The sequence below is a fragment of the Serratia sp. GW822-FHT06D09 genome (assembly GCF_058799515.1).
On record NZ_JBXALO010000002.1, the window covers coordinates 569,416 to 624,816 of the forward strand.

A 55,401-nucleotide genomic window follows, 5' to 3' on the forward strand; every position below is an offset into this window, starting at 1 on the left:
ATCGGCCGAGGCGTTGCCATCGGCAGTAAATTCAGGTTTTTTCATCAGAAGACTCTTAGATCACAGGGAAGCGTTGACCGCTGGAGGGGGAGCGGTCCACCACAACGGGCCATTGCCGCAGTAGGTGGGAACGATCAGTGCGTCGCTGGCGGGGCGGTACATCAACGCGTCTTTATAGGCAATCAGCTCAGCCGTTTGGCCGTGGCCGACGGTGCCGGTATACCAGGCGGTGATAATGGCGGTCACCAGGGCCTGCAAGCCGGCCTGAATGGCCAGTTGTTGCAGCTGTTTTGCGCTTTGACCCGACTGTAACAGCCCACCAAGCTGCTCAACCTGCGTGGCGAACTGATCATTCTGATTATGTAAGGCCGTAAAAATACGCGCCGACATTCCCTGATCGATGTCCTCATGTTCGCTCAATGTCTGGGATATTTTGAAGAAACGAGCAAACTGCAGCGGGTTGGCCGCCGCGGTATGTTGTTCTGCCAGGCTGAGGAACGGGTAACTGAGCAATGACGTTGCCAGCAGGGTTGAGGCCAGCCCCAGCAGCACTTCCCGTCGACTGAAACCGGTTCCATTTTTGGTCGGTAACTCACCATCGTCTGATAACAAATTTTCCATGTGTTTTTCTCACAAAACAGGTGTTATTGCCAAAGCAGGCAAAAGAGAAGGGGTAAAGAGAGATAAAAAATAATCAACAATGGGATAAATGCATTGTTTACGGTTCTGTATCTAATAATTTGGCGGGATATTAACTTGCCGATAACTTTTCGGCAATAAACTTGCTCAAACGCCCTGATAAAAAAGCACAGAAAGAATAAAAAAGACCGGAGGTGTGGCCGCTTGGCGGGAGAGTGAACGGTGCCGTGGCGGGTATTTAAAGATAATTAATGACGGTAAATAACATTATTTCCGCTATTAGGACGGGTTTAAAACGGGGTATTAATAAGTAATGTTTATATTTAAATCACAGGTGCCGTCATTATATTGACCAATAAAAACCCGCCGTAGCGGGTTATTGGTCATTATTTTAGCTCTTGCAACCCATCAGTTCTGGCAGCACGCCCGGTTTGGCTTTCAGCGAAGCCTGTACGTCGTCGGGCAGACCAGCCCAAATAATCAGCCCGGTGCGTTTCTCGATTTCATTCACCGTGACGCGATATTGGCAGAAATCGGCATTTTTCGGGGTGTTTTGGTCAAACAGAAACGCCGCATAGTGGTTCACTTCCGGGCTGTTATTGATAAAGATGACCTTCCAGTAAGCGCTGGGAATGGTGTGCGCTTTCTGGGTGCCCGGCAATTTTCCCATATTGCGTTCGTACAGTGGGCCGGTCACGGTATACACCGAACTGATGTCCGCCCGGTCAATCAACTTGCGTTCCTGATCTTCCAGCCGTGCCCAGGAGCCCTGGTTAAGATCGGCCATCTGCGGGGTGATATTGGAAAGGTAGTTCAGTGATTCCCAGTCAGAGACGCCCGCCAGTGAGGCCAGCGGCGCTTGATGCCCGCGGTCAACTTTCAGCGCCGCGTTGGCACCGGTGTAATCTGCCGGTACCAATGTATCTGCCGGGTTCAGTGCCGGATCGGCCTTCCAGTTACGGGTTTTCCCGCTGGCCGGCGTGTCTTTGGTGATGTGATAAGCCACCCAGTTGGCGAACTTGGTGGTGCTGTTGTTGTTCAGCGTATAAGCATGGCGGACGATGGACACGTTACTGCTGCCGCCGGTGGGGCAACCGACCGCGCAGTTGTCGATAGATTCCAATGCCTCGGCGGAAGCCTGGGCGGTAAACAGGACGGTTACCAGAGCTAACATCTTGTTAAAACGCATATTCATATCCTCAATAAGTTATAATAACACTGTATGTATTTACAGTACTTGTAACTTATCGCAGTGAAACGAATACAACAATGCAACACATTCACGTTACGAATGTGTCAGCATTGGTACAGCAAGGTGGATTAAAACAGCCTGTAAATGGCGGGCTACAAAGCCTTAAAAACGCCAAAAGGCACGCGAGCACAATATCAGCATGGGGTAGATCTCAAGGCGGCCGAGCAGCATCGCCGCGCACATCAACCATTTCGCCGCATCGCTAAGCGTACCAAACCCCGCGGCAGTTTCGCCGAAACCCAACCCCATGTTATTGATGCAGGCGGCCACGGTGGCGAAAGAGGTCACCAGATCATAGCCCATCAGGTTCAGCAGCCAGATGAAGAAGCAGCTGAAAAAAACGTACAGAAAGAAAAAGCTCCAGACCGACCGTAACACCCGATCGTGAATCGGCGCGTTGCCGACCTTGATGGTGTAAACGGCATTGGGATGCACCAACTGGTTGATCTCATGCCGGCTTTGTTTGTACATGATCAGAAAACGCAGCGCCTTGATGCCGCCGCAGGTGGAGCCCACGCAGCCACCGAAAAAGCTGGCCGCCAATAACAACATAATGGTGTGAGAAGGCATTTTGGCATAGTCGGCGGTGGCCAAGCCGTTATCGGTCATCATCGAACTGGTGAGAAAGAAGCCATGCACGAAGGAGTCCTTGGCGCCGTACATGCCGGAACGGTAAAGCTCGAGGCAAACAATCGCCACGATAATCGACAGCACCAGCAGGAAGAAGCGCAGCTCCGGGTTTTTATACAATGGTTTCAGGCTGCGGCGGCCTACGGCAACGAAATACAGGGTGAAGTTCACCGCCGCCAGAATGGAGAAAATACCGCCGACCATTTCGACCGCCGAGCTGTCGTAATAGCCCAGACTCTCATTGCGGGTGGAAAATCCCCCGAGCGATACGGTGGAAATCCCATGGCAGAGGGCATCGAACCACGGCATGCCGGCAATGCGGAAAGCCACCGTACAGGCCAGCCCCAGACCGAGATAGATCAGCCACAGGTTTTTCGAGGTATCGGCCAGCCGTGGCGTCAGTCGTTCTTCTTTGAATGGTCCGGGCATTTCCGACTGATAAAGCTTGGCGCCACCGATACCCAGCAGCGGCAGCACGGCCACGGCTAACACAATGACGCCGAGGCCGCCGATAAAGTTGAGCTGGGAACGGTAGTAGAGAAAGGATTTAGGTATGCCCGAGACATCGTTAAGTACCGAAGCGCCGGTGGTGGTGATGCCGGACACGCCTTCGAACATCGCGTCCGTCAGGCTGACGTTCAGCGTGTCATCCAGCCACAGCGGCAGGGCGCTGATCATCGAAAACAGCAGCCAGAACATGACGATAATCAGAAAACCGTCCTGGGTACGCAATTGTACTTTGGCCTGACGGGTGCTGAACCAGCCTAACCCACCGAGCGATCCGGCAATCACCAGGGTATAGAAAAAGGAGAAAACGCTTTTTTCTTTATAGAGCAGCGCCACCAGCAGAGGCGGGATCATTGACAGGCTGTAAAGGAAAACTAAAAAACTGCAAAGATGAATAACGACCAATATCTGCTTATTCTTGACCATAATACTTGCGCCCGAGTTGCCTGACGGCAATAAGTCAATTTATTCTTTAAGCCTGAAAGAATAAGGTAGGCGATATAAAAATAACGTAAAAATTTATATCGCCTGAAAGGGTTGGCACGTTTTTTAATCGTAATGGCGATTATTCCAACAGGGTGTTTACGGTGCGACGCACGTATTGCGTCATTTGCGCCAGATCCTCGGGGGACACCGGCCCACCGCCGGCACGTACCACCTGCTGTTCTATTTGAGCAATTTCCTGCTCGACCTTATTGGCAATCTGTACCTTGACGATCTTATCCACCGACGAGAGCAGCACCTTCAACACCACTTTCAGCGCCACATTCTCGCAGAACGAATCGTAGTGATGAACCGCAGGCGGTGCTGCGGGGGGCTCGGGTGCGCGCGGGGCCATAGCCTTGAAACTGTCTACATTTTCAATAATAAGATCCATGTCTCTTATTAGTTCATCAAAATCTTTAGACACTGACTTATTTCCCTTCGCTATGCGCAAAAACAGAACGCCCGTCATCAGGGCAAAGGCCGGTGATTGGCGGGCAGAACGAATTTCGACCGTGACGTTCAGGTAGTGAATGGCAGGCTGAGCGGCATTTTAACCTTGCCGGGGGTTGGCAACAAGATGGGGCCGCAGGAATCCGCGGCCCCATCGGGCAGGTGATAGCTTAACTATTCAGCTTGGCGGTGATTTTCGCTACGTGTTCACCCTGGAAGCGGGCAATGGCCAGCTCTTCCGCACTGGGCTGGCGCGAACCGTCGCCACCGGCAATGGTGGTTGCTCCGTAAGGGGTGCCGCCGCGGGTTTGTGAAACGTCAAACAGCTCGGGTGCTCCGTAACCGATAGGCACAATAATGAAACCGTGGTGCGCCAGCGTGGTCCAGGTTGAGCTGATGGTGTGCTCCTGGCCACCGCCGGTACCGGTGGAAGAGAATACGCTGCCTACCTTGCCGTACAGGGCGCCGGAAGCCCAGAGCCCGCCGGTTTGATCGAGGAAGGTCCGCATTTGGCCCGCCATGTTGCCAAAGCGGGTTGGGGTACCGAAGATGATGCCGTCGTAATCGGCCAGTTCCTGCGGGCTGGCGACAGGAGCCTGTTGATCTTGCTTGCCGCCGGCTTTGGCAAAGGCTTCTGACGGCATGGTTTCCGGCACGCGTTTCAGGGTGACTTCTACGCCACTGACCTTGCGTGCGCCTTCCGCTACCGCATTCGCCAGGGTTTCAATATGTCCGTACATTGAGTAATACAGTACCAAAATTTTCGCCATGTTCCGTTCTCCGCTGTGGTGGATGAAAGAGATGCTTCCTAAGCATAGGAGTGAATGCGGAACTTGGCCTTGTGGCCTTATCTCATCCCGGCTATCGCCAGCAGCGCACCGAAGGCAATCAGCAGGCCACCGAATACCCTGTCTATGCCTTTACGCAGGCGCAGCAGTCGCGCATTGATGCCCGGCGCGGAAAACAGCAGCGCAACGGCGCTGAACCACAGGATATGGGCCAGGGCGATAAACAAGCCGTAGCCGATTTGCACCGCCAACGACGTGTGTGGATTAACCACCTGCATAAACAGGCTGACGACAAAAATGGTGGTTTTCGGGTTCAGCGCATTGGTTAAGAAGCCGGTTTTCAGCGCGGCGAAATCGCTGGCGGCGGTGGGGGTCGCACCGGCAGAAACCGTGGCAGCACCGGCATTACGCAGCATGCTGATACCCAGGTAAATCAGGTAGGCAGCGCCAATCATCTTCAACAGGGTGAATAGCCACAGCGATTGCTGGATCAGCACGCCGACGCCGATCAGGGTGTAGCTCACGTGGATCAACACCCCGGCGCCAATGCCGCAAGCGGTCACCACGCCGGCACGACGGGAAAGCAACAGGCTGTTGCGCGACACCATGGCGAAATCAGGCCCTGGGCTAATGACGGCAAGTAAAGTGATGGTGACGACAGCGATGAGTTCGGTCATAGTAATCCTGTAGATGAATCAGAAGAGAGTGGCTGATTTATAAAGGGAATAGCCGACGGTGACAAACGATGAAAACTGACGATTTCGGTGAGAAAAACTCACGCAAAATAAGCCGGCCACTGTCATTGGGCGGATTGCGATGCTTTGAAGCGGCGGCCAGGCTGGAAAGTTTCACCCAGGCGGCGAACAGTTTAAACCTGACGCACGGGGCGGTGAGTCGTGCGGTCAGGGCGCTGGAGGATGAGCTGGGTATTGCGTTGTTTGAACGTCGTCATCGGCGGGTGTATCTGACGGCCGCCGGGCGGACGTTGTTTCAGGCGTCGCAGCAGGCATTCGGCATCCTGGAGCAGACTGCGCAACAACTGCGGCAGCAGGCACAGGACGCACCGCTGGTATTGTCCTGTGAGCCGACGCTATTGATGCGTTGGCTGATACCCCGCCTGCCTGCGTTTCAGTTGGCGCACCCGGACATCCATCTGCAGTTGGTCGCGGGCGGCGGGCCATTTTCGTTTCACGACGGCATCAGCGCCGCCCTACGGCGCAACGATTTTGACTGGGGCGATAAGCTGCACAGCCAGTGGCTGTTCAACGAGCAAGTCGGGCCGGTATGCAAGCCAGAAATGCTGCCGCGTTTTATCGCTCTCCACGCGGGTCAGCCGCAGTTGAGCCGCGATGCGGTGCTGTTACATTCGGCCACCCGGCCTGATGCCTGGCGGCATTGGGCTCAGCAGCAGAGTGTGTCGCTGGAAGGCTGTCCAGAGCAGCGTTTCGATCACTTTTACTTCAGTTTGCAGGCGGCGGTGGCGGGGATAGGCGTCGCTATCGGCCCTTGGCAGCAGGTGCGGGATGATGTGGCCGGTGGGCTACTGAGCGCCCCCTTTGGTTTTACGTCGGACGGTAGCGGTTATTGTCTGCTGACGCCGCAAGAAATCAGGCCGGGCAGCGCGCTGGCCCGGCTGGCTGACTGGCTGAAACTCAGTGCAGGCGCTTGAGCTTTTGCTCCAGGCGCTGGCGTTGCCATCGGCTGAAGAAGTCGCGTAACAGCAGGGTGCGCGTCGCGCGCATAATCACCGCGATACTCATGCCGGCCATGGCCCAAAGCGACCACAGATATTGCGGATGAGTAAACCAGTTAATGGCGAACAACAGCACTGCGATAAATGCGAACCTCACTATCATGCGCAGCAGCCTGCCTTCTTCCTCCACCTGTCGGCGAATCGCCTGCTCGGCCTGGCCGCTGTCGCTGTTTTCCTGTTGCGGCGGCTGGTTGAGATCGCCAATCTGTAACTCCAGCGCCGCGGCTATCGCGGTCAGGGTTTCCAGGCTGGCCTGCTCGCCATTTTCAAGACGCTGAACGGTACGGGTGCTAAGCCCGGCAATGCTGGCCAATTGTTCCTGAGACCAGCCTTTTTCCAGCCGTAATTGCCGGATGCGGTAAGTTTGCATTGCACGCTCCAAAAATGAACCTTCATTGAGGCCAAGTGTAGGAGTTGAGGCCGTTGACCGCCACGACAGGCGCATGACATCTGTACGACAGCCAGGTGACAACCCGCTGAGTATGCGGGTTAGAAGGTGACGTTGCGGATAAAGCGCAGCGGAAAATCGGTGCGGTTGGCGTAGGCGTAGTGCTGATCGCTGTTGAACACCTGGGTTTGGCCGGCGTTCAGCGTCAGGGTTTGCTGTTCCAGCACCAGCGTCAGGCTGCCGGTAATCACGTAGATTATTTCACTCCAGCCTTCGGCATCCGGCACAGAATCGTAGTGCTCGCCGGGCATCAGCGTCCATTCCCAAAGCTCAACCCGCTGTCGAGCAGGCACGCTGGCGGCAAACAGAGCCTGACTTGCCGGCTGTACGCCTTGCCATGCCAATTCGCCGACCAAATGGCTGCCGCGCGCTTCGGGAGCCTGGATCAGATCGGTGAAGGCGATATTCAATGCTTCGGCCAATTTGTCCAACACCGCCAGGCTGACGTTGCGGTCACCGGCCTCGATGCCGGCCAGCATGCGGCGGCTGACGCCGGATTTTTCCGCCAGCATCACCTGGCTTAGCCCCGCCTGCTGGCGATAGCCACGCAGGTTGCTGCTCAGGTATTGCAACACCTTGGGCGCTTCATGTTTACCGCTGTTCACTGTATTGCTCATCCCAGGGCTTTACCTCATACTGGCAGGATCTGTGCATTATATTGCACCCAGCAGGAAGGGCAAGCCGGTGTCTGCAGTAAAAAAATCCTCTATTTTCACTTTCATTCCCACGATAAAGCGGCAGGAAGCGGTGCTGATTTTCATCACCATGATCTGGGGCGGAACCTTTCTGGCGGTCCATCTTGCGATGCAGGTCAGCGGGCCGTTCTTCTTCGTGGGTTTGCGCTTCGCTGCGGCTACGCTGGTGCTGACGTTATTCTCCCTGCGCAGCTTACGCGGATTGACCTGGTATGAGCTGAAAGCGGGCGTGTTTATCGGTATCGCCATCATGTTCGGTTACGGCCTGCAAACCGTGGGGCTGCAAACCATCAGCAGCAGTCAGTCGGCGTTCATCACCGCCATGTATGTGCCGATGGTGCCGTTATTGCAGTGGTTGGTGCTCGGACGTTTCCCCGGCGTTATGGCCTGGGTCGGCGTGTTATTGGCCTTCAGTGGCCTGATGCTCTTGGCAGCGCCAAGCAGTGCCGATATGGCGCTTAGCATCGGCGAGATCCTGACGTTGATTGGCACGCTGGGCATGGCTGCCGAGATCATTTTGATTGGTGCCTATGCGGGCAAGGTTAACGTTAAGCGGGTGACGGTGGTGCAATTGGCAACGGCCTCGTTGGCGGCGTTTCTGATGATGGTACCGACCGGCGAGTCGGTACCGCCTTACAGCAATTACCTGCTCTACAGCGCAGTCGGTCTGGGGCTGGCTAGCGCCATCATTCAAGTGACGATGAACTGGGCGCAACGAAGCGTTTCGCCGACGCGTGCCACAGTCATTTATGCCGGCGAGCCGGTGTGGGCCGGGCTGGTGGGACGCATTGCAGGCGAGCGTTTGCCGGGCGTAGCGCTATTGGGTTGTGCGCTGATCGTATTGGGCGTGCTGGTCAGCGAAATGCGTATTCGACGTAAAGCAAAGGCGGCGTTGGTTGAATAAGGCCCGGCAAGCCGGGCCGCGGTGCTAACGGGTAGCGCTGTCCGCCAGTGGCAAGATTTTACGGTTGCGCAATAGCGCATTGAGGATAATGGCACCGAAAGTGGCGGTGCCAATGCCCCCCATGGTGAAGTTGCCGAGGGTTAACGCAAAGTCCCCTGCACCCAACACCAGCGTTACCGCCACCATAATCAGGTTGCCGTTATCCCCCAGATCAACCTTGTTCTGCACCCAGATGCGCGCGCCGGCGACGGCAATCAAGCCGAACACCACGATCGAAGCACCACCCAGCACCGGCCCGGGAATAGTGTGGATCAATGCACCGAACTTGGGTGAAAACCCCAGCACAATCGCTACCGCTGCGGCGGCGACAAACACCAGCGTGGAGTAGATTTTGGTGACCGCCATCACCCCGATATTTTCGGCATAGGTCGTCACTCCGGTGCCCCCGACCGAGCCGGAAAGCATTGTCGCCAACCCGTCGCCGACGAAGGCGCGACCGATATAAGGGTCAAGATCCCGGCCGGTCATGCCCGCCACCGCTTTCACATGCCCGAGGTTTTCCGCCACCAAAATGATCGCTACCGGGGCAATCAGGAGCATGGCATGCAGGTTAAATACCGGGGCGGTGAATTGCGGCAGACCGAACCAAGGGGCCAGGCTCAGTGCGCTGTAATCTACCGGTTTGCCGAGGCCGAAACCGTTGGTCGCCACGACGTAAACCAAATAGGCGGCGATCAGGCCAACCAGGATCAGCAACCGCTGCATCAGCCCGCGGGTAAAAACCGCCACCGAACCGATACACAAGATAGTGACCACCGCCATCCAACTGTCAAAATGGGAGGCTGAAACGCTGCGCACCGCAATGGGCGCCAGGTTGAGGCCAATAGCCATGACCACCGCCCCTGTCACTACCGGCGGCATCAGCCGCTCTATCCAACGGGTGCCAACGCTCATCACCACGAAACCGATCAGCATATACACCAGCCCGCAGGCGATGATGCCACCGAGGGCAAGGGCAATATTGGGGTTGGCGCCCTGGCCGCTGTAACCGGTCAGGGTGATGACCAGCCCGACAAATGCCGCGCTCGAGCCGAGATAGCTCGGTACCCGACCGCCGACCACCAGAAAAAACAGCAGCGTGCCGATACCGGACATCAGAATGGCCAGATTGGCGTCAAAGCCCATCAGCAAAGGCATCAGCACCGTAGCACCAAACATCGCCACCGCATGCTGCAAACCCATCACCAACGTCTGGGTCACTGGCAGCCGTTCATCGGGCGCAACAACCGCACCGTCCAGATTGCCTTGCTTCAGCCGCCATTGGGGAAACCAGGTATTCGCCATCGTCATCTCCAAAATATTGAGGTGCAGGTTAGGGTTACAGATGCGAGCGTTGCGGCTACGCGCCGATCATTGTTTCAACAGCGAGTGATAACGCCGGTCAAAATAGGCCAGGCCGTGGCTGTGGTCATTGCGGGCCAACGCCACCGCCTGACAGAACAGAATGTCGTGGGTGCCGACGCTGACAATCTGGCTGATTTGGCAATCGAAAGAAGCCAGCGCGCCGTGCAAAATCGGGGCGCCGGTCACCAGCGTAGACCAGCGAGCGGCGGAGAATCGCATGTCCATCGGCGTTTTGCCGCCGAACAGATTCGACAGCGATTCGTGCTCTGCCGCCAGCGTATTGACGCACAGCGTTTGGTTTTGCTTGAACACCGCATACACCGACGCCGAGCGGTTCAGGCACACCAGCAACGTGGGGGGCGTGTCGGTGACGCTGCATACCGCAGAGGCGGTAAAACCGGCGCGGCCTGCGGGGCCGTCGGTGGTAATGATATTCACCGCCGATCCCAGGCGGGCCATGGCATCGCGGAAGTCTTGTTTTTCTACGTACGCTGGTTGCAGCGGTGCATCGGCAAACCCTGTTTGGCTTTGCATAAGGTGTCTCCGGGCTAGAGGGCGAGGCTGCTGCTGGCGTTCGGCGTTTTCAATAGCCAGTCCAGCAGGGTGCGGTTGAAAGTTTCGCTGTCGGTCACGCTCATCGCATGGCCGCCGTAGGTCATCTGCGCCAGCTCGCCGTTGGGCAGGCTTTCCGCCAGCTGATGCGAACAGAGATAGGGCACCAGCAGATCGTCGCGAGCGCACAAGGCCAGGGTTGGTGTGGTGATGTCCGCCAGGTGAGGGCGGAAATCGGTATTGATCAATGCATTCAGGCGGCGCAGCAGGTTTTCTGTGCCCTGAAAATGCGCGGTTTGGTGCTGCAACTCTTCACCTAGCAAGGCTTCGTGCTGCGATAGCCAGTCGGCGGGGAACAGAAACAGCGGCTGGGCGCGCACATAGGCTTCAACGCCGATGTTAAGCAGCAGATCCTGTCGGACGTGGAAGCAGCGCCGGGTCTGACTGTCCAGCGCCGGCCAGCCGTTGACCACCACCAGTTTTTCCAGCAACTGCGGCTGGGTGAGCGCCAGTTGCAGGCCAATCATGCCGCCCAGTGCGTGGCCGACGAAATAACAGCGTTCGATACTGAACGAACGCAGCAGTTGCGCTACTTCATCCGCCATATCGGCCATGCTATAGCCGTCCGGTACCACGCCTTTGCTGCGGCCGGTGCCATAGTGATCGTAAATGACCACCCGGAAATGCCGGGTTAGCGCGTCAATCTGCGGTTGCCAGAAGCTACCCGAGCCACCGAGGCCTGCGGACAGCACCAGCGTCGGCGCCAGTGGCGTATCTTTTCCCAAAATCTCAAAGTACATGCTCGATCCTCAATGGCTCAGCGGCCGATATGGGCCACTGTGGCGATTTCAATCAATGCGTCCGGCTTCACCAGCCCGCACTGAATGCAGTAGCGGGCCGGTTTATCGCCGGGAAAATACTCGGCATATACCTGATTGATGGCGGCATAGTTTTGCCAGTCGGTGAGAAAGATCGAGTTAAAGGTCACGTCGTCCATGCTTCCACCGGCGGTTTCGATCACGCTTTTGATGGTCTCCAGCACGTGGCGTGTTTGTGCCGCGGCGTCACCGACGTGAACGACGTTATTGTCTTTATCGAAGGCCAGCGTACCCGAGACATACACCACGCCGTCGGCCAGGGTGCCCGGAACAAAGGGAGCCAGCGGTTTGCCGCTGCCCGGTGGAGTGATCACTGTTTTTGGCATTGTCGCGCTCCTGGTGAAGGTTGTTTTGGGTTTAAACAGGCAAAACTCATGCCGTCTGGCTAAGCGGAGCGGCGAGAACGTCACAGAAACTGTCGACGTCCGACACCCAGCCGAAAAAGGTTTCGATGTTGTACAGCGCCGCCTGTTGGGCGAACGCCGGGCCGGCCTGGTGGGTGGCGTCGGCCAGCACAATGCCGAAATACTCGAGGAAAAAGCCGTCGCGCAGCGTGGATTCCACACAAACGTTGGTGGCGATGCCGGTAAACACCAGATGGTGAATGCCGTAAGAGCGCAGCAGGCTGTCGAGCTGGGTGTTGAAAAAGCCGCTGTAGCGCGGTTTCGGCAGCACGATATCGCCAGGCTGTGGTTGCAGTTCATCCACCAGGTCGTAGTCCCAATCGCCTTTGGCCAGCAGCTTGCCCATCAATTCCGGGCGCTGGCGCATGGTTTTCAGCGCGTTGGACTTGTGCCAGTTAGGTGAGCCTTCACCGCCGGCTTCGACGTACTGATTGTCCCAGCCGTTCTGGAAAAAAATCACCTTAATGCCCGCGGCGCGCGCGGCAGTGATGGCACGCTTGACGTTGGCGATCACCGGGGCGGTGGTCGAAACGTCGAACCCGGCCAGATCCAAATATCCCCCCTGCGAGGCGTAGGCATTTTGCATATCGACCACGATTAATGCGGTTTCCTGCGGCGCAAAGGCGATGGCCTCAGGACGGGCGGGCAGGGTGACCGTCGCTCCGCCTTGCGGTGACTGGCGGCGTACCACCGGTTGGGTTTCAACAATTTTCATCATGCCACCTCACGGCTTGCTGCAGTTTGTGGGCAAACGGCTGCCCGGCTTTTCATCAGGGGTTGAATGCGTTCGCCGAAGTCTTCTACGCCTTGCACGAAGTCGTCGAAGGTCAGCAGCACGCCTTCGGTGCCGGGCACGGTGGCGATTTCATCCATCATGCGCGCCACGTTGGCGTAGGAGCCGACCAGCGTGCCCATGTTGATGTTGACGGCGGAAGTGGGGTCGGCCATTTGGCGCACATTGGTGTCGGCGCCGGATTTAGTGTCTTTGCCGCTCTGCTCGGTGAGCCAGGCCAGGGCTTCGGTATCGGCCCCGGCTTTATAGCTTTCCCATTTGGCGCGGGCAGCCTCGTCGGTTTCATCCGCAATGATCATAAACAGCACGTAGCAGGCCACGCTGCGGCCTTCGGCGTCGGCGGCAGTTTTCAACCGGGCAGCCGTCGGTGCGAAAGCGGTGGGGGTGTTGACGCCTTTGCCGAAGCAGAAGTTGTAGTCGGCGTATTTGGCCGAGAAAGCCATGCCCGCATCGCTTTGACCAGCGCAAATCACCTTGATGTCCGCCTGGGGTTGCGGGCTGACGCGACAGTCGTCCATCTGGAAAAACTCGCCCTTGAAATCGGATTTTCCGGTGCCCCACAGATCGCGCAGCACCCTGACGTATTCCGCCAGATAGTCGTAGCGACGACCAAAGTACTCGTCACCCGGCCACATGCCCATCTGCTCGTACTCCGGTTTCTGCCAGCCGGTCACCACGTTCAGGCCAAAGCGCCCATCGGAAATAGAATCAATGGTGGAAGCCATACGCGCGACGATGGCCGGCGGCATGGTAAGGGTGGCGGCGGTGGCGTAGATCTTGATGCGTGAGGTTACGGCAGCCAGCCCGGCCATCAGGGTGAAGGACTCCAGGTTATGATCCCAGAATTCGGTTTTGCCGCCGAAGCCGCGCAGTTTGATCATCGACAGGGCGAAATCAAAGTTGTAGTGCTCGGCCTTCTGCACGATGGTTTTATTGAGTTCAAACGTTGGTTTGTACTGTGGGGCATTGCTGGAAATCAGCCAGCCGTTGTTGCCGATCGGAATAAATACGCCAATTTTCATTTGAATACCTCGGGTCAGTGAAGGGGACAATCACAGGCTGCTTGCCTGAACCAAAGCAAACCCGATGCCATGTTTTAAAATTGATTATTTATCAATTTGTTATGGTTTATTTGGTGACCGGTTATTGAGTGAATGGTCCAAAACAGACCATTTGGTCAAAATTATCTGCACAAAAAACAGGCGCGCCTGCTCATTAAAGGTGCAAAAGATCCCCCGGAAGGGGTAGGTAAAAGCGTGGGTTTCATACCAGGGCTTTGCTATGCTGGCCGGAGTCAGATTGTGCCTAGGAGCCGCAGTGAAGCCACAAGCCGTTAAACCGCCCACGCGCCGCTCGCGTGCGGTAGCTGCAAAACGCAGTACCATCATGGATGCGGCGCTGGAGTTCTTCTCGCTGTACGGTATTCATGGCACCAGTCTGGATCAGGTGGCGGAGCGCGCCGACGTTTCCAAAACCAACCTGTTGTACTACTTCCCCTCCAAAGAAGAACTCTACGTAGCGGTGCTGAAAGGCATTCTCGATGTCTGGCTGGCGCCGCTGAAAGCGCTGCGCGCCGATCAGGAACCGTTGCAGGCCATTCGTGAATATATACGGCTGAAGCTCGAGGTCTCGCGCCATCATCCGCAGGCTTCACGGCTGTTTTGCCTGGAGATGATCCAGGGAGCGCCGTTGCTGAAACAGGAATTGCAGGGTGGGTTGAAGATGCTGGTGGACGAGAAGTCCGCCATGATTGAGCGTTGGATTGCCGAAGGTCATATCGCGCCGATAGAGCCGTATCACCTGATTTTTATGCTGTGGGCGACCACTCAGCACTACGCCGATTTTTGGGTCCAGATAGAAGCTGTAACCGGGAAAACGTTAGAAGATGAGGCGTTTTTTCAGCAGACGGTAGAGAACGTGCAGAGGGTGATTATCGACGGAATACGGCCGCGCTAGGCGCCAGGAGAGGGGATATTCAGGGGGATAGCGAACTATCCCCCTGTGGGGTTAGGCAGCTTTCTTCTTACGCAGGAATACGTAAGACAGGCCCAGGATCACAAACCACAACGGCGTGACGATCAGCGCCTGGCGGGTGTCATCGCGCAGCGTCAGCAGCACCAACACAAACACGAAGAACGCCATACAGACCCAGCACATCAGTTTGCCGGCCGGCATCTTGTAAATCGATTTCTGGTGCAGCGCCGGACGCTTCTTGCGATAAACCAGGTATGAACACAGGATGATGGTCCAGACAAACATGAACAGGATCGCCGAGACGGTGGTCACCAGCGTGAACACGGTCATGACGTTCGGGATCAGGTAAATCAACACCACACCGCCCAGCAGGCAGATACAGGAGAAGGTCAGCCCGTTAGCCGGCACTGCCCGCTTGGACAGATTGGCGAACGACTTGGGCGCATCGCCCTCCTGCGCCAGACCGAACAGCATGCGGCTGGTGGAAAACACCCCGCTGTTGGCGGAAGAGGCGGCGGAGGTCAGCACCACAAAGTTAATCACGCTGGCTGCCGCCGGCAGGCCAATCAGCACGAACAGTTCCACGAACGGGCTCTTGTCGGCAACCACAGAACTCCATGGCGTGACCGACATGATAACGATCAGGGCGAACACGTAGAACATGATGATGCGGATCGGAATGGAGTTGATGGCGCGGGGCAGCACTTTTTCCGGATCTTTGGTTTCAGCCGCGGTGGTACCAACCAGTTCGATACCGACAAAGGCGAACACCGCAATCTGGAAACCGGCGAAGAAACCGCTGATGCCTTTCGGGAACATGCCACCGTCATTCCACAGGTGTGAGAACGACGCGACGGTACCGGTAGGCGACTGGAACTGCATGGCGATCATGACCAGCCCGGCGACGATCAGCCCGACAATGGCAACGATTTTGATCATCGCAAACCAGAACTCCATTTCGCCAAACATCTTCACCGTCGCCAGGTTAAGGCCCAGCAACAGCAAGACGCACAGCAACGAGGCGATCCATTGCGACAATCCCGGGAACCAGAACTGGGCATAGGCGGTGATCGCCACCACGTCGGCAATGCCTGTGACCACCCAGCAAAACCAGTAGGTCCAGCCGGTAAAGAAACCGGCCCAGGGGCCGAGCAGGTCGGCAGCGAAATCACTGAAAGATTTGTATTCCAGATTGGAGAGCAGCAGCTCGCCCATCGCGCGCATCACGAAGAACAGCATAAAGCCGATGATCATGTACACGAAGATGATGGAGGGGCCGGCCAGACTGATGGTTTTGCCGGAACCCATAAACAGACCCGTACCGATGGCGCCACCGATGGCGATCAGTTGAATATGTCGGTTAGTTAGGTTTCGCCGTAGATGATCTTCTGACGCAGGCGCGGTGTCTGTGGCTATTTTAGAGTGATCTACCATCTGATGATGTCCTGTTTTACCTGTCATGAGTGAAATAGCGAGCTCTGAAGTGGCTCTTTTTTATACGATTATCCGGTTGGCCCGGCTTTAGTAAGGTAGTGCAATAACGCCACCTTTGTGCAACATGTTTACAACATTTATGCGAGGGATAAAAGTCGATTGTTCTTTACACCGAGGAGGCAAATCGGACGTCTTGGGGGCGGAAGATTACTCCTCGTCGTAGCAGATTAACAGCCCTGATCTGACTTATCTTGTTGATATAACAGGGTCTTGGAAATATCGCATGAGAAAAACTAATGGGTGTAAGCGTTTGACGTCGAGGGGGCTGAAGAGAATAGTTTACGTCGTTGGGGGGTGAGCTCCGTCGGTAGAGCAGTTGACTCTTAAGCAATGGGGCACTGGTTCGAAGCCTGTACGACCTGCCAACAAATCATGCGGTTAGCGAGGATTTTTATTTTTCGGTTTTTCTCAAACGCGCAGATTTGAGACGCGCTTCGCAAAATACGTATCAATTTAGCGTGAATGTTCAGTTGAGTGATCTGGCGCAAACTGGGTCCGTCCCCGCCTATTTTTTTCCGCTTCATCCCGTCGATTTCCCGCAAAATTGATAATGGGACTCTTGCTTGAATTAATCCGCTGCCCATGTGTGTCAGTAGTCATAAAAACAGAAATTCTTAGTATAGACACTACCGTTTGTACCAATGATAACCGTAATAATCGTGATGGTAGGACCCTAGTCATAGTACGTATCGATGCTTGGAGGAAGATGGCGGCGCCTCATATTTCGGGATGTTGCCCAGGAAGGAACGGAGGAACGGAGGAATGGAGGTCGTCCCTGGCCTTTGCGGGATGACTCTACTGCCTGTGGCGAGTACGGCATCCGATGGATACATGGATAGCAAGTCTTAACAAGGAGTCGGCTAGATGATCAAGGTGGTGCCACAATCATTTCCTTTGACGCTCTTGGGCATTTTGCTACCCAGTGGCCGAATAGAGGTACCGGGGAAGCTCTGGGATCTCACCGTATGGAGTAGGAAAAGGGTCTGGTGATTTTCGCGAAGTTTTCATGATGTGTAAAAACTACATGCCTATTCCTAATAAAAAAATTTGATAGTGGAATTTTCGATAATTTAATACGTACGAATATATTTTTTAATGTAAAAGGATAATTGTTTTTTTTTGCTAAATATTTAATTTAAAACTTAACGAATTTCTGATGAGATATTGGTATTGAGGTGGGGTAGAGAGAAAAGTAATGTACTACAAGAAAATAGGGTAATGAAAATGGCGACATTAGAAATAGTCGTATACCCATCGCCCTCTTGCTAATTACGCGCCCTAACTATGGGCGCGACAAAGGTTGATTTTTTACAAATTCGTTTTTATATCTTTTGCAATCAGATTATGCACATTGCCTTTATTCGGAAGGGTTATTTCCTCCAGGCTTTCGATGGCAGTTTGTTTTTTTTCTAAAGTTCCATTTTCAAATTTATTAACTATATTTTTAACGTCGATAAAATCCTTGGCGATATGACTGCAATTAACAGCAATTATACCGATTTCATTAAATTCAGCGTGATTTTTGTTTTCCAGGAAAATAATTGGCTTATGGAAGAGTGGATACTCAACCAAGAATGATATGCCATCAGTTACCATAATATCAGACCATTTGAATGAGTCTATGTAATCATGATTGTAGTCAATGCTAGTATTGTCTAATGAATTCCAGCGAGCAATGAATTCTTCAACCTTGTTTTTTGTCTCTTCTGATTTTGCTTTCATATAGTCAAAAAGCGCGGGATGGGGCCTCAACATAATGTTTATTTTGGGGTTTTCTTCTGCAAATGTTAAAAAGTCAAAATAGTTAACATCGAACGTCCCAAAAGATAGCCATCCATCATCAATACTATGATGTGGGGCCCAAAGAATATTTATTTCTTTATGATTTGTTTTTTCTTTAGAGTATTCAATCATTTGTGTGTGAATGAAGTCTAGTTTTGGGTGGCCGATATATCTTGCGTTAATCCCTCGCAGGAGCGAGTTTCGGCACAGCTCTTGATACGCATACTCGGTATCACAATAAATTCTCCAACTGTTATTGTGAAGCGCTTGGTTTGATTGAAAATCAAAATCAGTACCTGACGACATGTTTTTTACTATATTTATAGCATAGTAAGGAATATAGCATATTTTTGCGAAATTTATTTTTTCGGCGCTAAATCCATCAGGGATATCATTATCCCATGGTGATTGTCTAAAGATAACGTCGGGGGCTAGCGTCGTTAGTATTGTAGCTATATCTTTGTCATTACTCGTGCTTACTCTCATGTGGTTAACGCCAATTTTCGCTAACGAATTACTTGTTTCGGTTTCTCCGGTATAGCCATCTACCCCAGGAAATGAACGAGGAATGCTGGCTATTATCACATTTAGATCTGGATCAGCAGACAAGGCATAGTATATGTTCGCTACAGAATACCATGTATTCATGTTGTGAATTAAAAATAAAACAGTTGGCGTTTTATTTCTATGATTTTGTTTTTTTGATATTATATTTAAAGTTTTATTAATGTGTAGTATTTTTTTGTTGATGTTATCTTTCATTTCAAGTAATGAATGATTATTCTCTGGGGTCGCGCTTTCTAGTTTTTCTGATAACCCAATTAATAATTCATTTATTTTGTTTAAGTTATCTGCGGTGTTTTTTGACTCATTACTTGAATTTTTGGTTTCATCAAACAACTGTGAAAGCAGTTCTCTGTTTTTTTTGTTTTCGCTAAGTATATCATTTTTTAAAGTGTGAATTTTCTCATCTAAATCCACTATCATATCTTTGCTGTGATGGAGAGCCGCGTCAAACCTTTTAAAAAAAGGAGCCAGTAGATAGGTCGCTATTTTATTCATTATTCATCCTTTCCATAATATCACTATCCAAAAGCTTGCTAAATTAGCATAAATTCAGCGATAAAAATACGGAAAAAATGTAAATGTAAGCGTAAATATTAATGCATGTCCATAATCTATCATTAGTTTTAAAATATATCGTAGAAATATCTTCCTTATCTGCGGAGGAGCCCGCTGATAACTTAGGTGCGTTTCTTTTTAGCTTGGGCAGTGGAATACAAAGTGAGCCAATGACGTGGCATAAAGCAGCTTGTCGGCAGACAGTTCAGCATTACAGCAGATGCTGTATTCATGATTACCTCGTGAAGGCAAGGGGTTGGCATTAGCGCCAGTTAAGGCCGATTTTGAGCCGTGTTTCTTAAAAAACGCCTCAATTTAGCGTGAATGTTCAGTTGAATAATGTAGTACACGTTTAGTTTTCCCTCATTTATTTACCTCGATCTCTTACCACCCATTCCCTGCAAAATCGATATTGATAGTGAAATTGTGACGGGTTGAACCCGCTTACGCAGGGGTCAGGGCGTATCAATCAAGTGAATGTGCTCACGGCTTTCATGGAATAACCGCCGACAAAGAATACGGTAACAGTCTCGATCGAACTCATCGGCCGGGAAACTGAGTTTTTCGGCTGCATCCAGCGACGGTGCCGTACCGAGGTAGAACCAGTTGCTGATGACATGAAAAGCTTTAAGTGGCCCTTGTCGTTCCTCAATGGCGATCCTGCCGGGGAATGGCCAGTGCCGCACCTGGGCCTGCTCCAGGGCACCAAGCAGCCTGCTCTGGTGCGCTTGCGGGGTCTCTTTGCCGCAGCATACTCCCGCGCATTTGCCTAATTGATGGCGAAAGCAGGGTTGTCCGGGGCGTCCTTTTTCAATATCCAGGTACGTCAGACAGAGCTGCTCCCGATCGGCAATATCGATCAGAAAATCGACGGCCGCCGCACGCCGCAGAAACAGGCCGTACAAGTTAGGCGTCCGGGAAAAGTCTAGCGCATCGCTGTATACGATTCGCGTTTGGGAGTCCTGTACCTGCAGCGCGCATAGCCGGCGGATTTTACGCAGCCGCTTGTTGTAGAGCGGGCTTTGCTGTTTCACCAGGGAGGATTCAAGCAGCAGCGCACCAATCTCCCCCACGGTTTCGATGCAGGTTATGCGGCGGGTGGCGGCAAGCAACCGAGCTTCGCGCGGATTGCGTAGATGAGACTGAACGCGGCGGCGGATGTTGACGCTCTTGCCTATGTAGAGGGGATAGGTGCCGTTGTCGCCGTGAAAAAAATAAACCCCGCATCTCTGCGGCAGGTTGGCGACCTCACCGGTCAGATGTTCAGGGTATTGATACATGGGCTATCAGAAACTCACTGCTTATAGGGAAGTGGGGCATCACGCCAATGATAATATTTTCTTATTATAATTCACAGCCGGCTTTCAGCTAACGCTAAGAATTGAGATTTGTTATCATTTGCGAAAATTTTTTCTATAGGGAGATAGAGATGCGTAAAGCGCTAATAATGGCTCTGGGTGTGATGGTACTGTCAGGCTGTGCGGGGCAACAGGACGACGAGTCGCGTAACAAGGCCTCTGCAGACCAGGCCGCTGGCAAAGAGTGGAAAGCGTTCGTCGCGCCTTTATCCGTCAAAACACAATCGCCGGGCGAGCGAGAAATGAAGCGCGCAACCCGGCAGAACTGATTTACGATAAAGCCCACTTGAGTGGGCTTTTTGCATTCTGAACAGGCCCCCGTCAACAGCGGATAGGGCGGTTTTAAAAGGAAGGGAATCATGAGAAAAGTTAATTCAGGATCGGAAACTCGCCTGTCGGCAGTATTGCTCGTTATCGCAACGCTGTTGTTAGCGGGCTGCTCGGGGACGGGCACTGCGGCTAAACCTGAGGTTTCAGGAGGCGAAGTCGATGACCTTTTCGCTGGATTGGAAGGTAAAACGGCGCCAGCACCTGGGCAAGAGATCAACCGATATATCGCGCAGATCGCAGCGGCTATTCAAAGTCATTTTCAATATGACAGCGTCTACGCCGGCAAGGAATGCTCATTACGACTCAAGTTGGCTCCGGATGGCATGCTGTTAGATGTCCGGGCTGAAGGCGGTGATCCCGCACTTTGCCGTGCGGCTGTAGTGGCAACCGCAAATGCCAGCTTTCCCAAACCCCCGACACCGGCGGTTTACGCTGTGGTTAAGAATGCCGCGTTGGAATTCCGTCCTCAATAATCGAGAGCGGCCATTAAAACAGCTGACCGACAGACATCAGAGCCACGGCCCACACCCCGGCAGACAGCGCACTGGCGCAATAGACCTGCTTGCGCGGCAGGGCAATCATGCCGGCAACCAATGGCACGGTATAGCGCATCACGGCCAGAAAGCGCGATACAAACAGCAGCGGGATCCCGTTGTTCTGTAACGCGGATTGCGCCTTGTTCAATGCGCCACGGTATCTGACCGGCAGCCAGTTCCCGCTTTGGCGCTTTTGAAGCCATGCGCCGCAATGGAAAGACAAAACGGAGCCGAGCAGGGCACCCAGGGTTATCGCCGCCCAGACATGAGCATCGGCCAGCACCGGCTTGCCGGCGACAATGCCTAACATCAACGTCACCGATGCGGGCGGCAGAACCGAAGAAATGAAAATGACCGACTTGCCCAATGCAAACAGAAAAATAAGCAGCAACAGGAGACCGGGCTCCGGGCCGTATTTGGTGATAATAGCGGTTAATGTCTCCATGGATGACCCCCAGAAAATGTAGGGTCAGTGTCTCATTCACCGCTTCAATATAAGCTAAATCGAATGGGCTTCAGCCCAGGCTTACCCACTCACCTGAGCCTGATGCTCGGTGCTCTGCGTAGCCCACCCTTTGAGTGCAAAAATCAGCGCGGCGCACAGCAAAGAGAAAATTGCCAGTACGATCAGGCCGGCATGCGGGCTATCGAAGCGCAGTTCTGCCTCGGTACGGATTAGCGGCGCCAGGAAACTGAACAGTGCGCCCAGCGTGGTGCAAAAACCGATGCCGGCCGCCAGCGCCGGGCCTGAAAGTATCTGCGCCGGTAAGGTCCAGAATATCGGCTGCACCGCCAGGAAGCTGACGGCGCAAAAGCACAACGCAATAATGGCAACAGTCGGCCCGGCATAGGAGGAAACAACCAATCCCAGTGCGGCAATCACCATGCAGCCGATGGCAATGGGCAAGCGGCGGGCGGTTTTGCGGTCGGCATAACGCGGGATGTAATAGACCCCAAATGCAGAAACGGCCCAGGGAATTGCCGCTACCAGTGATGCCTTAAACCCGATATTGGTGCCCATCAGCGAGGCCACCTGCGAGGGCAGGAAAAACAACAGGCCATACACGCCGACCTGAATGGTGCCGTAAATAAAAGCCAGGTGCCAAACCTTGGAATTTTTCAACGCCTCTTTCACGCTGCTGGCCTCGGTATTTGTTTGCTCCAGGGCCAACTGTGCCACCAACGCCTGCTTCTCTTCCGGGTTAAGAAATCGCGCCTTGGCCGGGCTGTCGTCAAGATAGAAATAGGCGAAGATCCCCAACACGACGGCCGGTAAACCTTCCAGAACAAACATCCAGAACCAACCTGGCTGCCCCAGCACGCCGTGCATTTCGAGCAACGCACCAGAAATGGGCGAGCCCAGGGTCAAGGCCGCGGGAACCCCGAGGACAAAGATACCTATCACTGAGGCTCGAACCTTATTGGGAAAATAAAGGGAAGCCAGCAACAGGATACCCGGGTAGAAGCCAGCCTCGGCCAACCCCAACAGGAAGCGCAGGGCGATAAATTGATATTCGTTGCTGACGAAACCGGTGCAGGCGGACAAGGCCCCCCACACTGCCGTGGTGGCGCTAAGCCAGACTTTTGCCCCTAGTTTGTTCATCATCAGGTTGGCTGGAATGCCGAAGATGGCGTAAGCCGCGAAGAAAATCCCTGCACCCAATGCGAAGGCGGATTGCGACAGGCCAATATCCACCGACATTGCTTCCTTGGCAAAGCCTACGTTTACCCGATCGATAAAGGCGACGAAATACAGAGAGAACATCAGGGGGATTAATCTGCGCCACGTTTTTTTAATCGCTGAATTGAGCGCGGAACTGGTGTTGGTCGTATTACTCACGGGGCTACCCTCTCAAACAGGTTGAACGACTGGGGCCGGCGGTGTAACGCCGGCAGCTTGCCTGCACCTATTGCCACTGCGGAACATTCACCGTCGGTTTTCAGTTTTCACCCAAAGGTCTAAAGGACTAATGGTCAGGCCTTTGTGGGCAAAAAAAATCAGCAATGAACGCTATCCTGGCCTGTGCAGCCACGGAAAATCTGTTAATAGAAACCAAAAATTGACAATTGGTTAACCTGAAATTCACACATGGCCGGTCGTGATTCAAGCCTGCTGATGAATATCTGTGCGCGTAATCACTGAATGACAAGCTTTGAATTATCACCGCGATTAATGAAGGTAAAGTCTGGTCTTCGAGGGTAGAGTGGCCACCCATGACAGATAAACTGAAAGAGAAAAGACGCCATGCTAAAGGTGATTGCTGAAGATTTTATCAAGCACGACCGTATTGAAACGGTGTTGCCGCTGTATCGCGAATTGGTAGAGAAAACCCGTCAGGAGGCGCTGTGCCTCTCCTATGAGTTGTTGATTGACCATCAGGATCCGGGGCATTTTATTTTCGTCGAGGAGTGGCCCGATCGGGCAGCGTTGGACACGCATTGCCAAACCGAGCATTTCAAGCGCCTGGTGCCTTTAATCAATCAGCATCAGAGCAAGCCTTGTACCTTTTTGTTTATGCAGCCTTTTCCCTCAGACGAGGGTTAACCAGGCAAAAAAATCCCCGCAGAGCGGGGTCAATGGCTTCTCAATTGCGGTCTTGTAGTGATTAAAAATCAGACTGCGAATGATTGCCATTCCCTCAGAATGCTCTTAAAAGACTTTTGCTGCCAACCGCACCTGATCTACCCAGCTTTGTTGGTAATCAAAGCTGGGGGCCTCATGTTGCGTCATCCCATGACGAACGATGGCTTTTACCGCCTGGGTAGCCAGCGGGTGCTTCTGGGCGATTTGCACGGCGATCAGCCGTGCCTCTTCCAGAGCGCTTCCCTCGCTGATCCGTGAAATAACACCGTGCCGCCAGGCTTCCTCCACGCCTATGACGCGACCGGTCAGTAACCAGTCGAGGGCGATATAGGGGGAGATGCGCGCCGGCAGGCGCGAACATCCGCCTTGTGCCGCAATCAGCCCCAGCCCGGTCTCCGGGAAACTGAATTGCGCATCCCGCCCGGCGACGATCAGGTCACAGGCCAGCGCTATCTCGAACCCTCCGCCGAAGGCGATACCCTCCACGGCGGCGATAATCACCTTGGTGAGTCGCGCATGCACCAGGCCGGCAAAGCCATTCGGATCGACCACCGGAAGTTCGCCCTGCTGAAAGGCTTTGACGTCCATCCCGGCCGAGAACACCTGTGGCTGACCGGTCAACAGGATCACCCGAACCTTTTCATCCTGCTCGGCCTGTTGCAGGTAGCGTTGGATCAGGCGAGCCATCGCCAAATTGATGGCGTTCTTTTTTTCCGGCCGGTTCAGGGTAATCACGGCGATGCCGTCCTGTTGTTCATACAGCACCGGTGGTGGCAGGTCAGTCATGGCTTTTTTCTCCCTGGAAGAACAGCAGCGTCAGCAGCAGGGCGATGGCGCCCAACGGCAACGAAAACAGCGGCAGGTAATAAGCGGGCAAGGTATACAGCGTCAGGCCGCCGAGCATGCCCCCCGCCGCAATGCCGGCATACAGTACCGAGCTGTTCAGCGACACGGTCAGCGCGCCAAAACGTTTGGACAGCGACAGCAAGTGGTGCTGAATAGGTACCAGATACATCCAGCCGGTAATCCCCCATACCAGAAATATTGCCAGCACCCACCAGGGTGAGGTGACGTAAAAGGCCAGCAGGAACAATGAAAGGGTTTGAATCGACACGGAAAACAGCAGGACAAATTTACTGCCGAAGGTATCGGTTAATAAACCGGAAACGAAATTGCCGATGACGGCCCCGATGCCGAACACCAGTAACGCGAGGGGCAAAATCGCCTCCGGGCCCAACTGAGTATTCTTCAGTAATACGCTCACATAGCTGTAAACAATGTGTTCGGAGCAGACGGCGAAGAAGGTGATCAGCAGCGTGGTCAGCACTGCCTTTTGTCGCAGTGGGGCCAACCGTTCTTTCAGCGAATGTTTCCCCGGCGCGGCTATGGCGTTCAGCGCCAGCGAAAGCCCCAGCAGCGCAACGGCACCTAACAGGGCGATCAGCAAGAAGATCTCCCGCCAGCCGATCAGCTTGGCGAGGAAGGTGCCAAAGGGAATGCCCAGCGCGATAGCCAGCGTCATGCCGCCATACACAATCGATATCGCCAGCCCGCGGCGTTTTTCCGCCACCAGCCCGACTGCGGCGGCGGCGGCCTGCGGCGTGTAGCAAGCCGCCCCCAGCGCCGCCAGTACGCGGCCCGCGGAGATTTGCAAAAAGCTGTCGGCATAGGCGCAAACCAGATTACCGGCGATAAACAACACCAGAGCCAGCTGCAAGATATGTTTGCGGTTGAGGTTGCCCAGCAGCCAGGCGGTCAGCGGAGCGAACACCATATAGGCCAGGGCGAAGACCGAGATTAACTGCCCCGCTTGCGCAGGGCTGACGGCAAAGGTGCCGGAAATCTCGTCAAGTATGCCGGCGACGATAAACGCATCGGTACCGATGGCAAAGGTGCCGGTCGCCATCAGACACAGCGTAAGAAAATGGCCGTTGTAGTCCGTCAACTTCATCCCGCTCTCCGTAACGCATTGGCGGCCCAGATTTTGCTCAGCGCCGCCAGGAAATATTCCACGTCCTCATGAGTATGGGCCGAGGTCGGCGTAACCCGCAAACGTTCGCTGCCGACCGGCACCGTCGGGGCATTGACCGGTTGCACGTAAATATCGTACTCATCGAGCAGTTGTTTGCTGATGTGCTTGTTGCGGTGTGGATCGCCGACCAGCACCGGCAGAATATGGCTGTCCTCCGAGACCAGAGGAATACCGGCGGCGCGCAGGCCGGATTTCAGGTGATCGATTATCGCCAGCAGATGTTTGCGTTGGTTGTCATGTTCCAGGTTGTATTTGAAGCTGGCCAGCGCCGCCGCCACCACCGGCGCGGGGGAGGAGGTGCTGAAGACGAACGCCGGTGCCCAGCTGCGTACGGCTTCTACCACCGCGCGCGGTGCGGCGATATAGCCACCGGCAGCGCCGTAGGACTTACCAAAGCCCCCCTGAATAATGGTGATCTTGTCCAGCAGGCCCAATTGCTCGGCATAACCCAAGCCCCGCTGGCCGTAAACGCCGGCGGAGTGGATTTCGTCCAGATAGGTTAGCGCCTGATGCTTCTCCGCCAGCGCGACAATCTGTGTCAGCGGGGCAAAGTCGCCGTCCATCGAATAGAGCGACTCGAAGGCGATCAGCTTGGGACGCTGCGGATCGGCTTCCTGCAGCAGCTCGGCCAGGTGCGCAACGTCATTGTGGCGAAAGATTTTCTTCTCCGCCTTGCTGTAGCGAATGCCGTAAATCATCGAAGCATGGTTCAGCTCATCAGAAAAGACGATCAGATTGGGAATGGCGTCGCACAGCGTCGAGAGCGTGGCGTCATTGGCCCCAAAGCCGGTGGTGAACAACAGCGCGGACTCCTTGCCGTAGGCTTTGGCCAGCAAGCTTTCCAACTCGCTGTGGTAGATCGAAGTGCCGGAAATACTGCGTGCCCCGCAGGTACCCAGCCCGACACGGTTTACCGCCTCGGTGGTGGCCAAAATGACCTTGGGGTGATGGCTCATCGCCAGATAGTCATTGGAGCACCAGACGTTCAGACGGCGCTCACCCTGTTGCCCGTGGCTGGTGGCCCAGGGTTTATCCAGCACGCTGCGTTCCAGGTTGAGGAACTCGCGGAACCGGCCCTGTTTTTTGGTTTCGGCCAGTTTTTCTTCAAGAATGTTCAATACGCTCATACGGAATTCCTTACATTAGAGGGCTTTAATCACCAATGAAACACCCTGGCCGACACCGACACACATCGTCACCAGCGCATTGCTTAATTGCCGGGTATGCAGCTCCAGCGCGCTGGAAAGCACCAGACGCGCGCCGGACATGCCCAGCGGATGCCCGAGGGCGATGGCACCACCGTTCGGATTGACTCGCGTATCGTCGAAGTCGATGCGCCAACTTTGCAGCGTCGCCAACACCTGCGCGGCAAATGCCTCATTAATTTCAATGACGTCGAAATCATTCAGCGTAAAACCGGTACGTGTTAACAGACGCTCGGTCGCGGCGATCGGCCCAATGCCCATCAACGCGGGGGCAACGCCGGCGCTGGCGCTGTCGCCAATTTCCGCCAGCGGCTGGAGTGACTTGCGCTTGACATAGCGACCGCTGGCCAGCAACAGCACGGCGGCACCGTCATTGATACCGGAGGCATTCCCGGCGGTGACCGAGCCTTCGGGGCTGAAGGCCGGCTTCAGCGCCTGCAGTTTTTGCAGCGTGGTCTGGCGCGGGAACTCATCCTGCGCGAAGGATTGGCGGCTTTTGCGATCGACCTGAACATCCAGCGCGGTGATCTCCCTGGTCAAGCGGCCATTTTCGATAGCCCGCCAGGCCTTTTGCTGCGACGCCAGGGCAAAATTATCCTGATCCTCGCGGGATATGCGGTATTGCTGCGCGACGTTTTCGGCCGTGATGCCCAACGGATCGCTGCCATAGCGTTGCGCCAGCTGCGGGTTGACAAAGCGCCAGCCCAGCGTGGTGTCGAACAGTTTGATCCCCTTATCGAATGGCGTTTCGCCTTTGCTCATCACATAGGGCGCGCGGCTCATGCTTTCGACACCGCCGGCCAACACCAGATCGCTAAGGCCGCTTTTGATTTTTGCGCCGGCATAAATCACGGCGTCCAGCCCGGAGGCGCACAGCCGGTTAAGGGTAATCGCCGGTACTCCCTGATCCAGACCGGACAACAAGGCCGCCATGCGCGCAACGTTACGGTTGTCTTCACCGGCCTGATTGGCACAGCCCAGCACCACCTCATCGACATCCGCCTCGCTTTCCGGGTGTCGTTGCAGCAACGCCCGAATAATCGAGGCCGCCATATCGTCCGGGCGGGTTAATGCCAGACTACCGCCGTAGGCGCCGATCGCCGTGCGCGTACCGTCAATCAGATAGACCCCATCGTCTTTAATCGTCATCATTTTTCCTTAGGGCGCGACGGCCAGCTCGGGCCTTGTGGTGTGAAGCAACGAGTAATGCGGGTAATAGCGGGCGGAATGCAGCAGTTGCGCCATATTATCCAGCGTCGATTTCACGTTTTTCTGCCCGAGCTGAGCCAGCCAGGCAAAAATGCCGTCGGCATAGTTGACGCCGGCCACGGCGGCGATATCGATGTCTTCTCGGCTACAAACCCCGCTCTCCACCATGATCACCGACTCATTGATCAGGCTGCTCAGAACTCGCGCGACGATCAGGCCTGGTGAATCTTTAACAAACTCCACCTGCGGGATCACCGCTTGCAGCAGCGTGAGGAACAGCGCTTTATTCGTCTCGCTAGCCTGTTGGCTGTGGGCCGCCACCAGAAAAGCGGTGTTGGCGTAGTTCAGTGCAACGTCGATCACGAAGGTATCGAGGCCCGCTAAGTCGGCAAGCTGATTGGCCGTTCGCCCATCGGTGATTTTGACTGCCAGACTGTCATTCACCTGGATAAACCGTCCCAGCACCGGGTGTTCCGGCTGACGTGTTATTGGGAGGGGCGCCCAGGTCGCGAGGGCATGCTGTTGCAGCAGATCGAACAGCGGATGTTCGCCAAAAAAATGCAGCGAGCTCAGCGTACCGCCGCCGGCAGCCGGTGGGGGGGCTGTGTCAGCCGAGGGAGAAAAAAAGGAGCGGCCGTTTTTCTTCCCCAACAGCCCGGCATCCACCAGCGAACGTTGCAAATGGCCGGGGGTGTAGCGGGGGTCATACTGCATGTCCTGCCAAATCTGGCTGCTGACCTGATAATTAATGTCCTGACCGATAAAATCAGTCAGTTCCAAAGGCCCCATGCGAAAGTGGCCTCCGGCCTTGAGCGCACGGTCGATTTGCGGTGCCAGCGCCACGTTTTCTTCCAGCAGGCGAAACCCTTCCAGATAAAAAGGCCGCGCCATGCGATTGACGATAAAACCCGGCGTGGCTTTGCAGACCACAAACTGTTTGCCTATCGCCGTGACCAACTGCTGGCAGCGTAAGGTTGTGACCCGGGCGGTAAAATAGGACGGGATAATTTCGATCAGCTTCATCAGCGGTGCCGGGTTGAAGAAATGCAGGCCGATAAAGCGCGAGTTATTTTCGATGCCCGCGGCCAGTTTATTCAGCGACAGCGAAGAGGTATTGGTGGCGATAATCGCCTCTTTTTTTACCGTGGCGGCAATGGCCGCGAGGATCTCATGCTTGGTGGGTTCATGTTCCGCAATGGTTTCAATCACCAGGTCACTGTCGGCGATAGCGTCGAAAACAGGCGAGAAAACCAGGTTGGCCAAGATCTCGCCTTTTTTCTGTTGGCTTATTTTTCCGTTATCGATTTTTTTATTCAGGTCACCGACAATATAATCACGTGCCTGATTCAAAGAATGAGCGCTGCGATTATAAAGCAGGGTTCGTATGCCGTTCAGTGCCAAAAGATAGGCAATACCTCTGCCCATGGTTCCGGCGCCAATCACGGCGACCGAATTTATTACCGTATTATTCTCTGCCATAAAAATCCCCGTGAGTATTCTTCTGCTTTGCAAAATTCGCAAATGCTTATATTTTATTTGAATTTAAAAAGCACCAGGTGCCTATGGCGAAGGTAATTGGCGGCGAAGTGACTGTCTAACGGTAGAAGTGACAGGTTTACAATAAATAGGCTTTATGTTATTCGCGAAATTCTTAGCGCCGGTGCAATATAAAGTCGTTATTTATTAATAATGGCAGGGGAATAGCTGTTTTTGTTATAGCCATGGTATTTTTTATTATATGAAACGGCTGTTGTCGCCCTGAGCCCTCCACTATAGTTAACCTCACTTAATGATTGCGGCGCTGTGCTCTGGAGAACCCGTGTTATGGACACTCACTTTCAGCCTTTGATGGATGATCTGCTTGGCAGCCTGTCTGACCGCGACCTTTTTTTAAACCGTCTGGCACCTTGCGCTCAGGCGCTGGGCTTCGAGTACTTCTCTTATACGGTCTTTTCCTGCTACCCTGCCAGCCGGCCCAAGATGCTGATAGAGGGCAATTATCCTGCGCAATATCTTGAGGACTATCGCAAATTGCGGATCTACCTGCAGGATCCGATGATCGAGCAGGCCCATCACTCTACGCTGCAATTCTATTGGGACGAGCCGTTCTACCGGGATAAACCGGAGCTGTGGTGGCGCATGGCGCAGTACGGCATTCGTGAAGGCTGGTCGCAGTCCGTCAAGGATTGCTACGGCCGGTTGGGCATCCTCACTTTTGCCGGTAAGAGTATCCCCACTCAGTCCCCGCAGGCCGGGGCACGTAACGAAACTTTCTTTCTGTGGCTGGCGCAGACCGCCCACAAGACGCTGCGCGAAGCATTAATATCGGTAAACGACGAGGCAATAAAGGATGTGCTGACGCTGCGTGAGAAAGATATTTTACGCTGGTGCAGCGAAGGCAAAACCTCGGAAGAAACGGCGCTGTTAATGGGCTTGAGTGAGCGCACCGTAAATTTCCACATCGGTAACTCGATTAAAAAACTGTCGGTGGCCAATAAAACCGCCGCTACCGCAAAAGCGGTGTATTTACAGTTGATTTAGCCGCCTTTGAAATAATTATTCGGCTAGCCGTTAGACGGGTTGTGTTTATATTTTGTTAAATAAGGAAATATCCCACTCAGTATTTACCGCCGATCACAAAAGCGCGACAAAGCGGTTCACCCTTATCCTCCCCGGCAGTACCCTGTGGGCACCACGGTTACATAGAAGGGATGTGATATGTATAAGACCATATTAGTGCCGATCGATATTGAAGAAGATCTGTTGACCGAGCATGCGCTGGAGCATGTGGTGTACCTGGCGAAAATGTCCGGTGCCAAAGTGCACTTTTTCCATGCGCTGCCGGACGCCTCGGCATTCGTTACCGCTTACTCGTTCGGCATCAAAGAGTTTGAGAACAAGGCGGAAGTGAAGGCGGTGGATAAGCTTAAGCAGATCATGGCGGAAATCGACCTTCCGCTGGAGCGGCTGGATTACACCGTCAGCTTTGGTTCGCCACGCGATCAGGTACTGGAACTGGCGGAGGAAATCGAAGCCGATCTGATCATCATCGGCTCGCGCCGACCGAGCGTGAAAACCTATCTGCTGGGTTCCAATGCGGCGGCCATTGTTCGCCATGCCAATATTTCGGTGATGGTTGTCCGGTAATCCTTTCAAATCAGGCCCGCAGTTTAACGCTGTGGGCCTGCCTCATTATTAAACGTTAGCGACAGAGAGCCGCAATCTCCTCATACAACGCCTGCGGGATGGTGACGCCGTGCTGTTCGCTGTATTGCCGTTGTTGAAAGCGCCGTTCTCCCGGAATGCGCGCCCCTTGCTCGCTCATATCAGCAAACAAGGCTTCCGCCCTGGCCAAATGCGCCACTTTATCCGGCCCCAGAAAACGATCGGGATCCATGGCGATGATCAGCTCGCCGCCGTAAGGGGAGGAGCCGGTCTGCCGATCGTAGGTCAGCGATTCCTTACTGGTCATATCGCCAATCAACGGCCCGGCAAGCAGTTCAACCATCGCCGCCAGCGCCGAGCCTTTATGACCGCCAAAGGTCAGCATCGCACCTTGCAACACGCTTTGGGCATCGGTAGAGGGTTTCCCCTGTTGATCTATGCCCCAGCCTGGCGGCAACGGGGTACCGGCACGACGATGCAGTTCAATCTCGCCGCGTGCGGCGGCGCTGGTGGCCATATCAAAAATAAAGGGGGGCCGCTGCGGCCGCGGCCAGCCGAAGGCGATAGGGTTGGTACCGAACAACGGCCGGCTTCCCCCTGCTGGCGTGACCCAGGCATGGCTGGGCGTGCAGGCCAACGCCACCAGGCCTTGATCGGTTAAAGGTTCGATATCGGCCCATAGTGCCGAGTAATGCACACAGTGGTTAATGGCCAGCGCGGCAATGCCGTTGGTGCGTACCTTTTCGACAAAAGCCGGCAGCGCCGTGCGATAGGCCAGCAGCGAAAAAGCATCGTGGGCGTCGACCCGCAAGATCGCCGGGGCCTGATCAAGCAGCGTCGGACGGGCATCGGCGGAAACTTTGCCCGCCAATAGCGAACGCACGCAGCCAAGCACTCGGTACAAACCGTGCGAAGCGCAGCCGTCGCGTTCACCGGCCGTCACATTTTGGGCGACGACATCGGCGTGTTCGGCGCTGAATCCGTTACTGCGCAATGCCTTCAGCGCCAGCTCATAGGCTTGCTCCAACGTCAGCCTCTGGGTTTGCGTCATCAGATATCTCCTCTGGATTTACTCTTCTTCATCACCGGCAAAATTCGCCCGAGGTAAACAGGTATAGGCGCCCCAGTAGTAGATCGCCAGCGCAATGACTGCGACGGTGATGGTGTCCCATGGGTGACCGATAGCGTTGATGCCGCCAAAACTGCCGAGATAAGAAGCGATGATAATCAGCGCATAGAAGGCGATCAGCCACAGCGAGGACCAAATCTGCTGCTTGAGGCTGACGGCATGGGTCGGCACCTTATTTTTGAACAGGATATAGACCACAAACATCAGGATTTGCAGGCCGAGCAGCCAGGAGACGGTATTCCAACCGGACCAGTAGACGATCAGCGCCGAGATGATAAATGACACCGGACCGAGCACGCAGAAGCCGCGCACGAAAAATGGTCGCGGCAGCTCAGGGGCATTGCGGCGCAGGCCGGCGGCGGTGACGGGCGCAATCGCGTAACTCAGGACCAGCGCGGCGGAAACCACGCCGATCAGCTTCTCCCATGAAGGGAAGGGCAGCGTCCAGAAGATCGACAAGGCGAAAGTCAGCCAGAGAGCAGGACGCGGAATGCCGGACTCGCCGTCGACGCGAGTGAATATTTTAAAGAAGGTGCCGGCGCGCGCCCAACCGTATACCACGCGTGGTGTGGCGTTCATATAAATGTTACCGGTGCCGCTCGGCGAGATAATCGCATCGCTCACCACCAGAAAAGCCAGCCAGCCCATGCCCAGGGTGATGGCGATATCACGGTAGGGCAGCGAAAATTGCTGGCTGATCCCGGCCCAGCCGCCGCTCAGCATCTCGCTGGGAATACTGCCGAGGAAAGCCACCTGCAGCAGCACGTAAATGAGCGTGGACAACACCACCGACAGGATCAGCGCGATAGGAATGGTGCGCTGCGGGTTTTGCACCTCGCTGGCAACCGAGATAATCGGCGTCAGGCCCAGGTAGGCGAAAATAATCCCCCCGGCGGATATGGCGGCTTCGACGCCGGCGGAGCCAAAGGGGGCAAACCCCTGGCTGTGCAGGTTTTCGGGTTTGAAGAAACTGAACAACACGACGATCACCAACAGCGGCACCACAAATTTAATCACGCTGATCAGGTTGTTGGATTTGGCAAAGGTCTTGACGCTGTAGTAGTTCAGCGCGAAGAAAAAACACAGCAGCAACAGTTGGACCAGCCAGCCGATCAGCGTTGGATCGCCGGAGCCCGGTTGGCTCAAAAAAGGAAACCAGGCGGCGGCGTACTGACGGGCGGCCACGATCTCAATGGAGATCAGGCTGGAGAACGCGATCAGGGTGATAAAGCCCAGCAGATAGCCCATCAGTTCACCGTGGGAAAATACCGGATAGCGGATAATACCGCCGGCGCGCGGCAGCGCTGCGCCCAGCTCACAATAGACAATGCCGAGCAGCAACACCGCCAGGCCGCCGATCAGCCAGGAGTAAATACCGGCCGGGCCGGCAATGGAAGAGACGTGGCTGGCGGCGAACAGCCAGCCGGAACCAAAGATTGCGCCCAGGCCGATAAACGTCAGATCGGTGAGCGTAAGCTGCTTCTTGAATTTGCCTTGGGTTGTCATGGAATGACCCTTTTGTTATTAGGTGGCAGACAGATGCGATTTGGTTAGTCGTTGGCTGGTGAGCGGAGAGATTCACGGGTGTAAATCCCGTTAACCAGCCGCAGCAGGCCCAGTGGATTGCTGTCTTGCAGCTGCGGGGGCAGCAACGCAGGGGGGTAATTCTGCAGGCAGACCGGGCGCAGAAAACGTTCAATAGCCAGCGTACCCACCGACGTACCGCGTGCGTCGCTGGTGGCCGGATAAGGGCCGCCATGCACCATGGCATCGCAGACTTCTACCCCGGTCGGATAACCGTTAAACAATACCCGCCCCGCTTTTTGGGCCAGCCGTTGGGCCAGCGGTTCTGCGTCGGCCAGATCCTCGTTTTCTGTCAGCAGCGTGGCGGTCAGTTGCCCCTGCAGGCTGTCCAGTGCGGCGGTCAGCTGTCGACGATCTTCCACTTCCACCAGAATGGCTGCCGGGCCAAACACTTCCTCTTGCAGCAGCGGGTTTCCGCTGAGCAGCAAATCGAAATCGGCCTGATAGAGCTGTGCCGTTGCTAAATGCGGGCGCTCTTCGCGATGACCGGCCAGGTGACGGATGCCGTTTTGCTCATCAAGGGCAGCCAATCCGCGGCGGTAATTGGCCAGCGTGCCGGCATTGAGCATGGCTTGCGCAGGCGCGGCGTTGACCTGTGCGGACAGTTCGCGCACAAATTCGCTGAATGCTTCGCCGCGTTGCCCGATGATCAGCCCAGGCTTGGTGCAGAACTGGCCGCAGCCGAGGGTGAAGGATGCGACTAGCTCGCGGGCGATCTGCTGCCCACGGCGGGCTAAAGCCTGCGGCATAATGATCAGCGGGTTGATGCTCGACATCTCGGCAAATACCGGGATCGGTTGGGCGCGCCGCTGGGCCAAATCGAACAAGGCCCGGCCGCCCCGAAGCGATCCGGTGAAACCCACCGCCTGAATGGCCGGATGCTGCACCAGTTCCGCGCCAATGTGGTCCCCATAAATCATGTTGAAAACTCCGGCCGGGATCTGCTGTTGTTCTCTTGCCCGTTCGATGGCCAGCGCGGTCAGTTCTGCGGTGATCATATGGCCGCTGTGCGCCTTGAACACCACCGGACAGCCTGCGGCCAACGCGGCCGCGGTGTCTCCGCCTGCGGTGGAGAATGCCAATGGGAAATTGCTGGCACCAAACACCGCCACTGGCCCGAGGGCGGTGCGATACTGCCGCAGATCCGGGCGGGGCACCGGCGTTCGTTGAGGCAATGCGCTGTCTATGCGCACGCCATGCACATCCCCACGGCGCAGCAGGGTGGCAAACAGTCGCATCTGGCCGCTGGTTCTGGCCCGCTCACCGCTCAGTCGGGCTAACGGCAGGGCGGTTTCCTGCATGGCGAAGCCGAAGAAATCCTCATCCAGAGCGTCTAATTGGTCGGCAATGGCCTCAAGAAAGTCGGCTCGACGCTCGGCGCTGAGCTGAGAATAGGCCGTGAATGCTTGTGCGGCGGCATCGGCGGCGGCGGCGGCTTCTTCGTGACTGGCCGAGAAAAAAACGTGGCCGGTCGGCAGGCCGTTGTCGGCGCGCAGGCTGACAAGCTGGGCCTCGCCGCTGGCACGGCGTTGACCGCCGATAAACTGTTGGCCGCTGATGGTATGGGCGTTGGACATGGGTTCCCCCGTTGGGTCAGTGACAGAGCCCGGCAGGCCGCCGGGCGTGAGTGGCGATCAGAGGCCGACATCCGGCAGCGCAGGGCGGTTTGCCAGCGCTTTTTTGACCACTGCGGTGACCTCGGCCAGGGTATCGCCCTGCAATGCCAGACGTGGCGGACGGGTAATGGCGCTGCCGCGACCCACCAACTCTTCACACAGCTTGATGCACTGCACCAGATCGGGACGCGCATCCAAATGCAGCAGCGGCATAAACCAGCTGTACAGCGCCAGCGCTTCCTCGAAGCGTTTTTGCTTCGCCAGACGGAACAAGGTTTCGCCTTCACGCGGGAAGGCGTTGGACATGCCGGAGATCCAGCCTTCAGCGCCGACGGCGATGCTTTCCAGCACCACGTCATCCAACCCGGCGAACAGCACAAAGCGATCGCCCACTTCGTTGCGCAGATCGATAAAGCGACGGGTGTCGCCAGAGGAATCCTTGAAGCAGACGATATTCTCGCAATCGACCAGTGACGTCAGGATATCCGGCGTCACGTCGTTTTTATAAATCGGCGGGTTGTTGTAGACCATGATCGGCAGATCGGTGGCGGTAGCGACGCTGCGAAAATGCGTTGCGGTTTCATGGGGTTTGGCTGAATAGACTAACGCCGGCATAACCATAATGCCGTCGACGCCGACCTTCTGGGCTTCGCGCGCCATATTGCGCGCAAAGGCGGTGGTGAACTCGGCGATACCGGCAATCACCGGGACCTGACCCTGAGCTGCGTCGCGTGCCACTTCAATCACCGACAGTTTTTCCTGAACGGTCAGCGAGGTGTTCTCACCCACGGTGCCACACACCACCAGGCCCGAAACGCCGTCTTTGACCAGGTTTTTGATCACCGTGTGGGTGGCGTCGAGATCCAGAGAAAAATCGCTGCGGAACTGGGTGCTGACCGCCGGGAATACGCCGCTCCAGCTAATGGCTTTATGGCTCATAGTGTTTTTCCTGTCGTCCAAGTTTGTTAATCAATGGTGAATTATTGGTGAAATCCAATCACAGATTGACCTGTATTGTTCGCAGGGGCTTGACGGTTTTCGCCGAATGCCATGACGAAATTGGCACAGTGTGGCGGGGTTTCAGACGAGAAGGAACCTGATGCACAAGGCACCATAGCGATTTTTTTACTAATATAAATCAGTGTATTAAAGGGTTATGGTGGTGCGGAAGTCGCGCGGCGTTGAACCGGTCATGGCTTTGAATTGACGGCTGAATGCGCTGTGATCGGTGTAGCCGCACTGCAAGGCGATGTCGGTAATCGGCATATCGCCGGCCAGCAGTTCGGTGGCTTTTTCCAGCCGCACCTTATGGATCATCTGGCGCGGCGTGAGATGAAAAATGCGTTTGCAGTAACGTTCAATCTGCGCCACGGAAAGTGCAGTGAGCGTCGTCAGTTCCTCAAGTGCGATCGGCCGGGCGTAATGCTGGCGAATGTAGACATCGATGGCCGCCAGCCGCTGATAGGCTGGGTGATTGGCCTTGGCTTCCTGCAGATCGTGCGAAATGCCGGCCATGCCGATGATTTTGCCCTGCGCGTCGTACAACGCCAGCTTTTGCGTCAGGCACCAACCGGTCTCACGTCCGTTATACAAGTGCATTTCCAGCTGATCCTGGATCAGCTCCCCGTGACGCAGCACGCGGAGATCCTGCTCGGTATACCCCGATCCGAGCTGGGCGGGGAAAACGTCCGCCGAGGTTTTGCCCAGCAGCGGCGCGACGGTTTTAAACCCACAGCGTTTGGCCAGCGTCAGATTGGCGAACAGATAACGGGCTTGCACGTCTTTGATGAAGAACACCACGTTGGGCATGGCATTGAACAGCGGGGCGATCAACGCCAGGGAATTAAGCAGGTCGCGCAGAGTATTCGGCCGTTGCTGTGCCAGGCCGTCGCACCAGCGGGACAGTTGCTCAACGGCGAAAACGTCATCTTCCTGTTCATCGAAAGCGGGCCTGGTGTCAGTGATAACCTGGTGGCGTTGAGTTAATCGCATGGCAATACCTTTTCCCGCTGGATGGCACAGAATCTGGAGTGGCCGGGCCGGCCATGTTGACGCGCCTCATCAATATTAACTTTCTTGTAACTTTTCAAGCGCAGCCGTCAATTATGCGGATCACCGCAAACTTTTTCCCTCCGTGACACATTCCACGCAGAAAAAATGGCCTCTTTCGCACAATCCTGGAAATAACATAAAAGTAACGATTTGATAAATAACTCATTCTTATGGCTCATCGCTTTTCTCTGTTCGGCGTTAACCGGATATCCAATTAAGGATTGTGCTGATTTCTGCATGTGCCGAGCCGAAATATATCAAGCCGCCGCTGACATATTCAGTCAGTCTAACGCCATCGGTAACATTTCATTAACTCAGGAGGCTCCGATGGCACTTTCTTCGCATTTCACCGCGCTGCGGGCGATCGATTCCCATACTGCCGGTGAACCTACCCGGTTGATCATCGAAGGGTTTCCCGATTTGGGTAGCGGCAGTATGGCGGAGCGCAAAGCCCGATTTGCCCAAGATTATGATGATTGGCGCAGCGCCATCATTCTGGAGCCGCGCGGCAATGATGTCCTGGTCGGGGCTTTGCTCTGCCAGCCCTGTTCGCCGCAGGCCGCTGCCGGGGTGATTTTCTTCAACAACGCCGGCTATTTGGGCATGTGCGGCCACGGCACCATTGGTCTGGTGGCCTCATTGGCCTATTTGGGGCGAATTGGCGTGGGAGATCACCTGATTGAAACGCCTGTCGGCACGGTAAATGCCAGGCTGCATGAGGATGGCAGCGTGACGGTGGAAAACGTACCGGCCTATCGCTACCGCCGCCAGGTAAGGGTGGAGGTGAGCGGCTATGGCCCGGTGGTGGGTGACATTGCCTGGGGCGGGAATTGGTTTTTCCTTATCGGTGAACATCACCTGGCGATCGATACGCAAAACCTGGACGCGCTCACCGCTTTTTGTTGGGCGGTGCGGGTGGCTCTGGAGTCTGCGGGTATTTATGGCGAAGACGGCGGGGTTATCGATCATATCGAACTGTTTGCCGCCGATCCGCAGGCGGACAGCCGTAACTTCGTGCTTTGCCCGGGTAAAGCCTATGACCGCTCACCCTGCGGGACCGGCACCAGCGCCAAACTGGCCTGTCTGGCGGCCGACGGCAAACTGCAACCGGGTGAGATCTGGCGCCAGGCGAGCGTGATCGGCAGCCAGTTCAGCGGGTATTACCAACGCAACGGCGATCGCGTAACGCCGTTTATCCGTGGGCAAGCCTATGTGTGCGCTGACAGCCAACTGCTGTTGGATGAGCGCGATCCTTTCGTTTGGGGTATCCGCTGATGGCTGCCGACAGGCGTGCTGAAGCGATCGTGGTGGGGGCCGGCATTATTGGTGCCGCCTGCGCCTGGCGCCTGGCGCAACAAGGGCTGCAGGTGCTGCTGGTGGATAATCAGCGCGCCGGTGCGACCGCCGCAGGTATGGGGCACCTGGTGTGTATGGACGACAACCCTGCCGAGCTGGCCTTAAGCGCCTACTCACTGCAGCTGTGGCGCAGCCTGGTGGAACGACTGCCGGAAAACTGCGCCTGGCGTGGCTGCGGTACGCTGTGGCTGGCAGAGCGGGACGATGAAATGGCGATTGCCGAAGCCAAGTGCCAACGTATGGCGGAGTATGGCGTGGCCAGCGAAATACAAAGTGCCGCACAGGTGGCAGGCCTGGAACCTATGCTACGCCCCGGTTTGGCGGGCGGGCTGCGAGTGCCGGGCGATGGCATTGTTTATGCACCTAACGTGGCCCGCTGGCTTGTGAACGACGCCGGGTCGGCAATCAGAGTCATTACCGGGGAGGCTTGCGCGTTGGAAGATCGGACCATCGTGCTGGCAAGTGGTGAGCGTCTGACGGCACCGGCAGTGGTGTTGGCCTGCGGTCTGCAGGCCAACAGGCTGCTGGAACAGCCCATGCTGCGGGCCAAAAAAGGGCAGTTGGCGATTACCGATCGCTATCCGCACAGGATCCATCATCAGTTGGTTGAATTGGGGTATGGCGCCAGCGCCCATGCCAGCGGCGGGACTTCGGTGGCGTTTAACGTTCAGGCGCGCCCAACGGGCCAGTTGCTGATCGGCTCATCGCGCCAGTTTGACGCCCCAGGCAATGACATCGATTTGCCGTTGCTGGCCGCAATGTTGGCGCGCGCCAACGCTTTTTTGCCCACGCTGGCACAGATGAACGTCATTCGCTGTTGGACCGGCCAGCGTGCCGCCTCCGCCGACGGTTTGCCGCTGTTGGGCCCGCATCCGCAACACCGTGGGCTGTGGCTGGCGCTGGGGCACGAAGGGTTAGGCGTCACCACCGCGTTGGGCAGTGCTGAGCTGATTTCCGCCCAGATCCATCATCATCGCCCGGCGATTGACGACACGCCTTATCTGGCTGCGCGGATGTTCAGTACGGAGGTGTTAGCGATATGAGTCAAAAACAGAATCAACTGAATGTGATCCTTAACGGTGAAAGCCTCTGGGTTCCGGAAGGGGTTAGCGTGGCGGCGGCGCTCAGTCTGAGTGGCGAGGACAGCTGTCGCGTTTCGGTCAGCGGGCAAGTGCGCACGCCGTTTTGTGGCATGGGAGTTTGCCAGGAGTGCCGCGTGACCGTAAATGGCCTGCGGCGGCTGGCGTGTCAGACCCTCTGCCAGCCGGGAATGCAGATTGAGAGGACGGAGAATGAGTGACCTCGTGTGCGATGTGTTGGTTATCGGTGCGGGCCCGGCCGGGTTTGCGGCAGCCCGGGCAGCGGCAGAAAGTGGCCAGTCGGTGCTGGTGCTTGATGATAACCTGCGCCCGGGCGGGCAGATCTGGCGTGACGGACCCAACGTGGCGCTACCGGCGCTGGCGCAGCAGTATCGGCGGGCGGTGGAAGCGCTGAGCAACGTGACCCTGCTGAACGGGGTGAAAATCATCGCTTGTTGTGGGCCGCAGAAAATCCTCTACGAAGCTGCGACTGGCAGCGGAGTGGTGAACTATCAAACATTGATCTTGTGCTGTGGCGCACGTGAGTTGCTATTGCCGTTTCCCGGTTGGACGTTGCCTGGCGTCACCGGTGCCGGTGGGTTGCAGGCGCAGATTAAACAGGGATTGCCGATCAAAGGGGAGCGGGTGGCGATAGCCGGCAGTGGCCCGTTACTGATGGCGGTGGCCGACAGCGTGATCAAAGCAGGGGGAAAAGTGGTGAGGGTGGCAGAACAGGCGTCAGCCATGCGCCTGACGGCATTTGCTGGCGGGTTGTGGCGTTGGCCAGCCAAATTACGCCAGTCATTTACCCTGCTCAACCGCCATTATCGTCCTGACAGCTTTGTGCTGGAGGCAATAGGTGAGCAACGGCTGACGGCGATACGGCTGCAGACGGGCACTCGCGTGACGACGCTGGCCTGCGAACGCTTGGCCTGCGGTTTTGGCCTGGTGGCGAACGTCGAATTGGCGATGCTGCTGGGCTGCCGCCTTCGTGATGACGCCGTTGCCGTGGACGAGAACCAGCAAACCAGCCAGCCGAAAATTTATGCCGCCGGTGAATGTACCGGAATAGGGGGCAGCGAACTGGCGCTGACGGAAGGAGCCATTGCCGGGTATGTCGCCACCGGCAATCAACAACGGGCGAAGGGATTGATGCGGCAACGTGATAAATGGAGGCGATTCGCCGATGCTGTGGCACAGACTTTTGCCTTGAATCCCGCGCTGAAAGCGTTGGCAGAACCGCAAACTTTGGTGTGCCGTTGTGAAGATGTTTCCTTAGGCCAGCTAAACGGCTTTCCTGACTGGACGGCGGCCAAGCTGAGCAGCCGCTGTGGCATGGGGGCTTGTCAGGGGAAGATTTGCGCGACGGCGGCGCGTCATTTGCTTGGCTGGCCGCTACCGGCACCGCGGATACCATTGACGCCGGTAAGGGCCGAAACCTTGGCCCGATTGAACGACATCGAGGCTGACGAATAAGCCTGCTACACTCAGGCAGATGACCGGACAAATCGGGCGGAAAACGGATGACGAATGCACTGATTACGCTGGGGCTGTGCCTGCTGTTAATACCGCTTTTGTTGTGGTTGATTAGCCGGGCGCTATCGGCCGCAAAAGATAAAAAGCCGCAAGGGGGTAAACCTAAACCCAGGACCGGCATGCCGCACGGCGATGATGAGTGATCCTTACGGGCGCGTGGGGCAGTGCGCCGACCGCGCCGTTGGTATTACCATCACTGTGGCCAGTAATAGGTTTTCTCATGCCAGCCTTTACCATACATGCAGGCTTCTATGGTCGCCGAGCGAGCATCTTCGTTACGATCGTTCTGCACTGTCTTGAACGAGGGCTGTTTTTCGTAGCGGTAACCTGCCGGGCAGTCTTTTTTGTCTTTCTTACAGCTTTGGTATTGGTTTTCGTAGCTAAACTCAAAATCTCTCACCACATCGGGAGGGAAACGTTCGTAACCGCGAGCTTTGCATTCAGCATATTCCATGTCGCGGGTGGCATTGCCGGCACCGGGTTTCTCCCACTGGGTGCAGGCGGTTAATGTCATTAATGGCAAAATAATCAAAAAGCTAAACGTCTTCATGGTATCCCTAACTCTTCCTTTCGTCCTGTATTCACACGCTAAGAATCTTCCTAAGCGAGATAGGGCATGAGTGTAATAAACTGATGTTAAAATTGGAAATGATAATAGTTATTGTTTAGGCGAGGTTGATGTAATACCGACAGTGCAGGGCTAAGAACGTTACTCCCAATCATGAAATAGTCCCGCTTGTTATAATGTACCTGCTAACTTTCATTGGATATATATGGGGAGTGATTTTTTAAGATATTTACCTAAAGATTAATTCTTATTATTGGTTACACAAAGGTATTTGAAGAACCGTGAATTAGAATAGGGACTTTTTTATTGCTTTTTATAAATTATCGAAATTAAAACTATTATTAAATTTGCCGGTAATACGATTGCAATTCATGCGCAAATTTTTTAGATTCAGGATCGAGAAGTGATTGTCATGATGATGAAGACGTTAAAGGGAGTTTTATTTTGGCGAATAAATCTGAAGTACCTAAAGACAGTGCTGATTTACCTTCATTATCAGAAGATTGTGACAGGTTAAGAAACCTTTCCGATGTTGGGGATTCATTGGGTTACGGTCGTACTCGTTTTTATCAATGGTGCCGGGGACGCGGTTTTCTCACGCTGATGAATGCGCCTTCAGCAGAGATGATAAGCGCGGGTTACATGGTGACGACGTTATCAGATAATGGTTACTCACGCGTTTATGTGACTGAGGATGGTTTTAATTTTGTGGGTGACGCCTTTCGCGAAGACATTCAAAAACGTATGGTCAAGCTTTAAGGGAATTATAAAAATCTTATTCATTTCAATATACTAACTACGGAATTTTCTTATGCTATCGACCGCGTTGTCTAACAAACATCGCGCTTGGCGAGGACCGATCCGTTGTGCTCCCGATGTTCTTCAGATCACTGGAAATTATCTTATTTTTGTATTGATGTTACCCCAGCGCTACAGCCGCAGCCTATTCTGTTGCTACTATAAAGACTGGTTTTTCCCAGGAGCTCAGGATGAAGCATTACGCCGCGTTATTTGTTACTACTTTGCTGTTGTCTGGCTGCGCTACGCAGTCCGTTCCGCTGCAGCAGGCCGAATTACCGCCTCCTAGCCGACTGTTGCTTTATCAAAATATGCCGCAGACGCCTTATGCGACCCTGGTGGTAGTACGTGACAGCGGAATGTTGGCGGGCAGTTGCCGAACCGGGGTTTATATCAACGGGGAGTTTGCTGCGTCGCTGGCGGCGAAAGAAAAGGCTGAGTTCCGGGTTCCGGTCGGCAATAATGAAATCAGCATTGGGCAGGATATGATCGAAAACAGTCTGTGTATCTGGCGCGATACCAGCGGCCGGCTACCGATGACGTTGCGTGCCGGTGAAAGTCGCTATTTCCGCGTGGCAGGAGATATGCAACGCGGATTTGTTCTGCAGGCCGGCAGGCCGTAATTCTGGCGGGGCAGTCAACGCCCCTGCCACCATCCCCACAGGGTAATCAAAAGCCAGGCCGCCGCGATCCAACATAATACCGCAGCGGCCAGCGCCCAAGACAATCTCATGCTGTTGATAAAGAAATACAGCGAGATCAGATACACCAGATAGGGTAAAACGGCCCACATGCCGAATATCAGCGTGGTTCTCAACGCTTCGATTGAGCGTTCGCTGCCGACGATGTAATGGGCAATCAGTGCGAAGGTAGGGAACAACGGTACCAGACCGGCGATATAGTAGCTGCGACTTTTGGCAAGCAGGCCAATGAGTACCACCACCAGTGCGCCAATCAGTGCTTTTACCACGATGCCCATAGGTTTCTCTGACGTAAATAAAAACACATTGCCTGAAAGTGTCAGGGTGATCAATCACAGGGGCAGGGGAAAACGGGCCCGCGGTTACGGCAGGCCGGAAGGGGATAGCTTATTGGCGGTAGGCGTGCTTAATCTGCTGAATGCTGTTTTTAAAGATCTCGGCCTGGGTGGGATCTTCAATCTGTGCGATAAAGCGTTCCATGTTGATAATGACTTTCCCGGCGTCGGCCTGGCCGATCGATTTCAGGATCAGCGTTAGCGTGGCTTTAAGGCAGGCGACTTCCGTTGCCAGCGTTTCCGGGTTTGCAGACGTAGTGAAGTCAACGTTGCTCATTTTCTCTCCTGATTTTTGAGGCCGAAGCCTGAAACAATGTGCTTTGTGGTGCACACCCGCACCGATTTCATTCAATCAGACGTGCAGATGCGTATTTAACTGGGCGCGGAGTATAGCATAGCATGCAGATATCCATCTGCACCGATAGCGCGATATCCGTGTCGGTGCGGCTAATGCGGCATCGATCGTGGTTTTATCAACTTCCACTTTATAGTGCATAGTCACTAGTGATTATTGAATGGGGTGTTGGTAGTTTGGTAGCGGGGCCGCCGGGGAATAATAGCCAAGTTATTTTTTTCGAGTTAATAAGTATTTGTCCGTCGGGTTATTGTTAACTTGTTAGGGTTATTTAAATCATCAACCCTGGCTGCGAGCTGACGTCCGGGGTGAGTAATTTCTTTACGCAATGACTCTTGCGAGGGAAGATAAAAAGCAATCTGTCATATTGTTTTATTTCAATGGATTACAATCTTGTTGCATTGGTGTTAATATTATCCGTGTTGCGATTTCTTACACTGATTTTACCTTCGCTTCTGGATTATCGCAGTATCATGGGGCCCGGTTCACTCAGGGTAATATTTACATCGACGGCTTTTTATCTGCAGACAAGGGTTTTATCGGGCTGCCTGAGTGACTAAAATTCGAAAATCAGGCCCACTGCGCAAAGTTAATCGGAAGTAAGTATTAATCTGTGTTCATTCTTGGCTAAAAAACAAGTAATATCTCAGGCTATAACAGAGGCTGATTGCGTTACTCCCTTCTTTTTGGAGATTTTTCCTTGATTAGCGTTCTTCTTGTTGATGACCACGAACTGGTGCGCGCAGGGATACGACGCATTCTTGAAGATATCAAAGGTATAAAAGTTGTCGGGGAGGCCCAGTGCGGTGAAGACGCCGTGAAATGGTGCCGTGGCAATGCTGTAGATATCGTTCTTATGGATATGAACATGCCGGGTATTGGCGGGCTGGAAGCCACGCGCAAAATTGTACGCTATGCGCCCGACGTTAAAGTCATCATGCTGACTATTCACACTGAAAATCCCTTGCCGGCAAAAGTGATGCAGGCCGGAGCCGCGGGTTATCTGAGCAAAGGTGCGGCACCGCAGGATGTGGTGAATGCCATTCGTACGGTGCAGGCCGGGCAGCGTTATATCGCGTCCGATATCGCACAACAGATGGCATTGAGCCAGTTGGAGCCGCAGACGGAAACCCCGTTCAGCTGCCTGTCTGAGCGCGAGCTGCAGATTATGCTGATGATCACCAAAGGCAAAAAAGTTAACGAGATCTCGGAACAGTTGAGTCTCAGCCCGAAAACGGTGAACAGTTACCGTTACCGTATGTTCAGCAAGCTGAATATCAGCGGTGATGTCGAACTGACACACCTGGCTATCCGACACGGATTGTTCAATGCGGAGACGTTGTTAAGCAGTGAGTGACCGTTTTGATGCCAAAGCATTTCTCAGTACCGTAACCAGCCAGCCTGGCGTCTACCGTATGTATGACGCTACTGGCACGGTTATCTACGTCGGTAAAGCCAAAGACCTGAAAAAACGCCTCGCCAGTTACTTCCGCCAACAGGTTGGCAGCAGGAAAACGGAGACGTTGGTTAAAAATATCGCTCAAATAGACGTAACTGTTACTCATACCGAAACAGAAGCGCTACTACTGGAACATAACTACATAAAGTTATACCAACCGCGATATAATGTTCTTTTGCGAGACGATAAATCTTACCCGTTGATCTTCCTGAGCGCGGACAGCCACCCACGTCTGGCGGTTCATCGCGGCGCCAAACACGCCAAGGGGGAGTATTTCGGGCCTTTCCCCAATTCTTATGCCGTGCGTGAAACTCTGGCGCTGCTGCAGAAATTGTTCCCGATACGCCAGTGCGAGAACAGCGTGTATCGCAACCGCTCGCGTCCCTGCCTGCAATATCAGATTGGGCGTTGCCTGGGGCCTTGCGTCGCCGGATTGGTGAGTGAGGAAGAGTACCGGCAGCAGGTGGATTACGTGCGCCTGTTCCTGTCCGGTAAAGATCAGCAGGTGCTACACCAGTTGATCGAAAGGATGGAAAACGCCAGCAAGTCATTGAACTTTGAAGAAGCGGCACGCATCCGCGACCAGATCCAGGCGGTACGCAGGGTGACCGAACGTCAGTTCGTTTCCGGCAACAGCGACGATCTGGATGTGATTGGCGTGGCTTTCGAATCCGGTATGGCTTGCCTGCACGTGCTGTTTATCCGTCAGGGTAAGGTATTGGGTAGCCGCAGTTACTTCCCGAAAGTACCGGGCGGCACCGACATGAGCGAAGTGGTGCAAACCTTTGTCGGCCAGTTTTATTTACAGGGCAGCCAGATGCGCACCTTGCCGGCGGAAATTCTATTGGACTTTACTCTGCCGGAGAAAGACCTGCTGGCCGAGTCGCTTTCAGAACTTGCCGGCCGGAAAATTCAGATTCAGAGCAAACCGCGAGGGGATCGCGCACGTTACCTTAAACTGGCTCGTACCAACGCGGCGACGGCGCTAACCACCAAACTTTCCCAGCAGTCGACTATCCATCAGAGGTTGGCCGAATTGGCGAAGGTGCTCAACCTTGCCGAAATTAACCGCATGGAATGTTTCGACATCAGCCACACCATGGGTGAGCAAACCGTGGCTTCCTGTGTGGTATTTGACTCGAATGGTCCGCTACGTTCGGAATATCGGCGCTATAATATCACCGGCATAACGCCAGGGGATGATTATGCCGCGATGGCGCAGGTGTTGAAGCGCCGCTATGGCAAAGCCCTGGAAGAGAAAAAAATCCCCGACGTTATTTTTATCGACGGCGGCAAGGGGCAGCTAGGTATGGCGATTGACGTATTCAATTCGCTGAACGTGACCTGGGATAAAAACAAACCCTTGCTGATTGGCATCGCCAAAGGAGCCGACCGCAAAGCCGGGTTGGAAACGCTGTTTTTTGTGCCGGAAGGCGAGGGTATTGCCTTACCGTCGGATTCGCCAGCGCTGCATGTGATCCAGCATATCCGCGATGATTCGCATAACCATGCGATCACCGGGCATCGGCAGAGAAGGGCAAAAGTAAGAAACACCAGCGCGTTGGAATTGATCGACGGCGTTGGGCCAAAACGGCGACAGGTGCTGTTGAAGTATATGGGCGGACTTCAACCATTATTGAACGCCAGCGTTGAGGAAATTGCAAAAGTGCCGGGTATTTCACAAGCATTGGCAGAAAAGATCTACAATGCATTGAAACACTGAGGGCAATGTAGCAACATACTCTTAATTCCCACTCCAGCCAGATAGTTACCCTAGCATTATGCAATTGAATATACCGACTTGGCTTACTCTGTTTCGCGTAGTTCTGATCCCATTCTTTGTTCTGGCATTTTACCTGCCGTTCACCTGGGCTCCGATGGTTTGCGCCGTCATCTTTGTGTTTGCTGCCATAACCGACTGGTTTGACGGCTTCCTGGCCCGTCGCTGGAAGCAAACGACCCGTTTTGGGGCGTTCCTCGATCCTGTGGCGGACAAAGTGATGGTGGCGGTAGCGCTGGTGCTGGTGGCGGAACACTATCACACCTGGTGGATTACCCTGCCTGCGGCAACCATGATTGCCCGTGAAATTATCATCTCGTCGCTGCGTGAGTGGATGGCGGAGATCGGCAAGCGCAGCAGCGTGGCGGTGTCCTGGATTGGCAAAGTCAAAACCATGGCGCAAATGATGTCGCTGGTCGGGTTGCTGTGGCGTCCCGATCGCACCGTCGAGTATGTGTCTTTTGGTTTGCTATACATCGCGGCGGTGCTGACTTTCTGGTCAATGTTCCAATATTTGAACGCTGCGCGGAAAGATTTGCTGGAACCCTGATCAAAGCGATGCAAAAATCGTCAAACGAACGTAATGAGACAACAATTTTATTGACTCATTACGTCAGGTAAGTAGAATGCATCGCATCAGACGGCAGCGGTGATTTGCCGAAAGATAGCAAAAAAATCAGTAAGTTCTGATTAATGCGGGAATAGCTCAGTTGGTAGAGCACGACCTTGCCAAGGTCGGGGTCGCGAGTTCGAGTCTCGTTTCCCGCTCCAAATTTGATGAAGCTGGTGTTTCACGAGCTTTAGCCTGATAAAGGCAAACAAGAATTTAGGCGCGTTAACAAAGCGGTTATGTAGCGGATTGCAAATCCGTCTAGTCCGGTTCGACTCCGGAACGCGCCTCCAATTTTCCCGAGCCCGGGTGGTGAAATCGGTAGACACAAGGGATTTAAAATCCCTCGGCTTATGGCTGTGCGGGTTCAAGTCCCGCCCCGGGTACCAGGAAAATAAATTCCAGAATAATCAAAGCAATAAGTAGTAATGTCGTGACCGCCGGAAGGCGGTTTTTTTGTGCCCTAAATCACCTTTCAGAACATCTTCAGAAGATGCTTTCAGAAGATAAAATCTGAAAGCAGCATAAATATTCATCCTTTCTGATTACCCACCACCGGCACTATTTTCACTTTGCGATCGTAAATTGCCGTTTGGCTTGCATTTTTGTGGCCAGATATCGCCTGCTTATCTGTCAGTGAACCGTCCAGATCGGAAATGCCTTTCGCTTTCAGGTCGTGATAGGTGAAGTCGAAATCAAGATCGGGATTTGCAGCGATAGCCGCCAGCTTTGCATTGCGCCACTGGGTGTTGAATCCATCGCGGGTATATCTGTTGCCGTTGCGCTGGTGGATCACGTATACGCTGGAAATGCCGTCTTTGATTGGCAACGTGTCGGCTAATGCCACGGCCGCACGAAGTCGGTCTGACCAGGCTTTGATTTGCTTGGCGCCAGTCTTCCCCTGACGGATAAAGATCCCCGGCTCTAAAATCTGTGCACGGTTTAGCACAAGAACATCAGCCTGCCGCGCGCAGCAAAGATATCCCATGCAGCCTGGGGACCGGGGGATCGTCATCCCGGCTGATACCTATCTGGGCGGTGCCAGCGGACAGGGTGGCGGCACCGCCGACCTCACGCCGCCGGCCAATCTCGGCGCGCTGGTGTTTTTGCCGATCAGTCACACGGAATGGGAGAACGTCGACGGGCAAGTGCTCACGTTGTATGGCCCGGAAGGCGTCACGATACGCGACGCCGGCAGCAAGACGACATTCCTGCTAACGCCGGAGAGCATCACGATTGCCACACCTGATCAGTTCAAGGTCACGGTGGGTAGTACCGTGCTGACGCTGACAAATGGCTCATGGTCGCTGACCGGGCAGAGCGGAACCCTGGCGGATGGGCAGGCCAGTACCAGCCCGGCCATTATGCATGAAGGTTGGCTGCAGCTGCTTACCTGGGTGAATTCCCATCAGCACAGTAACGGCAATGATGGGCAAGACACCGGAGGTCCGACAACAAGTTTCGATGGGAGTATCACCGAATGAGATCTTACGGGCAGGATGAATCCGGCAAATGGGTCACGATCACGACCGACGCAAATGGTTTCAACGACGCGATTTATCTCACTACGCTGGTGAAAAATCTCAAGCTTGCACCGCAAGAATCGCCGTTCTTTGCGAGCCATGGCATTCCGGCTAACGGCTCGGTGATCCAGCAGATTATCCCCACATTTTACGTGAACAGGCTACAGCAGCAGTTCAGTGGCTATTTTTCGTCTCTCCAGATTGCACTTACCGAGGTTGATCCTCCGGTTTACGACATTTCGGTTATCGCCAACTCGGGTTCGAAAATAGTGGCGAAGGTGTATGTATGAGTGATTTACCCGTTATTTATGATATTACCGGCCCCGTCGCAAAAACGGCGGAAGAGCTGCGGCAGCAGGTTATAGAAACGGCGACGCGGCTTTCACTAGGGATCACGACCGATTTACCGGGATCATTGATTGAAGACATGGTCAGCACCAGCGTTGGTGCGCTGCTGGTTTGCGACCAGGCGCGGGTTGATTTGATTAACTCATGCAGTCCTTACGGTGCGAACGTTCACCTGCTGAAGCAACAGGGGGCCATCTACGGCGTGCCGCAAGGTGAAGGCACGAACACGTCGGTGTATGTCGTATTTTCAGGGCCGCCCGGTTTTGGCATACCGAAGGGGTTTACCGTAGGGGATGGTACCTATTTGTACACCGTCAGACGGGACACGGTGAACCCCGCCAGCGGTCAGACCGAGCCTGTATACTGCCTGGCTACGACTGGAGGGATATGGGCGGTGCCGGCAGGGACGGTTAACCAGGTGAAAACCTCCGCGCCGGAACCTTACCAGGTGACATGTACCAACCTGACCGCCGGCTTACCGGGAACAGACGAGCAAAGCCTTGCATCGTATCGTATCGCGGGCAGGTGATGCGTTCCGGTATGTTTGGGGTGCAAGGCACGCCGGATTGCTACCGATCATCCCTGCAAAAAGTAGCTGGCGTACAGGAAAACCTGATTTCGTTCCGCCAGGCGACGCTCGGAAAATGGGTTGCCGTCGTCGGTGGCGGGGATCCTTACGAAGTTGCCTATTCGATTTATAAAGCTGTACCGGATATTTCCATTTTAACCAATGATGTATCGAATCCATCGGGTGCAGAAGTGGAAAAGAAAACCATACCGGTAACGGTCTACCCCGACGTCTACCAACTGCCTTTCGTGGTGCCATCGTCGCAAAATGTGGTGGTGCTGATCACCTGGAACTCAGCGTCGACGACCTACATCGATCCGGCCGGTGTTGCAAAAGCGGTGCAGCAGAATATCGCCGATTACGTTAACGCTATCGCCGTTGGCCAGCCGATAAACATTTTCCAGATACAGGACATTTTTCTGAAATCGGTTGAGGGACTCGTTGCCGCGTCGCTGCTGTCCATGATCCAGGTGCAAATCGGGATCAACGGCGCAATTAAACCACCGGTACCGGAGTCAAGCCTGGTTTATGGCGATACCTACGCCTATTTCTCCACCTCGGCGGCACAAATACAGGTGAAGCAATATGCTAGCTCTAATTGAGAAAATCATTCCTGCTTATCCGTATACGCAATATAACGCCGACCCCAACATTGTCGCGTTCTTCACCGCCTATAACGCGTTGGCGCAGGGATATCTTGACTATCTCAATGCGCTTAATTTGCCGTGCTGGACTTCTCCCTCCATCACGGGGGATCTGCTGGATTGGATAGCGCTCGGCATTTACGGGGAAGGGCGGCCATTACTGCAAATATCTGAGGATGCTATTGCGCGTGGTGCTTATAACACCATCGAGTACAACGCAATCCCTTATGCTGGTTTGAAAAATTATGCTCCTGGTTCGGCGTCATACGTTCCCGATGATTATTTCAAACGGATCCTGACCTGGAATTTTTACAAGGATGACGGCTCGCATTTTTGTATTGACTGGCTCAAGCGACGTCTTGCGAGGTTTATCCATGGTGCCGATGGAATTGATCCGCCGTTGCAAAGTACCTTTGATATCAGCGTGACGGTCGATAACGGAGTATTCACACTTACTATTCCAGATTATGGCAATGGCGTAGGTTATTTTTTAAAAGAAGCTATTAACCAGTCAATGGTCAAACTTCCCTTTATTTACACCTATTCTGTAACGGTGGTTGCACAATGATTATTGGATTTGGAAACAACGTCGTGTCGTCTCTGGCAGCTGACATTACGGCGAACCAGAGCACGATACAGGTGATGCCGGGCGCTGGCGCACTCTTCGCAGGTCTGCTCACTTACGACTACGCCAACGACTCAAACCCCCTTAAGGCCTACGCGAAAATTACGCTGACGGATGCTAAAGAAACCGTGTTCGAAGTTTGCCACCTGACCTCTGTCAGCAACGACATGCTGACGGTTGTACGTGGCCAGGAGGGTACTGCAGCCAAAGGCTGGTCCCTGAACGATGTGATCGCCAACTTTGCGACGCGCGGTTCGGAAAATCAGTTCGTGCAGATCGAGCAGCTCCAAAGCGACCATTACACGTCGGCAGTGGCCGGCGGTACAGCGAATGGGTTAACGCTGGCGCTGCCGGCGACATATTTCCTGAATGGTTCGACGGACTGGGTATTAAAAACGCCTATCCTCATTTACCCCACACTGAATAATACAGGTGCTAGCACGCTGCAGTTGACGATGGGTGGCCGTGTGATGGGAACTTACCCGCTTGTGAAGGGTAGTAATACGGCATTACGTACGGGGGATATCGTTGCCAAAAACCCTTTCCTGGTAGTATTTAATGCTGACCAGGGGCGATTCATTGTACTGAACCCAACAACCAATATGGGGCAGTCATGACTGTTAATTCACATGCTCCAGATGTAGCCGGAAACGTAAAGTTGGGTACTGCTGCTGATGCCGACTTAGGCACTGATTCACCTGGGCAAGTGCTGACCGTGGGTAATTATGGATTATCTAATACGCTTAAAGCGCTCACTGGTGTTGACCTAAACACCGTTCAGACGTTCGGGTTTTATGCTATCCAAAATCCGGTAAATGGGCCAGCTGGAGGCGGTGGGGGAACCTTATTCTTAAATGTTGTGACGTGGCAGTCAGGTACCGGAACGGCGGGCTATCGCGTTATTCAAGAGGTAATTGGCTACGGGCAGTCTGGTAGCACAGGCAATAGGGTTTGGCGACGAACTTAGACGGGAAGTGTTTGGAGCGGTTGGCAGGAGTTCTATTCCGAAGCACATAAACCGACACCATTAGAGATAGGGGCCGCAAATTTAAATGGCGACTCAAATGTTGATTTTTACGTTCGTGATAATGGGAATACCACCGCTGCTGTAAACAACGCTCGCCTTAACTTTATGCTGCAGGGATATGCCTTCCGGGGTGGGAATGCATCCCAAGGTTTTGCTGTGGCCGGTGGCACCTCATCAAACAGCGCAGTTGCCTATAACCAGTTCCAGTCAGGTAACAATGGAAACGGGGCATGGACGAAGCTTCCGGGTGGGGGACAGTGGTGCAGACAGAACATCAACTTGAGTGCCAATGCCAATACCACGTGGACATTTCCCGCATCGTTTCCAGGTACCCCAGGCATTTACATTACAACCTTCAATGGGGCATTCCAGTGTTGGTTGAATGGAGCAGGGCCAAATGATTGCGGAATTTATAATAACGGCCCGGCATTAAATGTTAACGTTTTTGCTATCTGGTGATGATATGAAAAAAGAAGAAGTAATCTCTCATGAGTTGGGATTAGACATTGGGCAAGAGGCGTATGAGCTCCGCTATTTTATAATCACCGATGAAAGTAACTATGTGATCGCAATGATTGTTGCTTTCACTCAAGACGATGCGGATAAATGTGTCGAACGGGCATTGGTTGAACTACCACAGGAGGTTTTTGAGTCCATAGGTCAAGATTCACAGTATATTGACTCTAAAGTTGTTCAGGGACCTCCACGCTTAGTGCCACTAACACAAGAGGCAGCGAGAGCGATTCTTTCCTCAAAGATGGCAGAGGCAACCGCTAGAATACAGACACTACAGGATGCAGTTGATTTTGGCGAAGCGACGCACGAGGAAAAAGAAGCAATTATAGAATGGAAAAGGTATCGCATCACATTAAGTAGGGTTGATGTGTTAACTGCACCAAATATTTGTTGGCCAAGTGCTCCATAAAATAAGGATGTTACATGGGCCCCCATTTCAGAGGGCCCATGAGTCTATTTTGCGGTTACTTTGATAGAATCACATGCGGAGTTTCCGTGCTTGTGAATTTCAACGGTAGACTCTGAGCCTAAATATTTCCGAACATCAATGGTTCCAGTGGCGCCGTTTTTAATGTACACGCTACTGACTTTTCCCTGATTGTTGCTGATTTTTATATCAACGCCATCAGCATTATTGCAACTCGTGTTGTAAGAGTGAAAAACTAGCGTGCTAACCCCATTTAATACCCACTTGACCGTGGTAGGTGTGTTTTCTCCAGGGTGAGTATCTATATCACCATTATCGGCGATTGAATACTTACCCCAGATATCACCAATTACGACATCTGCCGAAAGAAATGAATAGTAAATACCTTCCCCATAACGGTCTTTCCATTGAGGGTAGTGTTCGAAGAAAAGTGAGAAAAAGTTATTAATCTCTTTGTTTGTATAAGGGCGTGTCCGTTCGTAAATATATGCGGTTACTTCACCTGAAAGTTTATATCCAGCGCCAATCCTCTTGAAAGCAGAACCAATCCCTTCACCTGAAATGATTTCTTTTGCCGGTATGGTTATCACTCTTTGCCCATCTGGTGATAGGTGAGTTTGTACTGGGTCCGCCACAACGAAATACCGAGACATCAATGATGACATATTTATCCCATCCCTTAAATCGACTTGAGATGTATACGCAATTTTTCCACTCAAATGGCGATTGGATATAGTATTTATCATGTCATCATTAAGTATAGAGCTTGAGCTGAGTATTGTGACTTTTTCATTGCCGTTAGTCAGGGTTTCAATCTCACGAGTCAAATTGATGTAGTTATCAAAATTATCAACATGAATAGGAAGTGATTTTGTAGGGAGAATTTTGTCGAGTGTTTGTAGTTGACTAACGCTAAATAATGAAACGTAATTAATATATATGCTGGTCAAGATAATAATGAAGGCGATAGAGATTTGATAAATTTTTTGTTTTGAGATCTGTAGTATAACCTTAAAACCAAATGCTGAAATTATTAGTGCCCAGAGGGCGAAGGGGAGGCAGTGTTGTATACCAGGGCTTTGCGTTCGGGTAAACAGGAAAAAGCTAAAAATTAAATTGAAAGCGCAAAAAATAACAAGTAGTTTATCTTTTGTTTTTTCTCCGTAGAGTGACCACAAAAGGCTGATTGCAACTAAAGGTAATATATACAATCCAATGTTATGGTATAAGTTGCTTAATGAATGGTCAAAAGAAGCTTGGTAAGCTGAATATAGGAGTGAGTAGTCAGTCTGAATTATTCTTTTTAGTAGTGCTCCTTGAAATATAAGCGCAAGTAGTATGGAGAAAATTCCCGCAATGAAGAAATTTACGACAATTTTTATTATTCCTTT

56 protein-coding genes, 3 tRNA genes and 3 pseudogenes (2 of these 62 cut by a window edge) are annotated in these 55,401 nt (G+C 53.9%); 27 read left to right on the forward strand and 35 right to left on the reverse strand.

Going from position 1 to position 55,401, the window contains the following annotated elements:
* The 7 genes from AC1RKG_RS06370 to AC1RKG_RS06400 form a co-directional block, all read right to left on the reverse strand.
* Positions 1-45, reverse strand: the 5' end (the start) of a protein-coding gene (locus tag AC1RKG_RS06370) for a GMC family oxidoreductase (RefSeq protein WP_046373969.1). The gene continues 1,611 nt to the left of window position 1, outside the view; the window shows 45 of its 1,656 coding nt (coding positions 1-45); its start codon is at positions 43-45; the stop codon falls past the left edge of the window.
* Positions 46-60: 15 nt separating this feature from the next.
* The gene (locus tag AC1RKG_RS06375; RefSeq protein ID WP_048761961.1) at positions 61-621 is read right to left on the reverse strand and encodes a sorbitol dehydrogenase family protein; all 561 of its coding nucleotides are present in this window, start codon (positions 619-621) and stop codon (positions 61-63) included.
* A 409-nt stretch (positions 622-1,030) separates the two neighbouring features.
* On the reverse strand, positions 1,031-1,828 hold the full coding sequence (locus AC1RKG_RS06380) for a DNA/RNA non-specific endonuclease (RefSeq protein ID WP_044549633.1): 798 nt from the start codon (positions 1,826-1,828) through the stop codon (positions 1,031-1,033).
* Between the two features lie 165 nt (positions 1,829-1,993).
* The gene (locus AC1RKG_RS06385; protein WP_020826191.1) at positions 1,994-3,454 is read right to left on the reverse strand and encodes a TrkH family potassium uptake protein; all 1,461 of its coding nucleotides are present in this window, start codon (positions 3,452-3,454) and stop codon (positions 1,994-1,996) included.
* A 139-nt stretch (positions 3,455-3,593) separates the two neighbouring features.
* The gene (locus AC1RKG_RS06390; RefSeq protein WP_020826192.1) at positions 3,594-3,905 is read right to left on the reverse strand and encodes a hypothetical protein; all 312 of its coding nucleotides are present in this window, start codon (positions 3,903-3,905) and stop codon (positions 3,594-3,596) included.
* A gap of 229 nt (positions 3,906-4,134) precedes the next feature.
* A complete protein-coding gene (gene wrbA, locus AC1RKG_RS06395; RefSeq protein ID WP_493182383.1) occupies positions 4,135-4,734 on the reverse strand; it encodes an NAD(P)H:quinone oxidoreductase in 600 nt (199 codons plus the stop codon).
* Between the two features lie 77 nt (positions 4,735-4,811).
* Positions 4,812-5,429, reverse strand: coding sequence for a LysE family transporter (locus AC1RKG_RS06400; protein ID WP_493182385.1), 618 nt, complete (start codon positions 5,427-5,429; stop codon positions 4,812-4,814).
* A 68-nt stretch (positions 5,430-5,497) separates the two neighbouring features.
* Here AC1RKG_RS06400 and AC1RKG_RS06405 point away from each other — a divergent pair, with 68 nt between their 5' ends.
* Entirely contained in the window at positions 5,498-6,421 is a 924-nt protein-coding gene (locus AC1RKG_RS06405; RefSeq protein WP_187962624.1) for a LysR family transcriptional regulator, read from the forward strand.
* Here the strand turns inward: AC1RKG_RS06405 and AC1RKG_RS06410 are convergent.
* Both AC1RKG_RS06410 and AC1RKG_RS06415 read right to left on the reverse strand, forming a co-directional pair.
* Positions 6,405-6,875: a helix-turn-helix domain-containing protein gene (locus tag AC1RKG_RS06410; protein WP_493182387.1), complete on the reverse strand. Its 471-nt coding sequence runs from the start codon at positions 6,873-6,875 to the stop codon at positions 6,405-6,407. The two genes, AC1RKG_RS06405 and AC1RKG_RS06410, sit on opposite strands and share 17 nt — an antisense overlap.
* A gap of 119 nt (positions 6,876-6,994) precedes the next feature.
* Complete coding sequence (locus AC1RKG_RS06415; RefSeq protein ID WP_493182389.1) at positions 6,995-7,570, reverse strand: helix-turn-helix domain-containing protein; 576 nt, start codon at positions 7,568-7,570, stop codon at positions 6,995-6,997.
* A 67-nt stretch (positions 7,571-7,637) separates the two neighbouring features.
* Here AC1RKG_RS06415 and AC1RKG_RS06420 point away from each other — a divergent pair, with 67 nt between their 5' ends.
* Positions 7,638-8,552 carry a DMT family transporter gene (locus tag AC1RKG_RS06420; RefSeq protein ID WP_046373961.1) on the forward strand — a complete coding sequence of 305 codons (915 nt, stop codon included), beginning with the start codon at positions 7,638-7,640 and terminating at the stop codon, positions 8,550-8,552.
* A gap of 24 nt (positions 8,553-8,576) precedes the next feature.
* Here AC1RKG_RS06420 and rutG read toward each other — a convergent pair whose 3' ends face one another.
* The 6 genes from rutG to rutA form a co-directional block, all read right to left on the reverse strand.
* Complete coding sequence (gene rutG / locus AC1RKG_RS06425; protein ID WP_493182390.1) at positions 8,577-9,896, reverse strand: pyrimidine utilization transport protein G; 1,320 nt, start codon at positions 9,894-9,896, stop codon at positions 8,577-8,579.
* A gap of 66 nt (positions 9,897-9,962) precedes the next feature.
* Positions 9,963-10,490: an NADH-dependent FMN reductase RutF gene (gene rutF, locus AC1RKG_RS06430; RefSeq protein ID WP_020826200.1), complete on the reverse strand. Its 528-nt coding sequence runs from the start codon at positions 10,488-10,490 to the stop codon at positions 9,963-9,965.
* 14 nt (positions 10,491-10,504) lie between these two features.
* Positions 10,505-11,308: a pyrimidine utilization protein D gene (rutD, locus tag AC1RKG_RS06435; protein ID WP_493182391.1), complete on the reverse strand. Its 804-nt coding sequence runs from the start codon at positions 11,306-11,308 to the stop codon at positions 10,505-10,507.
* A gap of 17 nt (positions 11,309-11,325) precedes the next feature.
* Positions 11,326-11,712, reverse strand: a complete 387-nt coding sequence (rutC, locus tag AC1RKG_RS06440) for a pyrimidine utilization protein C (RefSeq protein ID WP_122078381.1) — start codon at positions 11,710-11,712, stop codon at positions 11,326-11,328.
* 46 nt (positions 11,713-11,758) lie between these two features.
* Entirely contained in the window at positions 11,759-12,505 is a 747-nt protein-coding gene (gene rutB, locus AC1RKG_RS06445; protein WP_262255672.1) for a pyrimidine utilization protein B, read from the reverse strand.
* Entirely contained in the window at positions 12,505-13,605 is a 1,101-nt protein-coding gene (rutA, locus tag AC1RKG_RS06450) for a pyrimidine utilization protein A (protein WP_493182393.1), read from the reverse strand. Before rutA ends, rutB begins: the two co-directional genes overlap by 1 nt.
* A 259-nt stretch (positions 13,606-13,864) precedes the next feature.
* Between rutA and rutR the strand changes: the two genes are divergently transcribed.
* On the forward strand, positions 13,865-14,539 hold the full coding sequence (rutR, locus tag AC1RKG_RS06455) for an HTH-type transcriptional regulator RutR (RefSeq protein ID WP_493182395.1): 675 nt from the start codon (positions 13,865-13,867) through the stop codon (positions 14,537-14,539).
* A 51-nt stretch (positions 14,540-14,590) separates the two neighbouring features.
* Here rutR and cycA read toward each other — a convergent pair whose 3' ends face one another.
* The 3 genes from cycA to AC1RKG_RS06470 all read right to left on the reverse strand — a co-directional run bounded on the left by cycA (position 14,591) and on the right by AC1RKG_RS06470 (position 20,235).
* Positions 14,591-15,991, reverse strand: coding sequence for a D-serine/D-alanine/glycine transporter (gene cycA, locus AC1RKG_RS06460; RefSeq protein WP_187962628.1), 1,401 nt, complete (start codon positions 15,989-15,991; stop codon positions 14,591-14,593).
* A 1,368-nt stretch (positions 15,992-17,359) separates the two neighbouring features.
* Positions 17,360-18,895, reverse strand: coding sequence for a CDP-glycerol glycerophosphotransferase family protein (locus tag AC1RKG_RS06465; protein ID WP_493182397.1), 1,536 nt, complete (start codon positions 18,893-18,895; stop codon positions 17,360-17,362).
* 515 nt (positions 18,896-19,410) lie between these two features.
* The gene (locus AC1RKG_RS06470) at positions 19,411-20,235 is read right to left on the reverse strand and encodes an endonuclease (protein ID WP_122078391.1); all 825 of its coding nucleotides are present in this window, start codon (positions 20,233-20,235) and stop codon (positions 19,411-19,413) included.
* A gap of 149 nt (positions 20,236-20,384) precedes the next feature.
* Here AC1RKG_RS06470 and AC1RKG_RS06475 point away from each other — a divergent pair, with 149 nt between their 5' ends.
* Together AC1RKG_RS06475 and tolA are read left to right on the forward strand one after the other, a co-directional pair.
* Positions 20,385-20,582, forward strand: coding sequence for a hypothetical protein (locus tag AC1RKG_RS06475; protein ID WP_493182399.1), 198 nt, complete (start codon positions 20,385-20,387; stop codon positions 20,580-20,582).
* 90 nt (positions 20,583-20,672) lie between these two features.
* Positions 20,673-21,116: a cell envelope integrity protein TolA gene (gene tolA, locus AC1RKG_RS06480; RefSeq protein WP_201895463.1), complete on the forward strand. Its 444-nt coding sequence runs from the start codon at positions 20,673-20,675 to the stop codon at positions 21,114-21,116.
* Between the two features lie 13 nt (positions 21,117-21,129).
* On the opposite strand, the gene AC1RKG_RS06485 is transcribed toward tolA, so the two are convergent.
* Both AC1RKG_RS06485 and AC1RKG_RS06490 read right to left on the reverse strand, forming a co-directional pair.
* Positions 21,130-21,624: a DedA family protein gene (locus AC1RKG_RS06485; RefSeq protein ID WP_122078397.1), complete on the reverse strand. Its 495-nt coding sequence runs from the start codon at positions 21,622-21,624 to the stop codon at positions 21,130-21,132.
* Between the two features lie 81 nt (positions 21,625-21,705).
* Positions 21,706-22,944 carry an MFS transporter gene (locus AC1RKG_RS06490; RefSeq protein WP_493182575.1) on the reverse strand — a complete coding sequence of 413 codons (1,239 nt, stop codon included), beginning with the start codon at positions 22,942-22,944 and terminating at the stop codon, positions 21,706-21,708.
* A gap of 480 nt (positions 22,945-23,424) precedes the next feature.
* Here AC1RKG_RS06490 and AC1RKG_RS06495 point away from each other — a divergent pair, with 480 nt between their 5' ends.
* Positions 23,425-23,724 carry a putative quinol monooxygenase gene (locus tag AC1RKG_RS06495; RefSeq protein ID WP_046373950.1) on the forward strand — a complete coding sequence of 100 codons (300 nt, stop codon included), beginning with the start codon at positions 23,425-23,427 and terminating at the stop codon, positions 23,722-23,724.
* A gap of 105 nt (positions 23,725-23,829) precedes the next feature.
* On the opposite strand, the gene AC1RKG_RS06500 is transcribed toward AC1RKG_RS06495, so the two are convergent.
* Genes AC1RKG_RS06500 through AC1RKG_RS06520 form a run of 5 tightly spaced genes read right to left on the reverse strand, consistent with a single transcriptional unit; the run spans position 23,830 to position 29,688 of the window.
* Positions 23,830-24,549, reverse strand: a complete 720-nt coding sequence (locus AC1RKG_RS06500; protein ID WP_493182402.1) for an enoyl-CoA hydratase-related protein — start codon at positions 24,547-24,549, stop codon at positions 23,830-23,832.
* Complete coding sequence (locus AC1RKG_RS06505) at positions 24,542-25,714, reverse strand: MFS transporter (protein WP_116690780.1); 1,173 nt, start codon at positions 25,712-25,714, stop codon at positions 24,542-24,544. Before AC1RKG_RS06505 ends, AC1RKG_RS06500 begins: the two co-directional genes overlap by 8 nt.
* Positions 25,711-26,922 carry a 5-aminolevulinate synthase gene (hemA, locus tag AC1RKG_RS06510; RefSeq protein WP_493182404.1) on the reverse strand — a complete coding sequence of 404 codons (1,212 nt, stop codon included), beginning with the start codon at positions 26,920-26,922 and terminating at the stop codon, positions 25,711-25,713. The genes AC1RKG_RS06505 and hemA overlap by 4 nt, the downstream gene beginning before the upstream one ends.
* Positions 26,923-26,937: 15 nt before the next feature.
* On the reverse strand, positions 26,938-28,149 hold the full coding sequence (locus AC1RKG_RS06515) for an acetyl-CoA C-acyltransferase (RefSeq protein WP_493182576.1): 1,212 nt from the start codon (positions 28,147-28,149) through the stop codon (positions 26,938-26,940).
* Between the two features lie 9 nt (positions 28,150-28,158).
* Complete coding sequence (locus AC1RKG_RS06520; RefSeq protein ID WP_493182406.1) at positions 28,159-29,688, reverse strand: 3-hydroxyacyl-CoA dehydrogenase NAD-binding domain-containing protein; 1,530 nt, start codon at positions 29,686-29,688, stop codon at positions 28,159-28,161.
* Between the two features lie 345 nt (positions 29,689-30,033).
* Between AC1RKG_RS06520 and AC1RKG_RS06525 the strand changes: the two genes are divergently transcribed.
* On the forward strand, positions 30,034-30,750 hold the full coding sequence (locus AC1RKG_RS06525) for an autoinducer binding domain-containing protein (protein WP_020826218.1): 717 nt from the start codon (positions 30,034-30,036) through the stop codon (positions 30,748-30,750).
* Between the two features lie 177 nt (positions 30,751-30,927).
* Positions 30,928-31,356 carry a universal stress protein gene (locus tag AC1RKG_RS06530; RefSeq protein ID WP_020826219.1) on the forward strand — a complete coding sequence of 143 codons (429 nt, stop codon included), beginning with the start codon at positions 30,928-30,930 and terminating at the stop codon, positions 31,354-31,356.
* A gap of 55 nt (positions 31,357-31,411) precedes the next feature.
* Here the strand turns inward: AC1RKG_RS06530 and AC1RKG_RS06535 are convergent, their stop codons facing one another.
* From AC1RKG_RS06535 to AC1RKG_RS06555, 5 genes are all read right to left on the reverse strand, one after another.
* Positions 31,412-32,425: an Ldh family oxidoreductase gene (locus tag AC1RKG_RS06535; RefSeq protein ID WP_493182408.1), complete on the reverse strand. Its 1,014-nt coding sequence runs from the start codon at positions 32,423-32,425 to the stop codon at positions 31,412-31,414.
* A gap of 18 nt (positions 32,426-32,443) precedes the next feature.
* A complete protein-coding gene (locus tag AC1RKG_RS06540) occupies positions 32,444-34,009 on the reverse strand; it encodes an APC family permease (RefSeq protein WP_122078409.1) in 1,566 nt (521 codons plus the stop codon).
* A gap of 44 nt (positions 34,010-34,053) precedes the next feature.
* Complete coding sequence (locus tag AC1RKG_RS06545) at positions 34,054-35,664, reverse strand: aldehyde dehydrogenase (NADP(+)) (RefSeq protein WP_197820513.1); 1,611 nt, start codon at positions 35,662-35,664, stop codon at positions 34,054-34,056.
* A gap of 57 nt (positions 35,665-35,721) precedes the next feature.
* Complete coding sequence (locus tag AC1RKG_RS06550; RefSeq protein WP_020826223.1) at positions 35,722-36,642, reverse strand: dihydrodipicolinate synthase family protein; 921 nt, start codon at positions 36,640-36,642, stop codon at positions 35,722-35,724.
* A gap of 207 nt (positions 36,643-36,849) precedes the next feature.
* A complete protein-coding gene (locus AC1RKG_RS06555; RefSeq protein ID WP_020826224.1) occupies positions 36,850-37,695 on the reverse strand; it encodes an AraC family transcriptional regulator in 846 nt (281 codons plus the stop codon).
* A gap of 387 nt (positions 37,696-38,082) precedes the next feature.
* Between AC1RKG_RS06555 and AC1RKG_RS06560 the strand changes: the two genes are divergently transcribed.
* From AC1RKG_RS06560 to AC1RKG_RS06575, 4 genes are read left to right on the forward strand one after another with little or no spacing between them, the layout of a single operon-like run.
* Entirely contained in the window at positions 38,083-39,030 is a 948-nt protein-coding gene (locus AC1RKG_RS06560) for a 4-hydroxyproline epimerase (protein WP_115061057.1), read from the forward strand.
* On the forward strand, positions 39,030-40,154 hold the full coding sequence (locus AC1RKG_RS06565; protein WP_493182411.1) for an NAD(P)/FAD-dependent oxidoreductase: 1,125 nt from the start codon (positions 39,030-39,032) through the stop codon (positions 40,152-40,154). Before AC1RKG_RS06560 ends, AC1RKG_RS06565 begins: the two co-directional genes overlap by 1 nt.
* A complete protein-coding gene (locus AC1RKG_RS06570; RefSeq protein WP_493182413.1) occupies positions 40,151-40,411 on the forward strand; it encodes a (2Fe-2S)-binding protein in 261 nt (86 codons plus the stop codon). Before AC1RKG_RS06565 ends, AC1RKG_RS06570 begins: the two co-directional genes overlap by 4 nt.
* On the forward strand, positions 40,404-41,666 hold the full coding sequence (locus AC1RKG_RS06575; protein ID WP_493182415.1) for an FAD-dependent oxidoreductase: 1,263 nt from the start codon (positions 40,404-40,406) through the stop codon (positions 41,664-41,666). The genes AC1RKG_RS06570 and AC1RKG_RS06575 overlap by 8 nt, the downstream gene beginning before the upstream one ends.
* A 253-nt stretch (positions 41,667-41,919) precedes the next feature.
* On the opposite strand, the gene AC1RKG_RS06580 is transcribed toward AC1RKG_RS06575, so the two are convergent.
* Positions 41,920-42,276: a hypothetical protein gene (locus tag AC1RKG_RS06580; protein WP_020826230.1), complete on the reverse strand. Its 357-nt coding sequence runs from the start codon at positions 42,274-42,276 to the stop codon at positions 41,920-41,922.
* A 462-nt stretch (positions 42,277-42,738) separates the two neighbouring features.
* Between AC1RKG_RS06580 and AC1RKG_RS06585 the strand changes: the two genes are divergently transcribed.
* Both AC1RKG_RS06585 and AC1RKG_RS06590 read left to right on the forward strand, forming a co-directional pair.
* Positions 42,739-43,053, forward strand: coding sequence for a hypothetical protein (locus AC1RKG_RS06585; protein ID WP_071844565.1), 315 nt, complete (start codon positions 42,739-42,741; stop codon positions 43,051-43,053).
* Between the two features lie 230 nt (positions 43,054-43,283).
* Entirely contained in the window at positions 43,284-43,715 is a 432-nt protein-coding gene (locus AC1RKG_RS06590; protein WP_046373938.1) for a hypothetical protein, read from the forward strand.
* Positions 43,716-43,729: 14 nt separating this feature from the next.
* On the opposite strand, the gene AC1RKG_RS06595 is transcribed toward AC1RKG_RS06590, so the two are convergent.
* Positions 43,730-44,071, reverse strand: a complete 342-nt coding sequence (locus AC1RKG_RS06595; protein WP_044549716.1) for a GlpM family protein — start codon at positions 44,069-44,071, stop codon at positions 43,730-43,732.
* Positions 44,072-44,180: 109 nt separating this feature from the next.
* A complete protein-coding gene (locus tag AC1RKG_RS06600) occupies positions 44,181-44,405 on the reverse strand; it encodes a DUF2594 family protein (RefSeq protein WP_020826235.1) in 225 nt (74 codons plus the stop codon).
* 778 nt (positions 44,406-45,183) lie between these two features.
* Here AC1RKG_RS06600 and uvrY point away from each other — a divergent pair.
* The 6 genes from uvrY to AC1RKG_RS06630 all read left to right on the forward strand — a co-directional run bounded on the left by uvrY (position 45,184) and on the right by AC1RKG_RS06630 (position 48,721).
* The gene (uvrY, locus tag AC1RKG_RS06605; RefSeq protein WP_041414407.1) at positions 45,184-45,840 is read left to right on the forward strand and encodes a UvrY/SirA/GacA family response regulator transcription factor; all 657 of its coding nucleotides are present in this window, start codon (positions 45,184-45,186) and stop codon (positions 45,838-45,840) included.
* A complete protein-coding gene (gene uvrC / locus AC1RKG_RS06610) occupies positions 45,833-47,665 on the forward strand; it encodes an excinuclease ABC subunit UvrC (RefSeq protein ID WP_142815526.1) in 1,833 nt (610 codons plus the stop codon). The genes uvrY and uvrC overlap by 8 nt, the downstream gene beginning before the upstream one ends.
* 58 nt (positions 47,666-47,723) lie before the next feature.
* Entirely contained in the window at positions 47,724-48,272 is a 549-nt protein-coding gene (gene pgsA / locus AC1RKG_RS06615) for a CDP-diacylglycerol--glycerol-3-phosphate 3-phosphatidyltransferase (RefSeq protein ID WP_020826238.1), read from the forward strand.
* A gap of 145 nt (positions 48,273-48,417) precedes the next feature.
* Positions 48,418-48,493 (forward strand) — tRNA-Gly (locus AC1RKG_RS06620).
* Between the two features lie 58 nt (positions 48,494-48,551).
* A tRNA-Cys gene (locus AC1RKG_RS06625) sits at positions 48,552-48,625 on the forward strand.
* Between the two features lie 10 nt (positions 48,626-48,635).
* Positions 48,636-48,721 (forward strand) — tRNA-Leu (locus AC1RKG_RS06630).
* A gap of 143 nt (positions 48,722-48,864) precedes the next feature.
* Here AC1RKG_RS06630 and AC1RKG_RS06635 read toward each other — a convergent pair.
* Positions 48,865-49,320: pseudogene (locus tag AC1RKG_RS06635) on the reverse strand (site-specific integrase); the annotation flags it as partial.
* Between AC1RKG_RS06635 and AC1RKG_RS06640 the strand changes: the two are divergent.
* From AC1RKG_RS06640 to AC1RKG_RS06670, 7 genes and pseudogenes are all read left to right on the forward strand, one after another.
* Positions 49,310-49,816: pseudogene (locus AC1RKG_RS06640) on the forward strand (hypothetical protein); the annotation flags it as partial. The pseudogenes AC1RKG_RS06635 and AC1RKG_RS06640 overlap by 11 nt on opposite strands.
* Positions 49,813-50,145: a hypothetical protein gene (locus AC1RKG_RS06645; RefSeq protein ID WP_493182417.1), complete on the forward strand. Its 333-nt coding sequence runs from the start codon at positions 49,813-49,815 to the stop codon at positions 50,143-50,145. The pseudogene AC1RKG_RS06640 and the gene AC1RKG_RS06645, both read left to right, overlap by 4 nt.
* Positions 50,142-50,732, forward strand: coding sequence for a baseplate J/gp47 family protein (locus AC1RKG_RS06650; protein WP_493182419.1), 591 nt, complete (start codon positions 50,142-50,144; stop codon positions 50,730-50,732). Before AC1RKG_RS06645 ends, AC1RKG_RS06650 begins: the two co-directional genes overlap by 4 nt.
* The gene (locus tag AC1RKG_RS06655; RefSeq protein WP_493182422.1) at positions 50,732-51,373 is read left to right on the forward strand and encodes a hypothetical protein; all 642 of its coding nucleotides are present in this window, start codon (positions 50,732-50,734) and stop codon (positions 51,371-51,373) included. The genes AC1RKG_RS06650 and AC1RKG_RS06655 overlap by 1 nt, the downstream gene beginning before the upstream one ends.
* Positions 51,357-51,983, forward strand: coding sequence for a hypothetical protein (locus tag AC1RKG_RS06660; protein ID WP_493182423.1), 627 nt, complete (start codon positions 51,357-51,359; stop codon positions 51,981-51,983). The genes AC1RKG_RS06655 and AC1RKG_RS06660 overlap by 17 nt, the downstream gene beginning before the upstream one ends.
* Positions 51,980-52,633: pseudogene (locus tag AC1RKG_RS06665) on the forward strand (phage tail protein); the annotation flags it as partial. The gene AC1RKG_RS06660 and the pseudogene AC1RKG_RS06665, both read left to right, overlap by 4 nt.
* A gap of 897 nt (positions 52,634-53,530) precedes the next feature.
* Entirely contained in the window at positions 53,531-53,992 is a 462-nt protein-coding gene (locus AC1RKG_RS06670; protein ID WP_493182424.1) for a tail fiber assembly protein, read from the forward strand.
* Positions 53,993-54,036: 44 nt separating this feature from the next.
* Here the strand turns inward: AC1RKG_RS06670 and AC1RKG_RS06675 are convergent, their stop codons facing one another.
* Positions 54,037-55,401 carry the 3' portion of a hypothetical protein gene (locus AC1RKG_RS06675; RefSeq protein WP_493182426.1) on the reverse strand. Its footprint extends 660 nt past the window's final position, so the window shows 1,365 of its 2,025 coding nt (coding positions 661-2,025); its start codon lies beyond the right edge, outside the window — the gene reads right to left on this strand; its stop codon occupies positions 54,037-54,039.

What these genes read in the sequence shown, in the direction of transcription:
- AC1RKG_RS06375 (WP_048761961.1), bottom strand. Translation starts at nt 621, where the DNA reads ATGGAAAATTTGTTATCAGACGATGGTGAGTTACCGACCAAAAATGGA.
- AC1RKG_RS06380 (WP_044549633.1), bottom strand. Translation starts at nt 1,828, where the DNA reads ATGCGTTTTAACAAGATGTTAGCTCTGGTAACCGTCCTGTTTACCGCC.
- AC1RKG_RS06385 (WP_020826191.1), bottom strand. Translation starts at nt 3,454, where the DNA reads ATGGTCAAGAATAAGCAGATATTGGTCGTTATTCATCTTTGCAGTTTT.
- AC1RKG_RS06390 (WP_020826192.1), bottom strand. Translation starts at nt 3,905, where the DNA reads ATGGATCTTATTATTGAAAATGTAGACAGTTTCAAGGCTATGGCCCCG.
- wrbA (WP_493182383.1), bottom strand. Translation starts at nt 4,734, where the DNA reads ATGGCGAAAATTTTGGTACTGTATTACTCAATGTACGGACATATTGAA.
- AC1RKG_RS06400 (WP_493182385.1), bottom strand. Translation starts at nt 5,429, where the DNA reads ATGACCGAACTCATCGCTGTCGTCACCATCACTTTACTTGCCGTCATT.
- AC1RKG_RS06405 (WP_187962624.1), top strand. Translation starts at nt 5,498, where the DNA reads ATGAAAACTGACGATTTCGGTGAGAAAAACTCACGCAAAATAAGCCGG.
- AC1RKG_RS06410 (WP_493182387.1), bottom strand. Translation starts at nt 6,875, where the DNA reads ATGCAAACTTACCGCATCCGGCAATTACGGCTGGAAAAAGGCTGGTCT.
- AC1RKG_RS06415 (WP_493182389.1), bottom strand. Translation starts at nt 7,570, where the DNA reads ATGAGCAATACAGTGAACAGCGGTAAACATGAAGCGCCCAAGGTGTTG.
- rutG (WP_493182390.1), bottom strand. Translation starts at nt 9,896, where the DNA reads ATGGCGAATACCTGGTTTCCCCAATGGCGGCTGAAGCAAGGCAATCTG.
- rutF (WP_020826200.1), bottom strand. Translation starts at nt 10,490, where the DNA reads ATGCAAAGCCAAACAGGGTTTGCCGATGCACCGCTGCAACCAGCGTAC.
- rutD (WP_493182391.1), bottom strand. Translation starts at nt 11,308, where the DNA reads ATGTACTTTGAGATTTTGGGAAAAGATACGCCACTGGCGCCGACGCTG.
- rutC (WP_122078381.1), bottom strand. Translation starts at nt 11,712, where the DNA reads ATGCCAAAAACAGTGATCACTCCACCGGGCAGCGGCAAACCGCTGGCT.
- rutB (WP_262255672.1), bottom strand. Translation starts at nt 12,505, where the DNA reads ATGAAAATTGTTGAAACCCAACCGGTGGTACGCCGCCAGTCACCGCAA.
- rutA (WP_493182393.1), bottom strand. Translation starts at nt 13,605, where the DNA reads ATGAAAATTGGCGTATTTATTCCGATCGGCAACAACGGCTGGCTGATT.
- rutR (WP_493182395.1), top strand. Translation starts at nt 13,865, where the DNA reads ATGCTGGCCGGAGTCAGATTGTGCCTAGGAGCCGCAGTGAAGCCACAA.
- cycA (WP_187962628.1), bottom strand. Translation starts at nt 15,991, where the DNA reads ATGGTAGATCACTCTAAAATAGCCACAGACACCGCGCCTGCGTCAGAA.
- AC1RKG_RS06465 (WP_493182397.1), bottom strand. Translation starts at nt 18,895, where the DNA reads ATGAATAAAATAGCGACCTATCTACTGGCTCCTTTTTTTAAAAGGTTT.
- AC1RKG_RS06470 (WP_122078391.1), bottom strand. Translation starts at nt 20,235, where the DNA reads ATGTATCAATACCCTGAACATCTGACCGGTGAGGTCGCCAACCTGCCG.
- AC1RKG_RS06475 (WP_493182399.1), top strand. Translation starts at nt 20,385, where the DNA reads ATGCGTAAAGCGCTAATAATGGCTCTGGGTGTGATGGTACTGTCAGGC.
- tolA (WP_201895463.1), top strand. Translation starts at nt 20,673, where the DNA reads ATGAGAAAAGTTAATTCAGGATCGGAAACTCGCCTGTCGGCAGTATTG.
- AC1RKG_RS06485 (WP_122078397.1), bottom strand. Translation starts at nt 21,624, where the DNA reads ATGGAGACATTAACCGCTATTATCACCAAATACGGCCCGGAGCCCGGT.
- AC1RKG_RS06490 (WP_493182575.1), bottom strand. Translation starts at nt 22,944, where the DNA reads ATGTTCTCTCTGTATTTCGTCGCCTTTATCGATCGGGTAAACGTAGGC.
- AC1RKG_RS06495 (WP_046373950.1), top strand. Translation starts at nt 23,425, where the DNA reads ATGCTAAAGGTGATTGCTGAAGATTTTATCAAGCACGACCGTATTGAA.
- AC1RKG_RS06500 (WP_493182402.1), bottom strand. Translation starts at nt 24,549, where the DNA reads ATGACTGACCTGCCACCACCGGTGCTGTATGAACAACAGGACGGCATC.
- AC1RKG_RS06505 (WP_116690780.1), bottom strand. Translation starts at nt 25,714, where the DNA reads ATGAAGTTGACGGACTACAACGGCCATTTTCTTACGCTGTGTCTGATG.
- hemA (WP_493182404.1), bottom strand. Translation starts at nt 26,922, where the DNA reads ATGAGCGTATTGAACATTCTTGAAGAAAAACTGGCCGAAACCAAAAAA.
- AC1RKG_RS06515 (WP_493182576.1), bottom strand. Translation starts at nt 28,149, where the DNA reads ATGACGATTAAAGACGATGGGGTCTATCTGATTGACGGTACGCGCACG.
- AC1RKG_RS06520 (WP_493182406.1), bottom strand. Translation starts at nt 29,688, where the DNA reads ATGGCAGAGAATAATACGGTAATAAATTCGGTCGCCGTGATTGGCGCC.
- AC1RKG_RS06525 (WP_020826218.1), top strand. Translation starts at nt 30,034, where the DNA reads ATGGACACTCACTTTCAGCCTTTGATGGATGATCTGCTTGGCAGCCTG.
- AC1RKG_RS06530 (WP_020826219.1), top strand. Translation starts at nt 30,928, where the DNA reads ATGTATAAGACCATATTAGTGCCGATCGATATTGAAGAAGATCTGTTG.
- AC1RKG_RS06535 (WP_493182408.1), bottom strand. Translation starts at nt 32,425, where the DNA reads ATGACGCAAACCCAGAGGCTGACGTTGGAGCAAGCCTATGAGCTGGCG.
- AC1RKG_RS06540 (WP_122078409.1), bottom strand. Translation starts at nt 34,009, where the DNA reads ATGACAACCCAAGGCAAATTCAAGAAGCAGCTTACGCTCACCGATCTG.
- AC1RKG_RS06545 (WP_197820513.1), bottom strand. Translation starts at nt 35,664, where the DNA reads ATGTCCAACGCCCATACCATCAGCGGCCAACAGTTTATCGGCGGTCAA.
- AC1RKG_RS06550 (WP_020826223.1), bottom strand. Translation starts at nt 36,642, where the DNA reads ATGAGCCATAAAGCCATTAGCTGGAGCGGCGTATTCCCGGCGGTCAGC.
- AC1RKG_RS06555 (WP_020826224.1), bottom strand. Translation starts at nt 37,695, where the DNA reads ATGCGATTAACTCAACGCCACCAGGTTATCACTGACACCAGGCCCGCT.
- AC1RKG_RS06560 (WP_115061057.1), top strand. Translation starts at nt 38,083, where the DNA reads ATGGCACTTTCTTCGCATTTCACCGCGCTGCGGGCGATCGATTCCCAT.
- AC1RKG_RS06565 (WP_493182411.1), top strand. Translation starts at nt 39,030, where the DNA reads ATGGCTGCCGACAGGCGTGCTGAAGCGATCGTGGTGGGGGCCGGCATT.
- AC1RKG_RS06570 (WP_493182413.1), top strand. Translation starts at nt 40,151, where the DNA reads ATGAGTCAAAAACAGAATCAACTGAATGTGATCCTTAACGGTGAAAGC.
- AC1RKG_RS06575 (WP_493182415.1), top strand. Translation starts at nt 40,404, where the DNA reads ATGAGTGACCTCGTGTGCGATGTGTTGGTTATCGGTGCGGGCCCGGCC.
- AC1RKG_RS06580 (WP_020826230.1), bottom strand. Translation starts at nt 42,276, where the DNA reads ATGAAGACGTTTAGCTTTTTGATTATTTTGCCATTAATGACATTAACC.
- AC1RKG_RS06590 (WP_046373938.1), top strand. Translation starts at nt 43,284, where the DNA reads ATGAAGCATTACGCCGCGTTATTTGTTACTACTTTGCTGTTGTCTGGC.
- AC1RKG_RS06595 (WP_044549716.1), bottom strand. Translation starts at nt 44,071, where the DNA reads ATGGGCATCGTGGTAAAAGCACTGATTGGCGCACTGGTGGTGGTACTC.
- AC1RKG_RS06600 (WP_020826235.1), bottom strand. Translation starts at nt 44,405, where the DNA reads ATGAGCAACGTTGACTTCACTACGTCTGCAAACCCGGAAACGCTGGCA.
- pgsA (WP_020826238.1), top strand. Translation starts at nt 47,724, where the DNA reads ATGCAATTGAATATACCGACTTGGCTTACTCTGTTTCGCGTAGTTCTG.
- AC1RKG_RS06645 (WP_493182417.1), top strand. Translation starts at nt 49,813, where the DNA reads ATGAGATCTTACGGGCAGGATGAATCCGGCAAATGGGTCACGATCACG.
- AC1RKG_RS06650 (WP_493182419.1), top strand. Translation starts at nt 50,142, where the DNA reads ATGAGTGATTTACCCGTTATTTATGATATTACCGGCCCCGTCGCAAAA.
- AC1RKG_RS06655 (WP_493182422.1), top strand. Translation starts at nt 50,732, where the DNA reads ATGCGTTCCGGTATGTTTGGGGTGCAAGGCACGCCGGATTGCTACCGA.
- AC1RKG_RS06660 (WP_493182423.1), top strand. Translation starts at nt 51,357, where the DNA reads ATGCTAGCTCTAATTGAGAAAATCATTCCTGCTTATCCGTATACGCAA.
- AC1RKG_RS06670 (WP_493182424.1), top strand. Translation starts at nt 53,531, where the DNA reads ATGAAAAAAGAAGAAGTAATCTCTCATGAGTTGGGATTAGACATTGGG.